We start from the raw sequence: 57671 nt of genomic DNA on the forward strand, positions 1-57671 counted from the left end.
CTGGTCGGTGTCGACCGGGACGCGGCTCAGCCGGCCAAAGGCGACGCGATCGTGGTTTTTGCGTCGCCGGAGGCCGTGAGAGGATGCGGTGGCACGGCGTCCAGGTCCGTGCACGACCGCAACCGGTCCCACTCCATCCGGGCCACGGTCGCATCCGCACCCTCGACCGGCCGCGGCACCCCGCCGACGATCCGCGCCGGCGTCCAGTCGGCGGCAGTCACCGCACGCCCGGCAACCGTCAGGGTGAGGACACCGGAGGCCGTGTCCGGTCCGGTCCCGGACGCGTAGAAGACGAAGTTACCCAGGCCGTAGTCGACGTAGGCCCCGTCCGACTGCCAGCCGCCGCCGAGCAGCACATGCGAGTGCGATCCGACCACCACGTCGGCACCGGCGGCCACGAGCTGCGGCGCCAACGACCGCTGCGACGCGGTCGGGCAGTCGTCGAGTTCCCTACCCCAGTGCAGATAGACGACCAGGGTGTCGGTGTTCTCGCGAGCCGCCCGGACAGCCTCCAGTAGCCGTGGGACGTTCTTCGCGCTCGCCAGCCCCGGTTTGCCGGGCCCCGCGCTCCAGGCTGACACCAGATCGTCATCGATCACCTGGGTGGCGCCGATGACGGCGATCCGCTGGCCCCTGACGGTCAGGCGTACCGGGGCGTACGCCTGCGCGTCGTCCGTACCGATCCCGACGACCGGGAATCCGGCGGCCCGAGCGCCGGCGAGGGTGTCCCACAGACCGTCGGGCCCGTAGTCCATACCGTGGTTGTTCGCCAGGGTGGCGACGTCCACCCCGGCCGTGCGCAGGGCGGTGAACGCGGACGGCGGCGCGCGGAACACATAGCCCTTGCGCGCCGGGGTACCGCGGGTGGTCACCGCCGTCTCCAGGTTGACCATCGCGATGTCGGCACGGCTCAGCATGGCCGTGATCGGTCCGAGGGTGGTGAGCGGGTCCGTGGCGAGCCGCTCACCCACGACCCCTTCGAAGTGCACGTCCCCGCCGAAGGCGATCGTGACCGGCGTTCCCGCCTGCGGGGCGGTGACCGCGGTGCCGTCGCCCGGACGCGGGTCCGTGACCAGTGTGTCGACCGGGGATGGCTGCCTGGACGGGCTGCATCCGACCAACGCCGTTCCCGTCAGGCCGAGCGCCACGGCACCGAGCCACCGCAGGGCCGCTCCGCGGCCGCGCCGGCACTTTCGGAACCTCGCGCGGACCGCCCTGCGCACCGTCGGCATCCGGAACCGCCCCCCAACGTGTTCACTGTCCGTGACATGCAAGACGGGAACACGCTAGCCTCCGGACACGATCGGCGCCTCGTATCCGCCCCCGGGCCGGGCCGCGGCCAGTGCCCGGGGGGAAAGCCACGACACGAATGCCCTACGGCGTAGGCGTACCCGCTACAGTGATCGCAACCACCGTGAGGCGTCGATACCCGAGAAATCGGCGGGATTGCACGTGTACACAGGAAGATCATTGGATAGCGCCGTGGCTGCGATCATGGCGTCGTACAGGCGGGCCGAAGGCTTGCGACCAGCTCGACGCAACGATGCCGCCACACGTCCGAACACCCGGGCCGCCGGCGCGTCGAAGGGTACACCCCCGACTCCACGTTACCGATTGCTTACGACCACTGAGCGTATCGCCCTAAAAATCGAGCAGGGCCGGGGCGAGCTCGCGCCACTGCCTGCGGGGCAGACCCTGGCGGTCCGGATCGAGCACCTGTACGCACACGTGGTCGGCGCCGGCGTCCAAGTGCTCGGTGATCCGTTCGAGCAGTACGTCCGGGTCACCCCATGGCACGATCGTGTCAACGAGCCGGTCGGATCCGGCGTCCATGAAGTCACTGTCGGTGAAACCAAGGCGGCGCAGGTTGTTCGTGTAGTTCGGCAGCCGCAGGTACGAACCGGTGTGTCGGCGGGCCAGTTCCCGCGCGGTCTCCGGGTTCGTGTCCAGGACGAACGCCTGCTCCGGTACGAGCAGTTTGCCCGGTCCCAGAATCGCCCGGGCGCTCGCGGTGTGCTCCGGCGGTACGAAGAAGGTGTGCGCGCCGTCCGCGCGGTCCCGCGCCAGTTCCAGCATCTTCGGGCCGAGCGCGGCCAGCACCCGGGTTGCCGACCCCGGCCGCACCGCCCGGTACTGCTCCCGCGCGGACCGGTCCATCTCGTCGAGGTAGGCCCGCATCTGCGACAGCGGACTGGTGTAGGGCACCCCGCGAATCTCCATCAGGGACGCATGTGACACACCGATGCCAAGCACGAACCGATCCGGGAAAGCTTCGGTGAGGGTCAGCTGCCCGGCCATCATCGTCTGCGGGTGGCGCGCGAGGATCTGCGCGATCCCGGTCGCGACCGTGAGCCGCGAGGTGGCCGCGAGCATCAGCCCGGCGGTCACCAGCACCTCCCGGCCTTTGACCTCGCCGGTCCACACCGCGGGATAGCCCAGTTCGTCCAGCTCGGCGAGAGCCTCACGCACCACGGATGCCGGTGAGAAGTCGAACTGGCCGCTCCAGACCCCGATCCGGCCGAGCCTGGCATGAACGGCCGGATTCGGGACGGTGGTCGCGAACGTCTGCGCGGCTGTCACACCACCACGCTATCCAGGCGGGACCACCGTGACGGGCACCGCCCCGCCGTGGTCCTGGCGTGCCCGTGCCCTGGGTTGCTGACCGCCCGTGGACGACTATCGTCAGCTGCGCGGCTACGGTACCGCCGACCTGCGGCAACCAGCCGTCTCGATCCGGCCATGACCGACGATCTCGGATCCGGCCGAGGACGACAGGAGGACGCCATGTCCGTTCCTGAAACAGACCGGTCGGTTTCCGGAACGGACCGCCCGGACGCCCTGGTCACCCCGGTTCCACGTGATCCACGTGATCCGGAGGATGCCGATACCGGGCCGGTACGGCTGCTGGCACCGGACGGCCGGCGGCTGGCTGATGACACCTACGACCCGTACATCGCGGACCTCGCCGACACCGAACTGTACGGGCTCCTGCGCGACATGGTGATCGTGCGTCGGCTCGACGAGGAGGCGACCGCCCTGCAACGTCAGGGCGAGCTCGGGCTCTGGGCCAGCCTGCGCGGCCAGGAGGCTGCCCAGGTGGGGTCCGCCCGGGCGTTGCGCGACGACGACATGGTCTTCCCGTCCTACCGCGAGCACGGGGTGGCCTGGTGCCGCGGAGTCGACCCGTTGGACGTCCTCAGCCTGTTCCGTGGGGTCAACCATGGCGGGTGGGACGCGGACGAGCACGGATTCCAGGACTATTCGATCGTCGTGGGTTCGCAGACGCTGCACGCCACCGGATACGCCATGGGCGTTACCCGCGAGCTTGCGGCGGACGGGGACGGCGGCCTACCGGTGACGGTGGTCTACTTCGGGGACGGGGCATCCAGCCAGGGAGACGTCAACGAGGCGTTGAACTGGGCGGGTGTGTTCGAAGCGCCGGTGGTGTTCTTCTGCCAGAACAACCAGTGGGCGATATCCGAGCCGACTCGGCGGCAGACCCGTGCGCCGATCTTCCGCAGAGCGCGCGGATTCGGCCTTCCGGGAGTCCAGGTGGACGGGAACGACGTTCTCGCGACGTTGGCGGTGACGCGGTACGCCCTCCAGGCTGCCCGCCGGCGATGCCCGGTGCTGGTCGAGGCGGTGACCTACCGGATGGGCGCGCACACCACCGCCGACGACCCGTCCCGGTACCGCCACGCGGATGAACTGGCCGGCTGGAGTCGTCGCGACCCGGTGCAACGGATGGCCGCCTACCTGCGTGGCCGTGGCCTGTTGGACGACAGCCGCGCCGCCGACCTGGACGCCGAGGCCGATGCGCTCGCGACGACGCTGCGAGAAGGTTGCCTACGGCTTCCTGATCCGTCCCCGCACAGCATGTTCGACCATGTGTACGTGCACGACACCGAGACGCCGGCTGCGGCGCGGGACGCATGTGAGCAGGCCGAACCCTCCGGACAACCCGAACCTTCCGGGCCGGGCGAACCGTCCGGGCAAGCCGGACCGTCCGCTGATCCGGCCGTGGTGTCACCGCTGCTGACGGTCGCCGCGGCGCCGCTGCACCACACCCGAAAGGCGATCTGACGGTGCCCTTGACACTCACCCTGGCGAAGGCCCTCAACGCCGGGCTGCGTGCGTCCATGGAGGCGGACCCGAAGGTCGTCGTCATGGGCGAGGACGTCGGCAAGCTCGGCGGTGTCTTCCGGATCACCGACGGGCTGCAGGCCGACTTCGGCGAGGACCGGGTCATCGACACCCCGCTCGCCGAATCCGCGATCATCGGAACGGCGATCGGGTTGGCCATGCGGGGGTTCCGGCCGGTCTGTGAGATCCAGTTCGACGGGTTCGTCTACCCGGCCTTCGACCAGATCGTCACCCAGTTGGCGAAGATGCACTACCGGACGCAGGGACGCGTCCGCCTGCCGGTCACGGTCCGGATCCCGTTCGGGGGCGGCATCGGCGCGGTCGAACACCACAGCGAGTCACCGGAAGCCTACTTCTGCCATACCGCCGGGCTCAAGGTGGTGGCGTGTTCCAACCCGACCGACGCCCACATGATGATCCGGCAAGCCGTTGCCGCGGACGACCCTGTGATCTTTTTCGAGCCGAAGCGCCGGTACTGGGACAAGGCCGACGTCGAGACCGGCGCGCCGCTGTCCGCGGCAACTCCGTTGCACGTCAGTCGGGTCGTGCGGACCGGGGACGACGCGACGCTGGTCGCCTACGGCCCGATGGTCCGGACCTGCCTGAACGCGGCCGAGGCGATGGCCGTCGAGGGCCGCGAGCTCGAGGTGATCGACCTGCGGACGTTGTCTCCGCTCGACCTCTCCCCGGTGCTCGCGTCGGTGCGCCGGACCGGCCGGCTGGTGGTCGTCCACGAGGCGCCGTCGAACGTGTCGCTGTCCGCGGAGATCGCCGCCCGGGTCACCGAGGCCGCGTTCTACTCGCTGGAGGCTCCAGTACTACGCGTCACGGGCTATGACACCCCATACCCGCCTTCCCGCCTCGAAGAACACTACCTACCGGACGTCGACCGGGTTCTCGACGCTGTCGACCGCTCCTTCCAGTATTGATCGGCATCGGTTTCCGGCCGATGCCGGCTCGTCCCGATCGCCGTGTACCGACCAGTACCGACCAGTACCGACCAGTCTGTTGGAGGTCACCGTGGCATTCGAGCAGTTCCGCCTCCCCGACCTCGGCGAGGGCCTGCCTGACGCGGAGATCGTCCGGTGGCTGGTGGAGGTGGGCGATCCCATCACGGTCAACCAGCCGATCGCCGAGGTGGAAACCGCCAAAGCACTGGTCGAGGTGCCCTCTCCGCTCGCCGGGGTCCTCGCCACCCGGCACGCGGAGGCGGGCGAGACCGTCGAGGTCGGACGACCGCTGGTGACCGTCGACACCGGCGGAGAGACGTCCGGCGGCCCTCTGGCATCAGTGCCGGGTACCGTCCCCGAGGCGGACCGAGGCCCGGCCGACCTGCCCGACGGGCGGACACCGGTACTGGTCGGCTACGGCCCGCGCGACCGTTCCGGACCGTCGCGGGCCCGTACCCACCGCCGAGGCGGGCAGGTGGGTACGCCGGGGGCCATCCACGGCACGACGACACCGACAAACACGTCGGTAACCGTGACCACCACGCCCGTGACCACCACGCCCGCGACCACCAGGGTGTCCCAGCAACCCGACCAGCCTGAGCGGCGGTCACGGCGGGTGGCGGTACTTGCCAAACCACCGGTCCGCAAACTCGCCCGCGATCTCGGCGTGGACCTTCAGGCGATCATCGGTACCGGACCGCACGGAACGATCAGTCGCGCGGACGTCGAGTCGGCCCGGAGATCCGCATCCGGTCACCGGGCAACCCGTACCCACCTCGTTCCAGTGACCGGGGTCCGGCGGGCAATCGCCGAGGCCATGGTGACCAGCGCGTTCAACGCGCCGCAGGTCACCGAGTTCGTGAGCGTCGATGTCACGCGGACGCTGGCTGCCCGCGACAGGATCGCCGCCCTGCCCGAGTTCTCAGGCGTGAAGGTGACACCGCTGTTGTTCATCGCGAAGGCGCTGCTGACCGCCGTCCGCCGTCACCCGATGGTCAATTCAAGTTGGGAGGACCCGGTCGGCGACGAACCCGCGCAGATCGCCGTCCATGAGTACGTCAACCTCGGGATCGCGGTAGCCGCGCCACGCGGACTAGTGGTGCCGAACATCCCGGACGCGGGCGAGCTTGGTCTTGTCGCCCTCGCGCACGCGTTGCACGATCTCACCGTGACCGCTCGTGCCGGGAAGCTCACCCCACAGGCACTACGCGGCGGGACGATCACGATCACCAACATCGGGGTGTTCGGGGTGGACATCGGTACGCCCATCCTCAATCCGCCGGAGGCCGCGATCCTCGCCCTCGGCGCGATCCGCCCGATGCCGTGGGTGCACGAAGGCGAGCTGGCGGTCCGGACGGTGGCGCAGCTCGCCCTGACCTTCGACCACCGGATCGTCGACGGTGAACTCGGCGCGAAGGTGCTGACGGATGTCGCCCGGATGCTCACCGACCCGACGGTGATTCTTGCCCTGAGCTGATACAAACCCCCAGAAAGTCACTTTAAGTAACCATCATCGGAGTGCGATCGAACCTCCGAGGATAAGTACAAGGCCGGACACAACGCACCAACCCGGAAGCTCAACCGGGGCAAAGGGCACAGGCGGGGCCGGACAACGGAGGAAGGAACTCGCCTGGTACGGTTGCGCCTTGCTTACGGCTTCCGGCACAGCTTCCGGTACAAAGGGGTGGAACGCATGACGCGCGTGGAGGCACTACAGGCGGCCGACGAGTTTGTCGCCAAGGTCCTGACCTCCGCAGGCTCCAGCGGCCGATTCACCGGTGCTCTCAACCTCGCCGAACGGGTTGATCTGACGCTGCGGGTCGCGAGGTTCCTTCTCGAGGGACAGGGAGTCTCCGAAGCGGACGAGCTCCTCAAGCGGGACATGCGCAATGAGCTGGACCAGGCTTTCCCGCCGCTGCGCACATCCTGACACCGTACGCATCCCGCCCCATCGCGTGATCTGCTGTGGGCTTACCTGCGGTGGTGGTCATCCCGTCCGCGCAAGACCGGCACGTCCAGGCCGAAGTGGACACTCCGATCTTTTGCTGTACAGCAGGAGCCGGAAGCCCGCGGGCTTCCGGCTCCTTTCCGGTTCGCATCTTTTGCCGGATATTGCCGGACAACCGGATGCTCTCAGAAGGCGTCTTCGGAGAGGTCCATCAGATCGAGGTCGGTGGCCGAAACGATGGCGAGACGGGCCGACAGCTCAGGCAGCACATTGGCGGCGAACCAGCGGGCCGCGGACACCTTGCCCTCGTAGAAGGCCCTGTCCTTTGCCGACGGGGATGCCGCGAGCGCGTTCAGAGCGACCTCGGCCTGGCGTAGCAGCAGCCAGCCGATAGCGAGATCGCCGACGCTCATCAACAACCGGGTGGTGTTCAGGCCGACCTTGTACACCTGCCGGGGATCGCGCGCGGCGGCGCCGAGAAAGCCGACCAGCACACCGACCATGGACTGGACGTTGTCCACCGCGGTCCCGAGGATCTCCCGCTCACGCCGCAGCGCGCCGTCGCCGACGTCCCCCTTGGTGAACGTCTGGATCTCGGTGAGCAGCGCGCCGAGGGCCTTGCTCCGGTCCCGCACGATCTTGCGGAAGAAGAAGTCCTGCCCCTGGATCGACGTGGTTCCCTCGTACAGGGTATCGATCTTGGAGTCCCGGATGTACTGCTCGATGGGGTAGTCCTGCAGGTAACCGGATCCTCCGAAAACCTGTAGCGACGTCGCGAGCAGCTCGTAGGACCGTTCGGAACCGACACCCTTGACGATCGGCAGCAGCAGGTCGTTGAGCCGTTCGGCAATGTCGTCCGTCGTGCCCGCGCTGCTCGCCACCGCCACCCTGTCCTGGATGGTGGCGGTGTACAGGACCAGCGCCCGCATGCCTTCCGCGTACGCCTTCTGCAGCATGAGCATCCGCCGGACGTCCGGGTGGTGGATGACCGTGACCCGGGGGGCGGCCTTGTCCAGGAGCTGCGTCAGGTCGGCGCCCTGGACCCGGGTCCTCGCGAACTCGAGCGCGTTGAGGTAGCCGGTCGACAGCGTCGCGATCGCCTTGGTGCCCACCATCATCCGGGCGTATTCGATGATCTCGAACATCTGGGCAATGCCGTCGTGGACATCACCGACGAGCCAGCCGACCGCCGGGTGCCTCTCGCCGAACCGCACCTCACAGGTGGTCGAGACCTTCAGGCCCATCTTCTTCTCGACGTTCGTGACATACACGCCGTTGCGTTCGCGCGGCTCACCGGTCTCAGGGTCCACCAGGAACTTCGGCACCAGGAACATGGACAGTCCCTTGGTACCGGGACCATAACCCTCGGGGCGGGCAAGGGTGAGGTGAAAGATGTTCTCCGGAACGTCCCAGTCACCACCGGTGATGAAACGCTTCACGCCCTCGATGTGCCAGCTGCCGTCGGCCTGTGCCACGGCCCGGGTGCGGCCGGCCCCGACGTCCGAACCGGCGTCGGGCTCGGTGAGCACCATGGTCGCGCCCCACTGCCGCTCGATCGCCTGGCGGGCGAACCTCTTCTGCGCGGTGTTGCCGAGCCGGTCGAGGATCCCGGCGAAGGTCGGTCCACTCATGTACATGAACACCGCGGGGTTGGAGCCGAGGATCAGCTCCGAGGCAGCCCAGATCACCGACGGAGGTGCGCCCATGCCACCGAGATGCGACGGCACGAACAACCGCCACCACTCGCCGTCGATGAGGTCGGCGAAGGACTTCTTGAACGCCTCCGGCAACGTGACGTTTCCCGTTGCCGGGTCGAAGACCGGTGGGTTGCGGTCGGAGTCCGCGAACGACTCGGCGATCGGGCCGGTCGCGAGCCTGTCCACCTCGACCAGGACGTCATGGGTGGTCTCGCGATCCATCTCCGCGAACGGTCCGTGCCCGAGCGTCTGGTCAACGCCCAGTACCTCGAACAGGTTGAACTCGATGTCGCGGAGGTTGCTCCTGTAGTGCCCCATGGTGCCTCCCCGAGGAAGAGCCGGCTTCGGTGATCGCCGAGAGGTCCGACGTACTCCTACTGGCCAGTAACTCCTACCCATGCTACCCGCCGGTAACCATGCCGGGTACAGACAGGCCAATGCCCGACCAACCGTTCAGATGGGCACCAAATCCGCCACTCCGGATGACAACAACTACCCTGAGTAGGTAAATGGATGAGCAAAAGGCCCCGATATCTCACATCCACCGGCATCCGACTACGAAACGTCGCTCCACCGGAAGGCACCGTCGGGATCACGCAGACAGCTGATGGGGCGTCCGTTCGCACCCTGCACAACCTGGCCGGTGTCCGTAGTGTCGCACTCGGTACCCGGAGCAGGAGCCGACGGCGTCGACGGCTGGCTGGGCAGGCTCCACCGGGCCTCGTCCGAGGTTGTCCCCGCGCAGTACAGGACCAGCCCGTTGATGGCCTGCCGGGGAGCGGAATCAAGTTCCGGCGCGCACGGTTCCCCGACGAACACCGACGTCGGGGATTGCGAACCGGTTGCCCGCGGATCAGCGGAGCCGGAACCCGCGCCGGCGGAGTTGTCCCCACCCGCCCCGCCCCCCGCCGCGTCCGAAGACGCTCGCGGGTCAGCGCTGGGCCCTGTCCTCGGCGGATTCGCCGGACCCGCCGAACCACCCGTTCCCCCGCTTGGGGTCTGTGCCGGCTCGGGCTCGCCGCTTCGGGGACCAGCCGTGGCGCTCGGCATCGAGGACTGCGGCTGCGGTTGCGGTTGCCGCTGCGGTTGCGACGCCCGCGCGTTCGACGTGGTCGAGGCACACCCGGCCAGCAGGACCGCAGCCATCCCGAAGGCCGCAACCATGCCGGTCACGACACGATCATGATCCGTACGGTTAGCAGCACCGCGTCTTCCATGTCCAGCCGCCACACTGACCAGCTTAGGTAGGACGGCCGAAAGAGGAAGCAGTCACGTCCGCGACCGGCCGCCTTAACCGAATCAGGAAGCCAGTGCCGCATCAGGGCGGAACCTGACGGTACAGACCGATCACGACCAGTTCGATCGAGTGCGGGTGTCGGATCCGCAACTACTCGGCCACCTTTGCGCCCGCGATCGGGAGGAGTTGCTCCGGCTGCTGCGATCCGTCCTCGACGCCATCGGGCGGGCCGAACCGACCGGATCGTCAGAACCCGGTGTAGGACGGGTTCTCACGAACGTCCCGACCCGCCCTGTGGGACAGATCACGATCATCGGAAACGACTGACATCGATATCGGGTCCCGTCCGGCACCCGTCCGGCCTACGATCCGGCACATGGTCGCCTGCCCGACATGTGGAAAGGCCAACCCGGAAGAGGCGCGTTTCTGCTTCTCCTGCGGTACTCCCCTGCCCACATTCGCCATCGGCGCCCGCAAGACCGTCACGATCATGTTCTGTGATGTCACCGGCTACACGGCCATCGGGGAGCAACTCGACTCCGAACCGCTGCAGCAGGTCATGTGGCGGTTCTTCTCCGCCGTCCGGGAAGTGATCTCGGCGCATGGCGGCAGCGTCGAGAAGTTCATCGGGGACGCCGTGTTCGCCGTCTTCGGCATCCCCGTCCTGCATGAGGACGACGCGCTTCGGGCCGCCCGCGCCGCGTGCGACATCCGCGCCAGCATGGATGCCATCAACGCCGACCTGCAACGGGACTGGGGGTTCCGACTCCGCATCCGGATCGGGATCAACACCGGCGAGGTCACGGTCGGCGGGCCGGGGACGGGCGGCGGGGTGACCGGGGACGCCGTCAACGTCGCGTCGCGGCTGGAGGAGTCCGCCGACCCCGACGAGATCCTCATCGCCGATGCCACCCTGCGGATGATCCGGCCGCACGTGCATACCGAAGCTGTCGGGCCACTCGTCGTCCAGGGCAAGAAAGCTCCCCTGCGGGCCCACCGCCTGATCGGTCTGACCCACCCCGACGTCGGCCCGGGCTCACGCCTTGCCCCGGACGGCTTTGCCGCACCGGTGATCGGCCGCGACCGCGAACGCCGCCGCCTGCACGACGCCCTCGATCAGGTGATCGAGGAACGCACCTGTCACCTGTTCACCCTGCTGGGCCCCGCCGGCATCGGAAAGTCCCGGATGGTCGGGGAGTTCTGCGAGGCCATGGCCCCGCGTGCGACGGTGCTCACCGGACGCTGCCTGTCCTATGGCGAAGGCATCACCTACTGGCCGCTGATGGAGATGGTCCGCCAGGCGACCGGCATGTCCGCCGACGAGAGCGCGCCAGAGGGCCGACTCCGCCTGCGCAAGCTGCTGGACGAGGTCGGCAACGTCATCGGCGACGCCGCCGCCGTGGTGGACGGGCTCGCGCCGCTGATCGGGCTCGGTGGCGCGGAGGTCGGGGCGCAGGAGAGCTTCTGGGCGGTCCGGACGTTTCTGGCCGCGCTCGCCGAGAAACGCCCGCTGATCGTCTGCTTCGACGACGTGCACTGGGCCGAACCGACCCTGCTGGACCTGATCGAGCATGTCGCCGACTGGTCCAGGGAAGCACCGATCCTGCTGCTCTGCCTGGCCAGGCCGGAACTACTGGAGGAACGTCGGACGTGGGGCGGCGGCAAGCTCAACGCCACGTCCATGCTGCTGCGGCCGCTGACCGACGACCGTTGCCAGCGCCTGATCCGGACGCTGATGGGATCGAACGACCTCGATCCCGCGCTGGTTTCGAGAATCACCGAATCGGCCTCGGGGAACCCCCTGTTCGTCGAGCAGACCCTCGCGGCCCTTGTCGACGACGGGCTGCTGCGCCGCGAGGGCGATCGCTGGATCGCGACCGGCAACCTGGGCTCGGTCCAGGTCCCACCGACGATCTCCGCGCTGCTGGCCGCCCGCCTCGACCGGCTCAACCTGCATGAGCGGCGGGTCCTCGAACGCGCCGCCGTGGTCGGTCAGCGCTTCTACCTGGATGCGGTCGTGGAGCTGTCCGCCCCGGCGGACCGGGACGCTGTCGCCGCGCACTGCCTGTCGCTGGTCCGCAAGGAACTGGTCCATCCCGACCGCTCGGACCTCCCGGGCGTGGACGCGTTCCGCTTCCTGCACGTCCTGCTGCGCGACTGTGCCTACCAGGCAACGTCGAAACGGCAGCGAGCCGACCTGCACCGAGGGTTCGCCGGATGGTTACAGGCACGAATGGTCGGGCGTCCCGGCGAACACGACGAACTCGTCGGCTACCACCTGGAACAGGCATACCGGTACCGGGTGGAGCTCGGGCTACGCAACACCGAAACCGCGGAGCTCGGACGGCAGGCCGCGACCTGCCTGATCGAGGCTGCCGACCGGGTCCGGCAGGGAGATGAGACGGGAGCGGCCGCGCTGCTCAAGCGGGCGATCAAACTCCTACCGGTAACCGATCCGCTGCGCATCCGCGCCGAGATCGACCTCGGCTGGGCGTTGCACTCCTTCGGCCAGCGCGGTGACGCCGAACGCATGTTGCGTCAGGCCACCGACCGGGCCACCAGGATCGGCGACGCCGGGCTGCGGGCGCATGCCCGCCTCGCCCACCTGCGCCTCATGTTCGCGACCAGCCCCGAGGGACTGGTCGCCGAAACCCTCAGCGAGGCGACCCGCGCGCTACCGATCTTCATTGAGAACGGGGACGAGGTCGGTGCCGCGCTCGCCTGCCGAAGCCAGGCCACCGCCTACCTGGCGGCCGGCCGCTACGCCCTGGCCGAACGGGCGATGCAGGCGGCCGTCCGGCACTCCGAGGAGTCCGGAGTGCTGCGCGACGCCCAGACCATGCGACGCGACCTCGTCCATCTGCTGAGCTTCGCCCCACGCCCGGTCGGCGAGTCGCTCGACCGAGCCGAGCGGGCGTTGGCCGGAGTCGGGGACGACCGCGGCCTGCGCCGCTCGCTGCTCGCGCAACTGGCGGTTCTTTACACGATGGCGGGGAACATCGACGCCGCCATGGACCACCTTGCCCGGGCTGAAGAGATCGTCTGGGACGTCCGGAGCCCCCGCGGAGACCCTCTCTACGGGGGCTTCGTCGTTGCCCGTGTCGCCCTGCTCACCGACGATCTGGACACGGCCGAGCATGAGCTGCGGCGCAGCTGCCGGCGGCTGGCCCGGATGGGCGAGCGCGCGCACCTGGCGACACGGGCCGCGGCCCTTGCCGACGTCCTGGTCAAACTCGGACGTCTGGAGGAGGCGGCCACCTACGCATCGCGTGCCAGGGATGCCGCGGCCGGCGACCAGGCTCCCGCCCAGGCCGGCTGGTGCGCGGTGCACGCCAAGCTGCTCGCGAGACGGGGCCCGGAGCGGGAGGTCCATGCCATCCGGTTCGCCGAGGCCGCGTGCGATCTCGCGGGGCAGACCGACGACTGGGACGGGCAGGCACAGGCATGGCTGGCCTATGCCGAGGTTCTGGCGCAGATCGGGCGACTCGACGAGGTCCGGCCGAAGGTCGATGCCGCGGTCTCGTGCTATGAGAAGAAAGGCAACATCACCGGAGCCTCACAGGCCCGCCGCCTGTTCTAGGACGTGCTCAAGAAGCCCGTGCTCACGGTGGCGGGCCGAGGAGTCCCCTGACGCGAGCTTCTTCCTGGAGGTAGTGAAGCTCCTCGGCCCAGAGGCGGAAACGTTCGATGGCGTCGAGCTGGGCCGACAACGCGCGAGCGACGCGCGGGATCGCAAGGCGCTCCAGCGGGCCCCGCAGCCACGGCCGGTCCGCCGTTTCCTCCTCGCCGACCCGCTCAGATGCCGCCCGGTACAGGACTATTTCGCCCTGCGTCACCTCGAGCTGCTCGAGGAGCATCCGCATCCGGGCCTTCAGTTCCGACTCGGTCGGCTGGGCGCGTCTGCCCGGCCAGTACCCGTTGTAGGGCCCGCGCAGCGGGGGGCCGCCCGGACGGCCCCCGCCCGGGCCAACCGGCTCCGTCACAGCGGACCTCGGCATGGCAGACATGGTGACAGGAGGGTACGTTCCGATGAAACGGGGCAGGTGTTCGCCCTGCCACGTGTCGGCAGCTCCGTCCTTCCACCACCCCATGGTCGCCGGTATGTTCATGTCCGTCTCGGGTGGCTTCATCCCCGTTGATCCGCATCCGCGTTGATTCGCATCCGCGTTGATCCGCAATCCGTCGTATTCACACGCGGGCCGCCCGACCTCTTCACGATTTCGTCCCGAGGAAGTGAATTCCCAACAACCCTGGGTAACACGATAACGGGTAACGGAAAGTGCTTGCCTCAAATCTTTCCGTGTTGTCGAGCGAGGGCCAGGGAGCGCGATGGCCGGATCCATAGCGGTTGTGCTGGTATTTCCACTCCTCCTCATGATCGGCATGTTGGCCATGCACCGAGTGGAGAAGCTGATCGAAAAGGTACGCCGGCCGCCGCTGTGGTTGGTACCGGATCTGGACGACAACCCCGACCGGCAGGTCGAGGAGATCGGGCCACCACCGACCCGACTGCTGCGGCTGATCGTGTCCCGTCAACCGAACCGGCCCTGAGCGGCGGCTCACCGGCCCGGTGAGCCGCCGCTGACGCGTCAGCGAACAACGACGGCGGACACGTCAGCGCACAGAGCCGGTCGTCGCGGCGGACACCGCCTCGCCCGACCGCCGCGACGCGCCGTCAACCTGCAGACGACCGGTCAGACCGGTGGAACGCAGCAACGCCATGAACGCCGGGGACGCCCCACGGATCCGCAATGTCGAGTGGACGCCTCGCAGCAGCAGATCGGCTCGCAGCAGCGCCGCCATCCCGGCGATGTCGATGGCACACAGACCACCGACGTCCACCGTCACGTCGACGCCGCCCCGGCCGAGCAGTTCATGGATCTGCTGGCGGAACCGCAGCCGACCGCGGGTGTCGAGTTCACCGTCGAGCACGATCACCACATCGCACCCGGACTGCGTCACCGACATCCGCAGACACCCGACCTCCACCTGCATGTTTCCGCCCCCCGGTGCTCCCGTCGGCTCCCTGCCTGCCGGCTCCCCCGCCCCGCAACCGCGCCCCGCGGCCGGTACGAGATCCCTCGGCCGGTTCACCTCGCCGAACGACCCTTCCCCAGCGTCGCGCCACGGCGGGTCCCCTTGACTGGAATCGCCGACAGCGTGGTCCCTCCCCGAGTCACGGGATACCTACACCCGATACAGCGATACTACCGAGGGTAGCGAAGGTTCCGACTTCTGTATACGGAGAGCTACGGAGATTTCAAGGGGTGACCGTAAATCGGAAATATCCGATCAATCTGATTGATCCAGGCCTACCGGATGATTACCCTGACAGGTGTCCAGCCTCGCGGAAGCGACGAATCAGGGTATTGGTGGAACTGTCGTGAGCCAGCTTGCCGGACCCGCCGTCGACGGTGTCCGCCGACAGTTCCGGGATGATCCGCTGAGCCAGCACCTTGCCGAGCTCCACACCCCACTGGTCGAAGCTGTTGACATTCCAGATCGCACCCTGGGTGAAAACCTTGTGCTCGTACAGTGCGACCAGCTGGCCAAGTACGAACGGGGTCAGACGGTCCGCCATGATCGTGTTCGTCGGGTGGTTTCCCGCGAACGTCCGATGTGGGACCAGCTCCGGCGCCACCCCTTCGGCGACGACCTGTTCGGCGGTCCTGCCGAACGCCAGCGCCTCGGTCTGGGCGAAGAAGTTCGCCATCAGCAGCACATGATGGTCCGTGCCGCCGTCGCGCACCTCGTGGTCCGCGGCGACGAATCCGATGAAATCACACGGGATCAGCGTCGTGCCCTGGTGGATGAGCTGGAAGTAGGCGTGCTGGCCGTTGGTCCCGGGAGTTCCCCACACGACCGGTCCGGTGGGAACGGACACCGGTCGGCCGGCACGGTCCACCGACTTGCCGTTACTCTCCATGTCAAGCTGTTGCAGATACGCCGGGAACCGGCCCAGATAGTGGCTGTAAGGCAGCACGGCATGGGTCTGTGCGCCGAAGAAGTCCCGGTACCACAGGCCGAGGAGAGCGAGGAGCACCGGCAGGTTCCGGTCGAACGGTGCCGTACGGAAGTGGACGTCCATCGCGTGGAAACCAGCCAGCATTTCCCGGAAGTTCTCGGGTCCGACCGCCAGCATCAGCGAAAGGCCGATCGCCGAGTCCAGCGAGTAGCGCCCGCCCACCCAGTCCCAGAACTCGAACATGTTGGCGCTGTCCATACCGAACTCGATCACTTTCTCCGTATTCGTGGACACCGCCACGAAGTGGAACGGGACCGCGTCCGGGCCGAGCGCGTCGATCAACCAGGCTCGGGCGGTGCGGGCGTTCGCCAGCGTCTCCAGGGTGGTGAATGTCTTGGACGACACGACGAACAACGTCTCGGCCGGATCGAGATCGTGTGTCGCCTCCCAGATGTCGGTACCGTCGACGTTCGACACGAAACGCATCTGTATCGAACGGTCGGAGTAGTCCAACAACGCCTCGTACGCCATGGCCGGGCCGAGGTCCGAACCTCCGATACCAATGTTGACCACGGTTCGGATGTGTTTTCCGGTGCTTCCTGTCCATACTCCGGAACGCACCTTGTCCGCGAACACCGACATCCGCGCGAGCACCTCGTGCACGGCGGGTACCACGTTCACCCCGTCCACTTCGATGACGGTGTCCGCCGGGGCCCGCAGCGCGGCATGGAGCACTGCCCTGCCCTCGGTTGTGTTGATCTTTTCGCCGGTGAACATGGCCTCGACCTGTTCCCGCAGCCGCACCCGTTCGGCAAGGGCGACCAGCAGCTCGACCGTCCGAGCGGTGACCCTGTTCTTGGAGTAGTCCAGATAAAGGCCGTCGGTCTCGACCGTGAGTGTCTCGCCCCGGCTCGGGTCCTGCGCGAACAGGCTCCGCAGATGGACGTCGGCGAGCTCGGCATGGTGCTTGTCAAGCGCTGCCCATTCCGGCGTTCCCGTTATGGGGGAAGCGTGCAGGACAGCATCGAGGGACGACTCGATGGACGACATGATCTTGTGGGACCTCCCGATCGGATGGCCGCGGGCGCGTCGGCAACACGCTCACGATGCTGCATGGCCCACGCCAGGTCCACGGCACAGCATCACCGGGCAGGTCACCGCGCGCGTCACCAAGGGAGGCATCACGGGCGCATGGGAACGCGGCGCGAACGACCGTCGCCGCCGCCGTCCACTGTTATGACGCAGCGGTTATGGAGAAACCCGGAACGTGACTAACCGGGGAACCCTATGACCTGTGTCACCCATCTGTCAGCACCAGCCGCCACCTGCGGCGAGAGAAGGATGTGGCGAGGGTCGTACACTCACGACTGCTTTGCGATAAGGGACATGCGGATGCGGCTAATGGCGCATGCTGTCCACACGGTGGCGGACGGAAACTGACCTTTGTTGATCGATCGCTCACTGGTGGAGACCGCTCTCCCGGGATACCAGGTCGACGGTGAGCTCGGCCGCGGCGGCTATGGGCTCGTCCTCGGCGGCCAGCACCGGTTGATCGGCCGTAATGTCGCGATCAAAGTGCTGCTTGACACCACCAACGACGTGGGCCTGCGGGCCCGTTTCCTCGCCGAGGCGCGGGTCCTCGCCGAACTCGACCATCCACATGTCGTGCGTATCCACGACTACGTCGAACATCAGGGCACCTGCCTGCTGGTCATGGAACTACTTCCCGGGGGGACGCTGCGCCAACGACTGGCCGCAGGCCCGATGTCGCCGGAAGCCACCTGCGCGCTCGGCCTCGCAGCCGCCGCCGCGCTGAAGGCCGCTCATGCCCACAACGTCCTGCACCGCGACATCAAGCCCGACAACATGATGTTTGCGTCGGACGGGCTGCTCAAGGTCACCGACTTCGGCGTCGCCAAGATTTTCGAAGGTACCGAGACAACCGCGAGCGGCGTCCTTGGAACACCTCGCTACATGGCTCCGGAACAGATCACCGGTGGTCGCCTCTACGCCTCCACCGATCTCTACGCGCTCGGCGGGGTCCTCTACGAGCTGCTCGCCCGACGTCCGCTCTTCGGCAGGTCCATGTCCATCGGCGCGCTCGTCAACCACCACCTCAACGTGACACCGGTGCCGTTGGAAGGCATACCCGACGCCATCAGCGTCACGATCATGCGGACGCTGGCCAAGGAACCCACCGCCCGTTTCCCGGACGCCACCCAGTTCGCTCTTGAGTTGGCCCGGGCCGCGGCGAGTACGTTCGGCCCGGACTGGCTGGTCCGGTCCGGAATGAAGGTGCAGCTGGACGACGAGGTGCGCCGCGCCGCGCAGGCCCGGACGTCCAGCCCGGACCAGCGCATCCCGGGTCCACCGGCGCCGGGATGGTCAGGGCCGCAGGTACCCCAGCCCCAACCGTTCCAGCCCCAACCGTTCCAGCCCCAACCGTTCCAGCCCCAACCGTTCCAGCCCCGGCCCCAGTCCGGCGGACCGGCCGGCCCACGGCCGAAGACCGACCCGTGGGTGCCACCGAGGGCGCACACACCGCCGCAGTTTCCGCCGCCCGCGTCTCCGCCGCACAACCAGACTCCACCGCACAACCAGACTCCACCGCACAACCAGACTCCACCGCCCGCGTCTCCACCCGGGCAGGCTCAGCCCGGTGCGGGCTGGTGGCAGGCGAATCCGTTCATCCCCGGAGCGGGCCAGGGTCCCGGGCCTGGCGGGTTCTCTGGACCTGCCAGGCCCGGACCTACGCGGGTGCAGGTGCCGGCGTGGCCCGACGGCCCTGCACGACCCTCACGCCGGCCGTCGGGCCAGCCGTGGCTCATCGCCGGGGTCGTGCTCATCGCGGTACTCGCGCTGATTCTGAGCATCTCGTTGGTGGCCGCCAAGGGTCGCAACTCCGGCAAGGACCCGAAGTCGGCGATGTTCGAACCCGGTGTCGCCTACGCCGGGGCGGCGCTGACCCTGCCCGGTCTGGACGCGTACGACATCAGTATCGACAAGGCCGGCGCACTCCTGGTCACCGACTGGACCAGTCACCAGGTACGAAAGATCAATCCGGATGGCACCGTGGTGACCGTGGCCGGCACCGGGACGAGCGGCTTCACCCCGGACGGCGGGCCGGCGAACCAGGCACAGCTCGACAGCCCCGCCACGACGATCACCGACTCGGACGGAAACATCTACATCAGCGACTCGGGCAACCAGCGCATCCGGAAGATCGGCCTGGACGGGACCATCACCACGATCGCCGGTACCGGCACCGGCGGCTTCTCCGGGGACGGCGGTCTCGCGACCTCGGCCGAGCTCAACGAACCGAACGGGCTGGCCATCGCCGCGGACGGCTCGCTCTACATCGCCGACTACGCCAACCAGCGCGTCAGGAAGATCACCCCAGATGGGGTGATCACGACGGTGGCCGGCACCGGGAACAAGGGGTTCAGCGGGGACGACGGCCCGGCCACCGCTGCCGAGTTCAACAATCCGAACGGGCTGGCCATCGCCGCGGACGGCACCCTCTACGTGTCCGATCTCGGCAACAAACGCATCCGGAAGATCACTACGGACGGGACCATCACGACCGTCGCCGGGAACGGGACGTACGGCTTCAGCGGGGACGGCGGGCCGGCCACCGACGCCGGACTCCGCATCCCGAACGTCGCAGTCGGCCCCGACGGCTCGCTCTACATCGCCGACTACGGCAACCAGCGCATCCGGCGGGTCGGCGCCGACGGAGTGATCACAACCGTGGTCGGCAACGGGACCGAGGGCTCCACCGGGGACGGCGGGGCCGCGACCCGAGCGCAGCTGTCGAGCCCGACCTGTACCGCCGTCGACGGTGCCGGCAACCTCTACATAGCCGACGACAAGAACGACCGCGTTCGGCGGGTCACCCCCGGCGGCGTCATCACGACCATCGCCAAGGCCCGGTAGGTCACAGCTCGGTAGGTCACAGCTCAACAGGTCACAGCTCAGTTACTGGCCGAAGGCGGCGCGGACAGCTCTCCCTGCGCCGACGGAGGCCCCGAGGAATCAAGTAGGGACCAGCGGATCACGACATGGCAGTCGACCAGGCACGAATAGCGACCGCCTTACCGGACTACGACGTCGGTGCCGAGCTTGGCCGCGGGGGCTTCGGTGCGGTGCTGGCCGGTCGCCACAAACTGATCCACCGCGATGTTGCGATCAAGGTCCTTCTCGAGGACGCGAGCGGCGTCGAGGACATCCGCGAGCGGTTCCTGGCGGAGGCGCGGGTCCTCGCGGGACTCGACCATCCCCACGTCGTCCGCATCTACGACTACGTGGAACGTGACGGCCTGTGCCTGCTGGTGATGGAGAAGCTGACCGGGGGAAGTCTGCGCCGACGCTTCGCCCAGGGGCTGAGCCAACCGGCAGCCTGCGCGATCGGGCTGTCCGCCGCCACCGCACTCGCCGCGGCACACGCACAGGGCGTCCTGCACCGCGACGTCAAACCGGACAACCTGCTGTTCACCGACGCCGGCCTGCCCAAGATGACCGACTTCGGCATCGCCAAGATTCTCGAGACCACGGCGACCACCACTACCGGGCTGATCGGGACGCCTCGCTACATGGCTCCCGAGCAGATCGCCGGGGACCGCCTCAGCCCGGCTACAGACCTTTACGCGCTCGGTCTCGTCATCTACGAACTGCTGGCCGGACGCCCGCCGTTCGAGAAGAACCTGACGGTTCCGGCGATGCTGTACCACCATCTCAACGTTGCGCCCGCACCGCTGGTGGAGGCGCCGGACCCGGTTGCCGAGGTTATCGGGCGGGTGTTGGAGAAGAACCCGCCGTCTCGGCACCCATCCGCCGAGGCGTTCGCCGTCGATCTCGCCGTGGCCGCGGCCGGCGCCTTCGGCCCGAGCTGGCTCACCGCCAGCGAGGTGCCGACGACCCTGCCGGACGCGATCATCGCGGCGGCCCGAGGCGGCGCGTCGGCCCCGACCCGGTCTCTGACGAAACCGCGCGAGTTCCCGCAGACGTCGGGCTCACCCTGGTGGCCGACGCCGGGTACCACGGGCTCTGGCACCACGGGCTCCGGCACCACAGGCTCCGGCACCACCGTGGCCGGCGCGGTCGCGGCCGGCGCGGTCGCGGCCGGCGCGGTCGCGGCCGGTGGCAGGACGGACACGACCGCGCGCGTCCCGGTCTCGCTGGCCGCGCCGCCGCCGGCCGGGCCGGAGTATTCGATACCCCACGGCACCGGTGGACACCCGACGCATCCCGCGCCTGAACGGAGGCGACCGCGGTCCAGCGTGCGCGGGCTGCTCGGGTCCGGCGTGCGCAGGCTGCTCGGTGGTCGGCGTAACCGGATCATGGCTGCCGTCCTGGCCGTCGTGCTGGTAGCCGCCGGCATCGGGCTTGCATTCACGCTTTCCGGCTCCGGCCCGAAACCCGGTAGGGCCGCATATTCCGGCCGAACCCTGGACGCGGGCCTGTCCCAGGTGAGCGGCCTGGCCATCGGCGCCGACGGGACCATCGTCGTCTCGGACTCGACCCTCGGCCGGGTGACGACCATCGACTCGGCCGGACATGTCAACTGGCTGGCCGGTACCAGGAAACCGTCGTCATCGACGGCGGCGAGCACGATACCGGTGCCGACAGCCACTACCGCGGCCCAGAAAGCAGCGTTGAACCAGCCTGGCGCCGTCGCGGTCGACAGAAACGGCACGGTCTACGTCGCGGCCGGCTACGACGGGCAGATTTTCAAGATCACACAAGATGGCGCCATCGCTCTGGTCGCCGGTGCCGGGCCGAAGCAGGAAGGATTCACGGGAAACAGGGGGACCGCGACCTTCGCGGAACTGCCATCCCTTACCGGCGTCGCGATCGACAAGAACGGCGACGTCCTCATCGCCGACGGCACCCGGCTGCTGCGGGTCACACCCACCGACGGCATGATCGACACGATCGCGGGCACGAGCGGCACCGGGGGTGCGGGAACCTCGGGCGACGGCGGCCCGGCCACCGCCGCCCGGCTGGCCAAACCCACGGGCATCGCGGTCGCGAGGAACGGCGCGATCTACATCCTTGACAGAACCGCGAGAACAGTAAGAAAGATCGCCCCGAACGGGACCATCTCGCGGGTAGCGGGAAAAGCCCCGGCAACCGGCACCACCTCATCCACCCCATCCCCGATGCTGCCGACCGCCTCAGCCTCACCACCGGCGATCGGCAGCGTCGGGGATGGTTCACCGGCAACCGATGTCGCGCTCGACGATCCGACCGGGATCGCGCTGGCACCGAACGGTGACCTCTATATCGCCGACTACGGCAGCAGCGTGATCCGCGTGGTGAAAGCATCCAACGGGCGGATCACCACGTTCGCCGGAGCCCGGTCCGCCACGGACCCCGGTGACGGGGGCGATGCCCGCGAGGCCCGCGTCTACGCGCCGACCGGGGTCGCCGTTGACGGCACCGGTGCGGTCTACGTCACCCAGTACGGCGGCGTCGTCCGCCGCATCGGATCCGACGGGATCATCATGACCGTTCTGAAGTCCGGCTGACCGGGGCCTGACAGGTAGTTGCGGGGACACACCCCGGCTCGCGTGCCGCCGTGCCGCCGGGACACTGGCTCGCGTGCCGCCGTGCCGCCGGGACACCGGGACAGAAGGCCCCTGATGTAGCCTTCCGGTTACGCAAACGAGTTGTCGACGTGTCGGACCACCGCTGGTACCGGCAGGCTCCGGTCATCGTGGACGGCGCCTGTCCACCCCGTCTTCCCCGCGAGGTCCGGCATGAAAAAGCTTGCACCCGTGTGCGCACTCGCATTTGTGATCTTCTATGTGGCGAACACGCCCGCCGACGCGGCCAGCCTCGTCCACGCGACAGTGGGTCTGCTCGGCAACGTCGCCCACGGCTTCTCATACTTTGTCAACGACGTCACATGAGTCGTGACATGCCGACAGTCCTTCCCCGGCCGCCCGGCTGCCCGACGTGACGGGCGGCCGGTTCACATCGGTGCGTTCAGGTCCCGGCCAGCGGGCGTGTCACCGCGACGATCGTCGTCCAGTCCGAAAGATCGGACTCGACCACACCCCACCGGGCGCCCTTCGCCGCGATCACCCGGCCGTTCCCGACGTACATCCCGACATGGCCCGGTGCCGCGGGTGTGCCGTCCGCACCGGGGATGAACAGCAGGTCACCGGGCTGCGGATCCACCCCGGACACCAGCGGACCGGCCCGCATCTGATCAACGGTGACCCGGGGAATCGACACCCCGATCTGCCCGTAGGCGGCCTGCACCAGCGAGGAGCAGTCCCAGGCGTCCGGCCCGGTCGCACCCCACACGTACGACTTGCCGATCTGGGACCTCATGAAGGCCAGCACCGGGGCGATGTCGGATGCCGAAACCGCGGCGCCGGCATCAAGGGCGTCGCCGTATACCTGCGCCTGCGCGAGGATGGTCCGAACGTAGTTGCGGGTCTCCGTGAACGGCGGGACGCCTGCATAGGCCAGCACCGCGCCCGGCCCGGCGTTGTAGGCCGCGAGCATCTTCTCCTGCGGGTCACCGGGAACGGATGTCACGGACGCGGCCACAGCGCAGTCGTAACGGGCCGCTGCCGGGATGGCGTCGGCCGGGTTCCAGACATCACCCTGGCCATGGACGGCCCAGGTCCCGGGCATGAACTGGGCGATCCCCATCGCGCCGACACCCGAGCGGGCATTCGGGTTGAAACCGGACTCCTGATGGAGCTGTGCGGCCAGCATCGCCGGGGTGACCTCGGCACAGCCGGCGTTGTTCGCCGCATCCTTGATCAGCGCCAGATATTCGGGCGGGATTCCGTCCGCATTGTTGATCGTCCGGTTCCGGCCCGAGTCGTTCCTGCCGATGAAGGGGCCCGCGATGAGCACGACGACGGCCACGACCACGAAGACGAAAAGTGCGATCGTGCCGACCGCGCCCAGGCCCGCCCAGATCATCCATTGCTGACGACTTCGCCCGCGAGCCATGCCCGAGACCACTGCCTACCGCCCCGGGGCGTCGCCGTAGGAGTTCGCGAGGTCCGCGCCGGCCACCAGCCAGGTCCCGTCATTCTGGCGGAGCAGCGTGAGCGTCGGGTTCGACACCGTCTCCACCCGGTCGCCGGCCCGGTCGCTCACGGTCCGGCGACGGACGTTCAGCAGCAGGACCACCCGACCGGTCGCCGTCGTGTCGGTGCCACCCAACGGGGATGTCGCCAGCACCTCGACGGTGGACCGACTTCCCGCCGCGCGCAGTTCGAGCCACGCCCGTGTCGGTTCCTCAGTGGCGGTCGCGCCCGCCTGGCCCCCGCCGAGCTGGGAGAAGAAATCCGGGGTCATACAGCCACGGGCCCGCTGGACACCCGCGTCCGGCCTGCTGTCGGTCCGTGCGTCGTAGGACTGCCACCGAGTGAAACAGTCCGCCGCGACGCTACGAGGATCATGAGTGTCGAGTGGGGCGGAGGCCGGTGGTGCGGCAGTGGCAAGCGGCGGGCCGGGTGGTTGGCTCGCGGCCGGCGGCGGTCCGGTCGTGACCGCGGCGGTTGTCGCCCGTGACGCGGCATCACGGACCGCGGAGCAGGCCGACGTGGTGTACCCCATCAACGCCAGCGCAACCGTCAGGATCACAAGCTTCCCGGGCGTCCGTCGTGGAGGCGTCGAGTGCGTTGTGGTCCGTGATGGGATGGTTCCGGATGGGATGGCCCCGGAAACGGTGGCCTCGACAGAGGTCACTCCCTGCCGTCCAGCCAGTCCCTGACCCGACCCCGACGGACGCGCCACTGATGACCGACCTTGCGAGCCGGGATCTCCCGTTCGGACAGCAGCTTGAGCACCGTGCTCTCCGAGAGTCTCAACCATGCGACAAGCTCGTCGACCGTCAGCACGTCGTCGTCCGCGGGATCCCTGCCAGCCGCGAACGCCGCCGTCGAGACGCCGTCCTGTGTCACGCGACGGCCCCCTTTCCGAGCACATCATCGCCGGCGCCGGAAATTACACCCACGCAAGCTACCGTGACGAGCCCCGATGGAGCCTTGTCATACTGGAACTGCTCGTGTTACATCGATCCGTCCAAAGCTTAAGCTAAATAACCATAAACAACCGTAACAGGCACTAATCAGCCGGAGAGTACCACGGAGGTCGACCGCGCGTGCCCGATGTGTCGCAGGAGCCGTATGGCGAGGACGGTGACGCACGTCCGGTCTCGCTGATCGGTGCCCGCATCCCCGCGTCGACGCCACACCCGGGCTCGACGACCCGCGGCACCGACTCCACCGGACCGTTGGCGACACCCAGAACCGCCTCCACCACCGGTGCAGGTGAGGACGTGCCGACGGGCCGCGCCGCCGGTTGGCGTCGCCGCCGCGCCCGCGGAGGTTCGAGCGAGGAAAACCTCGCGCACAGCAACGACCCACGTGAGGCCGAGGCGTTCATGCTGCAGGATGCCGCCGACCTCACCGGGGCCGAGGACGGCGAGGCCGACCTCACCAGGGCCGACCTCACCAGGGCCGAGGACGGCGGGGCCGAGGCCGGCCAGCTCGCCGTCCCCCAGCAGTCCGGCATCCCCGAACAGCCCGCCAGCAGGACTCCGGCATCGACCGAGTCCCCGGCGACGCCATCCGGCGAGGATGCCGCCGACACCGGGCCGCTGCCACCACCGACCAGCGTCCCGCGGGCAGCGCCGGACGACGTCCGGGTAGCTGGCATTCGACCGGATGACGCAGCTGGTTGCGGCGCGGGCTCGTCCCGGCCGGCCGGCGACCATGCACGATCCGTGCGACCATTTGTTGCCGGATCGGCCGACCGTCCCACATCGGGGGGGACCCGGTCAGGTCGACCGTCCGCGCACGCTCCCCGTCCGGCAGCCACCCGGCGCGCCACGGCGGGCACCTCACCGGCCGAGCAACCGGCCGGACCACCCGACCCGGCGGCGGACGGATCCGCGAAGCCGCCGGCCGTGTCAGCTCCCGACCAGACCGGGACGCGGCCACCCGGCAAACCGTCAGCGTTGCTTCCCGCGGTGCGCGAGCCCCGGACCGGTCGCGAGCTGTGGCCATGGCAGGAGCCGTGGCAGGACATCGCCGATCTGGAGCCGTGGGAGGAGATCCCCATTCGGGAGTCCCTCACGGACCGGGCCGCGGCACCGTTGGAAGGGTCCTGGCGGGTCGCGGTCACCTCACTGATCGGCGGTTCGGGCCGCACGACCGTCACGGCCATGATCGGACTGACCCTTGCCGGCGTCCGTGACGAACCAGTGGTCGCCCTTGACATGGCCGGCGATCTGGAACGCGAACAGGCCGCCGACGACACCGGCCCGGAAACCGAGTTCGGCGCGCTACTTGCGGACCGGGTCGGCGCGAACCCGTCCACCACGGTCAGTGAACTCGTTGCGGACGCGGTCTCCTACCGTGCCCGCCGCGGCGGAAAATCACGGTCGGTCAGCGAAATCCGGCGACTGATCAACAGTGGTTCCGGCAACGATTCGACGGGCGGTGGGGCCGCCGCAGGCCTGGACGTCCTACCGGCCCACCGCCTGCCCCGCCTGCCCGGGGCGGCTCCCACCGCAGTCGGGCCCACCCGCTCCGGGATCGACACGCTCGCTCTGGTACCTGCCGCAATGGCCGGCCCTTTGACCCCACAGGTACTCGCTGCCGCTTTCGGCGTCGTGGAGCAGGCCTATCCGCTGGTGCTCGTCGACGCCCCGCTCGACTGGGAAGCGCCCATGGCTTCCGTCGCAGTCAAGGACGCGGATGTCATCGTCCTGGTCGTCCCCGCGCTTCCCGGTGATCTCGCGGAGGCATCGGCCACGATGCGCGGTTCAGGCGGTTTCCCCGGCCGGCGCGCGGACCTGTCACCGATGGTGATCGTCGCTGTCATGTCTGTCCGACGCGGACGATGGTCACCCCAGACGCGCTCGGCCGCGGCCAAACTGGCCCGACGGGTGGATGCCATGGTGCGCATCCCATACGACGCACGACTCGATGACACGCTCATGGACCGGGCCCGTCCCGATCAGGGCCCCGTCACCGGGCGAACACACGGCGCCGGACGAATACACGGCGCCGGGCGAACACACGGCGCCGGGCGGGGCGGCAACGTCGACCGCGAGCACGATGACCACACGCGGATCCCGTTCTCCCGGCTGAAGTGGCGCACCCGCCGGGCGTTTCTCCGGCTGGCCGCAATCATTGTCGACGGGTGCGTCGATCTCGGAGGGACCGATCCTGGTAACGGTGAGAGCAACGGCACATCCGTAGCCAAAGCCCCCACCAGTCATGATCGCGTCTCAACTCCGGGCGTATTATCCGACGATCTCCGCGCCGATCTGGCCCCTGGAGCCCCGGGAAGGGAACAGCGATGATCCTCCAAGCCGCGGCCGCTCAGGCGGCCGTCGTTCTGACCGCGGTGGAGGTGAAGCCCGACGACTCCAAGGCCCCCGGGATCAACGCGCTGAAGGACCTCGTCAACGGGCTCGCCGCCTACGCCGTGATCGCGGCTGTCGCCGCGGTGCTACTCGGCGGTATCGCCTGGGCCCTCGGTGAACGGATGGGCCTCGATCGCGCGTCCTCCATCGGCAAGAGCGGTGTGCTCGCCGGCTTCGGGCTGGCCTTCCTCGTCGGCGCCGCAGCCGCCGTCGTCAACTTCTTTCTCGCGACCGGAGCGACCGCGTCGTCCGGTACCCCGGACCAGCCGAAGGCGTTCGACAGGCCGGCGGTGGTCCAGACCCTCGATCCCGCCGACCCGACCCAGCTGCCCTCGTCATGGCCCATCTGACGGGTTCTTGAGATACCAAGGGTCCGATATTGGGATGATGGTTGCGCTGTCGTCTCTGGAGCGGGTACGTCCGAAGTTGTCGCAACGAGGGAGGGGATGTTGGTCAACCAGACGGTCTGGCCCACGCGCCGTTTCGTCGGCATCCTCGTGGCAACCGGAGCGGTGATCATGACCGCTGGCGTCCTCTTCGGACGCTATGTGGTCCCAGCCTCTGGATCGACGGGTACGCGGGAGCGGCCGGTGCCACGTGCGGGCGCCCAGCCATCCGTCGGCGCCCACCCGACCACCGGGGCGTCCGACGCCGCCACACCCGTCGTGGTGCCCCGACCAGGTGAGAGCAAGGCCACCACGCCACCGGCCCAGGCCGCGGGCCTGTTGCCGGGTACGCCCACCCGCGTCAACGAGTTCGGGATCCCCGTCGGATACCCCCACAGCGAAGCCGGCGCCATCAGTGCCTGCGGCAACTACATTTCCGCCATACAAAACCCCGGAAACCGAAGCAAATCAAAAATAATATCCGTATTTCAATCAATTGCACTTCCTGATACCGTCGATCCGCTGTCCAAAAAAATACTAGATGCCGACAGTTCAACAGCCAAACAATTTGGTATCCCATCGATTAACGATCCAAAATTTGGCTTTAATCTCCGTGTGGTTGGATACAGAACTCTAGCCAATAAAGACGATGATGCAACTATCTCAGTCTGGTCCACATCTTCAATCGGAGTATACGGAAACGACACCTCAAGACCTTCTCCACAAGAAAAGTGGGGTACGGACATTTGCAAAGTTTCATGGCAAGGAAACGACTGGAAACTTGCCGACGCAAACGACGGACCTGACGCTCCCGCCATTACAAGCAGAGAATCAGAAGCAATCCAGCGGTTTGCGTACGTAGGAGGGCCGACGACGTGAGTGCCATAACCGCGGAAGGCGGACAGCTCCTCGCAATCGGATTTAACCCTCTCAATGGGGTCAAGGATGCTGTTTCCGACTCAAGTAAATCTTTTCTTGACTCCGTGGGATCGGCCTTCGCGAACATGGCGGCGGACCTGTCCGCGTCGGTGTTCAACTTCGCAGCACAGAAGACCGCGATCGACCTGAACCAGGACTACATTGTCAACAACTACAACACTGTCTTCGGTGTGGCCGTCCTGGTAGCGATCGGCCTGTTTATGTGTGCCTGCATCATCGGCGCCGTCCGCGGGGACCCGCACATCCTTAATCGCGCGGTCGCGTCCACCGGCACGGCGATCTTTGGTTCGTTCGTCGCGCTGGCCCTGCTGCAGATGGTGCTGACCGCCGCCGATGGTATCGCTGATGCTTTCGGAGACGGCGCGCCGCTCGGCGCAAGCCTGGTCGCCCAGCTGCGGGCGCTTCCCGCGCAGGGCAATTTCGCCCTTGACATGGTGCTGTCCCTGCTGGTGGCACTGTTCTCGTTCGCGCTCTTCCTGGTCCTCTACATTCGCAAGATCGCTATTATCGCGGTGGCGGTTTTCGTTCCACTTTACCTGGCCGGACAGCCTGCCATGTCATCACGCAACTGGATGAAACGAGCTGTCGAGATTCTCGCCGCGCTCATCTTCACCAAGCCGGTCATTTATGCGATCTTCACTCTGGGCACGAACATGGCCAGCGACTCGACCGGGTCGGCGGTGGACCAGACGCTGACCATTCTCGGTGGCGTCGTCGTCATGGCCGCTGCCGTGTTCACTCCGCTGGCCCTGCTTTACGTGATCGGCATGGCCGACGTCCAGCTCATGCAGGCGATCGGCTCGGCGGGTAAACGTGGCGCGGCGAGTTTCGGCCAGGGCGCCGGGGCGCTGCTCGGTTCGTCATCACGGGAGACCTTCCGGGGGATCGGCGGTCGGTTGCAGAGCAGGCAGCGCGGCGGGTCCGGGGTGGACGCGGGCCGGCCGGTCACCGGTGATCTGGCACCGGTCCGCGCCAGTGCCCCGGCCGGTACGAGCAACCGCCGTGGATCCGGGGTCGGCCCGGCAACGCGGGTCGGTAGCCCGGTTGCCCAGGTTCGGCGGGCGGGCAGCCCGGCCAAGGCCTCGCCCCGCGCGGGCGGTGTCTCCGCAGGTGCCGGTGCGGGCTCACCCGCGCCCCGGACCCGCTCCACCGCGAGCGGCGGTAACCGGGTTGCGGCGCCGAGCACCGGGGGCGGATCCGCCCGTGTCCCACGCTCCGCGGTTCCCCGGGCCGTGCCGCCGTCGGCTGCGCCGTCCACCACGCCGGCGCGGGTAGCCACCCCGACGCCGCCGGTCCATCCCACGCGCACCGGGGGAGGCTGAGCAGGGCGTGGTTGCCGAGCGCAACTACCGGTTCGGCCCGTTGGAACGCGGCGGGATCCTGCTCGGCATGCGCTGGCCACAGCTTGGGCTGCTGGTCGGTGTGATGCTGTGCATCCTCGGGGCGCTGCGGTCACCGGTCATACTCGCTCCCGGATGGATCGTGCTGGCGGGTGCGTTGGGGTTCATCGCGTTCGTCCGCATCGAGGACCGTAACCTCGATCAGTGGGTGCCGATCCTTTTCGGTTTCACGATGCAGAAGGTGATGGGCGAGACGGTGTTCCGTGGGGCGTTGTTCCGGACCGGCGATAGCTCCGATCACCTGTCGAAGACTGCGCTGCCCGGCCCACTGTCATCCCTGGTGATGCTGTCGGTTCCGGTGGGTAACGGCCGGTACGTGGCAGTCGTGAAGGACGCCAGGCGAGGGACGTTCACCGCTGTCCTGCAGGTGCAGGGCAGCCAGTTCGCGTTGCTGGAGTCCGGGGACCAGCAGGCCAGGGTCGACGCGTGGGGCGAGCTGCTCGCCGGGCTGACGATCGGCGGCGGGCGCCTGTCCCGCATCCAGTGGCTGGAACGCACGCTGCCCGACTCCGGTGACCAGCTACAGAGGCACTGGCGGGTGCGCGGGCACCACGACGGCTCGTGGGCGGCCCAGGCCTACCAGGAGGTCATCGACGCCGCCGGCCCGGTCGCGCAGCGCCACGAGACGTTCCTGTCGTTCCAACTGCGGACGCGTGACGTCCGCCGCGCGGTCCAGCGTGCCGGTGGTGGTGACCACGCGGCCTGCACGGTGCTACTCGGTGAGTTGCGCACCATGGAGGCGGCACTGGCCCGGGCGTCCATCAACACGGTGGGCTGGTTGCCACCGCGGGCCCTGGCCGCGGTGATCCGGACCACCTACGATCCGTACTCGATCGAGATGATCGACGCGCGCGGCGGCGCCGCTTCCGACCGGGCCGGAGGCCTCACCGGGCTTCCGTCCGGCATCGATCCCGCGGTTGCAGGTCCGGTGCGTACCGTCACCGCTTGGGACCACTATCGCACCGACTCCGGCTTCCACACCACCTACTGGATCAACGGCTGGCCGCGTGTGCCGTCCCCGGCCGCCTTCCTCGCGCCGCTGCTGATGGAGACGACCTGCCGGCGAACGGTGTCCCTCGTCGTCGAACCGATGCCCGGACGCAAGGCCGAGAAGGCGGTCAACCGCCGCCGCATGGCGCATCTCGGCGAACAGCAGATGCGGGACAAGGTCGGCAAGGTCACCACCCAGCGTGACGTTGCTGAAGCCTCCGAGGTGGAGCGCCGCGAGCAGGAGCTCATCGCCGGGTTCGGCGCGTTCCGTTTCCACGGGTTCGTGACGGTCTCCGCGGACGACCTCGACGGCCTGGCCGAAGCATGCGGTGAGGCAGAGACCCTGGCGTCCCGCAGCCGCCTGGAGATGGTCCGGCTCGTCGGCGAGCAGGACCAGGGCTTCAGCGTCGCCGCGCTGCCACTCGCTGTGGGGGTGTCATGACGGTCGACCGATGGGACGGTGCCAGGACCGACCGGGAGACCCGCCGCGAACTCAAGGACCTGCACCGGGCGGAACGCGAGGCGGAACGCGCCGAACGGGCCGCGGCCGGAGCCGAACGGGCGGCGATGCGGCGGGCCCGGGCCGCACTGCGCCGCGGTGAGCAACCACCCCGTCTCACCGGGTCGCATGCCGGCCGGATCTTCCACAAGCTGCGGCTGCCATCGCATATGGAGACGACCGCGCAGATCGCCGGCATCTACCCCTTTGTCGTGGACGCCGGCCTCGGCGCGCCCGGCATGTACATCGGACGCCATGTCTGGTCGGGCGACTCCTTTGTCTTCGACGTGTTCGAGCTCTACCGCCAGCAGATCATCGAGAACCCGAACTTCGCGGTTTTCGGTTCGGTCGGCTCACGCAAGTCCTCCCTGCTCAAGACGTTGATCTCCCGGGGCGCGGCGTTCGGGTACCAGGCCGCCGTGCCCTGCGACCCCAAGGGGGAGTACACCCGGCTGGCGCGCCGACTGGGCTGCGAACCGACGTACATCGGCCCGGGTCTGTCCACCCGGCTCAACCCGCTGGACGCCCCACCCCGACCACCCGGAATGGCCGACGCGGACTGGGCCCGGGAGGTCAAACGGGCCCGTTCGGCGTTGCTGTCCTCGCTGATCGAGACCGCGAAGGGGATGGCGCTCACCCCGTCCGAACACACCGCCGTCGACCTCGCCCTAGACGTCGTCACCCGGCAGATCACCGGGGCGTCCACCGACCGACAGGCGATTCCGCTGCTGCCGCACGTCCTGGACGCGATGACGAACCCGACGGATGCCGACTGCGCGGCACTCCCGGTGACCGCCACGGAGCTGCGGGACTCCTCCCGGGACGCGACCCTGACCTTGCGCCGGCTCACCCACGGCGCTCTCGGCGGGCTCTTCGACGGCCCGACCACGTCCCCGCTGGACTTCGACCGGCCGATCGCCGTGCTGAACCTGGAGCGGGTCCAGGGTTCCGACGAGATGATCGCTCTGATCATGACCTGCGCGCAGGCGTGGATGGAAGCCGCGCTCATGCGTCAGGACGGCGTCCAGCGCTATGTCGTCTACGACGAGTGCTGGCGGCTGATGCGCTTCGCGGGCCTTGTCCGGCGTTTGTCCGCCCAGCAGAAACTGGCCCGCCAGTGGGGATGCGCGAACGCGATCGTCGCGCACCGGATCTCCGACCTGCTCTCGGCATCCCCCGACTCGGTCGAGGTGGCCAAAGGCCTGCTCGCCGAAACGGCCATCCGCATCCTGTACAAGCAGGCATCCGACCAGATCCCGGACACGCAGCGGGCGTTGGACCTCACCGATGTCGCCGCCGACATGCTGCCGAGGCTCGATCCGGGGTTCGCGCTGTGGCTTATCGGAAACCGCGCGTTCTACGTCGAGCACATCGTCGGCGATCTGGAGATCCCGGTCGTTCTCAACGGCTCGAAGATGCACGGCGAGATCGACAACGTCAACCTCGTTCCGGAGGATCTCGACCCCGACCTGCTGGACGAGTTCGACGCTGACGCTCTCGGCGGTTACAAGGACCACGACGGGGAACATGACCCTGATACCGATCCGGATGCGGACGAGTACGCGGGGCACAACGTCGAATATGACGGGGGCCACAGCGCGGGCGGTTTCGGTGCTCCCTCCCGCTACGGACCGGACGGGTTCACCGTCGACACCGGCGGCTTCGGCCAGAGTGAGACCGGCCAAGGCGGGGTGATGGACACGTTCCCCTACGGTCCGCTTTCCCGGGAAACCTGACAACCGTCCTCTTGCTACCCGTTCCGCGGGTCCCACGGCTGCAACGGATCAACCGGCTCGACCTCATGGCCGCCGGCATCGTGCGCGTAGCCGGCATCGTGTGTGCTCCCGCCTGACGGAACAGGCCGCGGTTCGAGCATCAGCGGCGCCTCGAGCTCCTGTTTTTCTGACGCAACGGCCCGGTGCGCGGTGGACGCAACCCGAGGAAGCAGGATGATTCCGGGGTTGCAGTCGCCAAGTGCGGCACGGCGGTCACCCAGGGCCGAATCGACCAGAACAAAGGCTGTCGGTGGGAGCCGCTGGATCTGCATGGGCTCGACACTGAACTCGTAGACACGCTGCAAGGTCGCGCCATCCAGGCGAGAATCGGTGACCGACAGACTCTCGGTGTCCTGCCAGAAATCCGACTGGGATACCGAAACCGAATGGTTCCAGCCGCTCGATTTTCCGCTCTTCCCTCGCGAACCGCTTCGGCCCTCGGTTTCGGAAACAGTCGTGCTCCCCCCCGCGCTGGTGGACGTCCCCGCGGTGAGACTGTTACCGACCTGTCGAGTGATCTGAGAGAAAACGAACTTGTGCCCGCGACCGACGAACTCGGCCGCGGCCTCGGCTTCCTTCGCGTTCCCGAGCTGCATGATGAGGGTGGCGCTGTCACCGGTACCGATCAGGCGTTCGGTGCCCTCCGCCAGATGTTCGAAAAGGTTGACGAGGCGAATGCCGGCGTTGTCCGCATGTCTGGCCATGCTTTCCAACGCGGGCAGTCCCATCCGATCCCCGCCGGCGACTACCAGGATGTCCCGGGATGCCTCGCCACGGCAGCGCCGGAGCTGGTGCAGGACGATCTGGAACAACACCCGGTCGGTGAGTTCCTTACGGGAGGTGGAGGTGTCACGGCTCGACGTGGCCATGACCCGGAGCCCGTGTACCGGCCACCACTGCTGTGGCGTGGCAACCGTAGCCTTCTCCTCCCGACCGGCAAGCCGTTCCAGGGACGCCCGCAGGTAATGGATTTCGTCCTGAATCCGCTCGCTTCCGCCCAGCGCGTCCATCCGGTTCACAATGGCGCTTCTTTCGCCGGGCGAAAGGACATCAAGGCCGTCCTCGGGGTCACGACCCTGTAGTACTCGCAGGCCCGCAGCGAGTCGGGTGAAAGTAAGCGGCGGGTCCAGCCGGGTGGCGACGGTCTCTAGTATCTCGGCGTCGAGCGCCCGAAGCGTCGAATCGTCCCCACCTCGCCGGAGCGTGTCAACGGCGTCCGCGAGGAGCTCGGCAACGTCTTCGGGGTCGATATCGTGCAGAAGCCCGAGCCGGCCGATATCGGTGGGAAGCTCGTTCCCTGTTACCGGAAACCCGGATGCGGCGGCGAGCTGGGCGATGCCGCCGCCGATCCCACGCTCGCTGAAATCGAGTAGGAGAATGCCACCGCCGGACGCGAGAGCCGAAGAACCGACGGTCGCCAGCAGGCTTGCCCAGCCGTCACGAGTGCCACCGAAGACATCGATCCGACTCGCGGTCGGCCGAGGTGCGAGCGGGTGGAACAGCAGCGCGGCCTCACGCCGGGCCCGGTCGAGCGCCTCATGGCTTTCCACCGCCGTCCGCCAACCAACGGTAGCGGACTGGTACCTTTCCCACTCGGTGTCACGACGGGCCTGCCACTCAGCTTTTTCCTTGCCGATCTTTCCCTTGATTCGGACGATCTGGGCAACCCGGAATCCGGCCCACGCTACGGCAACCGCGACGAAAGAAATACCTCCGTCAAAGAAATAAGATAGACCAAACAGAAACATAAGCGTAGAGATGATCAGAACTCTGGGCAGCCTGCGCATGCGATTCGCGAGGTCGTCCTGGAAAGCTTTGATATCCGGCGGAGACGGCTCATTCCATACCGGTGGCCTGTCACGGTCAGGATGCGGGCTCGCGGCGGGGTCTACATACTCCCAGCCCCACCGTTCCGCTGGGACGAACAGCCGTCGGGCGAGTTCAGAACCGGACATCTTGCTTCATGGACTACAGTCCCGCCCTCCGACTGTTGCGATCACAATGTTCTTACGATCGCAATTTTCCTGCGGACCTCGTATGGTTACGGCCTCGTATGGTTACGGACCTTGTATTCTCAAGGCCACGATAGTAGTCAATCTATCATCGAACACCACCGGTTACCGGGGGGCGTCGGGTGAAGGACGGATGCGACCGCGCCGGTACAGCACAGGCCACCCGGCGTGACGTAAGGTGACATCAAGTCACCGGTAGGCCGTCATCAAGCCGGGGTATTCACCGGAGCCGCCGCGATCCCGACGACTGCTGCGCGGCCGAACCGGGCGCAGGTGAAGAAGAAAGGACGGGAGCGGCGGCGCGGGCGAGGGATGACGGTGGCCGTGTACCACCGCTACCTGCGCCGCCGCTCCCGCATCAGCCCCGACACCGGAAGCCCTCCTCAATGGGGAACGGGCCGCGTCAGTATCGGTTCACCCAGCGGCCGGGACACCGTCAGCCGGCGGCCGGGGAGCTGAGAAGATGGCTTATGGTGTTCGGGAGACCTGCGGTGTTCACGTACCTGCGGTGAGCCAGGCCCGTGTCACAGATCGGCGTGACAGGTGCCGTAGCGAGACCTCCGGCGATGGCGGCACCTCGGGCTCAGCTCTCTCATCACAGGACACCGAGGTGTTCTGGACCCTTCCCCAAATAATACTTCTGCATTCTTCTGCGCCCACCACAAGAGAAGTCCGAGTGTGGGGATCGAACACCTCGACATGCCCGTCGAAGCCGGGTGCAAGAATCCTGTAGTGGCTCCAGAGGTGAGCCGTGTAAGTATCGGCAAACTTGCCGAGAAGCTCTCCGTCGGCGTCCAGAACGAGTATTCTCTTACCCATTTCAACACCCTCCGACTGCGCTTTCACAAATGCGGGGTGACTGGCCTGCAGGAAGCTTACGACGGTCACGCGTAGGCGTCTATTCCCAGTTTTTCGTGATTCCTGGAAAGGTATTTCGGCGACACCGGGAAGCGATCCTTGTGACCTTGGTCCCGAAGCATTTCAGGTTTAGTTCGACGTACCGCTCACCAGCCCGTGACGGATTGGTCCGGGCGGACACCCGCTCTGTCCCTGATCCGAACGCCGGTATCCCGCCCCGGGCACAACACGCCCGCCGGTATCCCGCCGCGAGCAGACATGACCGTCATCGGGCGATGGTCGCCGACGATACCAGGGCATCACCGTGCCTTCGGGACGGCGCGCGGCACCCGAAAAATCACTGGACGTTTCGGTGACCAAGGTCGACGTAGCGCGGGACGGTCGGCCCGAATCAGCGGCCCGGACAAAGGAGGCGCGACCATGATCTCCTCGCGCCTCCGGAGGCCCGAATCAGCGGCCCGGCCAAAGGAGGCGCGACCATGATCTCCTCGCGCCTCCGGAGGCCCGAATCAGCGGCCCAGTATTCCCCGGAGCCGGGACATGGCCGGCCAGGTCGGCGCCGGATCGTCCACCGGATAGGAGGGGAACACCCGTTCGGCGACGTCGACCAGCATGGCCACGTCAAGCGGCTTGAGGACAACGCCAGCCGTGAGGATGTAGTCGGCGACCCCACCCGCGGGCAGCAGCACCACGCCGTCCAGCAGGGCGAGCCCGTGCGGCAGTTCGGCCCGGGAGAAGGCCACGACTGGCTGGACCTGCAGCTGCCAGCCGTCCGGGAGCTCTGCAAGAAGCTGGTTGGTGACCTCCTCACCCATCCAGGTGACCAGGCCGAGCATGGCCCGTAACGGCACCTTGCCCGCCCAGAGCCCGGCACGGTTCTGCCGCAGCGGACCACGGTGCGCGTCGGTCTCGACAACCCACGCCCCGGACGGTCCGATCACCAGATGGTCGACATTGCCGGCGGAATCCGCCAGGGCACGGTCGTGCAGAACGGTGTAGCCGGCGCGGGCCAGCCGGTCGAGGGCGCGGGCCGTCCGGCGTTCGGCCTCGGCGTCCTCCCGCCATGACTCGATCTCCGGTGGGGAGCGGAAGAAGCGCACGGCTGCGACGACGAGCACCACCAGGACGAAGCCGAGGACCAGCTGCGTGACGGCCACCGCGGACAGGCCCAGCGCAATCCCGAACATGCTGACGGCGACCGCGACGACAGCGACGACCGAACCGGCGGACACCGCAGCCCTGGCCACTCGGTCCTTACGTTCGGCAACGTAGAGCTGCCGGCGGCGCAGGTACTCCGCCATGGCCGACCGTCCAGGCCACTGACCCTGCGACACCCCGGTCGTCACCACCTTCCGGCCGACCTGTCCTGTGTGGCGCGTGATCCGTCGCCTCCGCTGTCGATGAACCAGCCGACGCGGGACAACGTCCATGCGCGTCGCACACCGACCATCACCGAGTGTGCCGCGATGCCGTCACCGGGCGCCACGGCAAATCAGCTACACGACGACCACCATTCCACGGAAATCACAATGCATCTCCATCATGAGGTATACCTCCACCCTTTTCCCACACTGGCCGCACGTCACCCCGCAAGAGTGGGGAGAACTGAACCAGCCGTGTAACGAGGGCCTGCTGACGGGCACAACTCCACGACAGCCCGTCCTCGGTGGTCGGTTCTCAGCAGCCGGTTTGCCGACCACGCAGTCACCGTAGGTCAGAGCAAGGATGTAGGGGCGACGACACCGCACCGACCCGCACCGACCCGCGGCCAGCAGCACTGGCCGGTCCGGACCTGGAGGGTTCATGACACGAGCGCAGTCAGGCAAGTCGGCACCCGACCCCTGTTGTACCGACTGTACCGACGAGATCCGTTCAGAAGCCGATGTGTACCGCTATGCCCAGCGCACCTGCCTGACCAACCAGCCGACCGGCTCTGTCGGGATCGAGACCGAGTGGCTGGTCGTCGACGTCGCGTCCCTGTCCCGCCCGGTGCCGCCGGCCCGCACGTTGGCGGTGCTCGCCGACGGCACGCCCGAAGAGCTGACCCTGCCCGGCGGAACCCGGGTCACCTTCGAACCCGGCGGCCAACTGGAGCTTTCCGCGCCGCCGCTGCCACTGCCGGATGCACTGGCACGGACCGCCGCCGATCTCGCGGGTGTCCGCTCCCGGCTCGCCGACGCCGGACTTGCCCTCGTCGGGATGGGAACCGACCCGCTGCGGCCTGCGCGCCGGGCACTGAGGGCATCCCGCTATGCGGCCATGGAGCGGTACTTCCGGGCCGGCGGCTGGACCGCGGGTCTGACGATGATGTGCTCTACCGCGTCCGTTCAGGTCAATCTGGACGCCGGTACCCCGGCGCAGTGGACGCGGCGCTTCGAGCTGGCGCATGCCCTGGGCCCGGTCCTGCTGGCGATGTTCGCCGCGTCGCCGGTGCTGGCGGGGGCGGCCACCGGCTGGGCCTCCACCCGGCAGGCTGTGTGGGCCGAGATCGACCCGACCCGGACCGGGCCGGTCGCATCCTCGCACCAGCCGGATCCGCCAACAGCGTGGGCGGACTATCTGCTGGCGGCCCGGGTCATGCTGGTGCGCGGCCCCGATGGTGACTCCCGGCTCGCCCGCAGGGCGTCGACCTTTGCCCAGTGGGTGGCTGGTGACGGCCCTGTCGTGCGACCGCCGAGCGTCACCGATCTCAAGTACCACGCGACCACCGTGTTCCCCCCGGTGCGCCCGCGTGGCTGGCTGGAGCTGCGCTACCTCGACGCCCAGCCGGCCGGGAACTGGCCGGTGGCCGTCGCGCTGACAACCGTGCTGCTGGACGATCCGCACGCCGCGGACACGGCCGCGGACGCGTGCGCGCCCGTTGCCCGACGGTGGGGGGCTGCGGCCAGGTCGGGGCTGGGTGACACCGCGTTGCACCAGGCTGCCTGGGCATGCGCGGCGGCAGCGCGCGACGGCCTCGAACGGATGGGAGCGGACGCGTCCCTGCTCACCGCTGTTGACGCCTTCATCGACAGGTACGTCGAGCCGGGACGCTGTCCAGCCGACGATCTCGCCGACCGGTTGGCCGACGAGGGTCCCCAGGGCCTGCTACAGGCCGAACTCGACGGAAGCCGCGAACATCCCAGCGCGGCGGTGTCATGGCTCGCGAGCGTCGAGTCCGCACCGGACACCCAGGAGGTCAGGGACGTGGTGGCGCTGTGAGGACGCAGAATCGCACCGTACGAGGGCAGGACGGGGCTGCGAGAAGGCGGGACGACACGGTGCGGGCTGCGGACATCCGGGCTGCGGACATCCGGGCTGCGGACATCCGGGCTGCGGACATCGCCCGGGCCCTCGCGGCCAGCCGTGCGCGCAGCCTCGCCTACACCGACATCGACGACGCCGATCTCCGGCGGCAGCACTCGCCGCTGATGTCACCGTTGGTGTGGGACCTCGCCCATATCGGCAACTACGAGGAGCTGTGGCTGCTGCGGGCGGTTACCGGAAGTCGGCCGCAGCGCGATGGCATCGACGAGCTGTACGACGCCTTCCGTCATCCCCGGGCGACCCGGCCCGCCCTGCCGTTGCTCGGCCCGGCGCAGGCCCGGTCCTATATCGGAGAAGTCCGGGGCCACGTCCTCGACGCCCTGGACCGGCTCGACCCGGACGCGTTTCGCCCGCCGGTCGAGCCCTTCGGCGATGGCATGCGGTCAGCGGCACTGCTCGCGGACGGGTTCGTCTACGGCCTGGTCATCCAGCACGAGCACCAGCACGCCGAAACGATGCTGGCCACCCACCAGCTCCGCGAAGGCCCACCGGTCATCGGTGACGCCTTCGATCCCGGCAGAATCCGCGCGCTGCCCGCCGGCCGACCCGTGCATCCGGCGGAGGTGCTGGTGCCGGCCGGCGAGTTCACCATGGGTACGGACGGTAACACGCCTGGTACGCAGTGGGCGTACGACAACGAACGACCCGCACGTCGGGTGCACGTCCCGGCGTTCTTCATCGACACGCTGCCGGTGTCGAACGCGGCACACGCGGCGTTCGTCGAGGCCGGCGGTTACCACGATGAACGCCTGTGGTCGGCGTCCGGCTGGGCATGGCGGTGCGAGGCCGGGCTTAGCGCGCCACAGTTCTGGCGTCATGAGGACGGGACCTGGGTCCGACGTCGTTTCGGCCGCGACGAACCTGTCCCCATGGACGAACCCGTGCAGCACGTCTGCTGGTACGAGGCGCAGGCCCACGCCCGCTGGGCGGGTCGGCGACTGCCGACGGAAGCCGAGTGGGAGAAGGCCTGCGCGCACGATCCCGTTACCGGGTATTCGCGGCGTTTTCCCTGGGGGGACGACGATCCGACGCCCGAACGGGCCAACCTGGACCATGTCGCGTGCCGGCCGGCGCCGCTCGGGGCGTACCCGGCCGGAGCCAGCGCGTACGGCGTCGAGCAGATGATCGGTGACGTGTGGGAGTGGACTGCCAGCGAATTCACGGGATACCCCGGTTTCCGATCCTTCCCCTACCGTGAGTACAGCGAGGTGTTCTTCCCATCTGAGCCCGACCAAACGTCACCAACCGGGTACAAGGTGCTGCGTGGAGGCTCCTGGGCGACGCATCACAGCGCCATCCGTTCGGCCTTCCGCAACTGGGACCACCCGATCCGCCGTCAGATCTTCGCCGGTTTCCGGCTCGCACGCGACGCCGAGAAGGGAGACTGATCTCCCGTGTGCCGCCATGTGGCCTGGCTCGGAACACCACGGACGCTGACAGCGCTGCTGCGTGATCCTCCGCACGGTCTGCTGCGCCAGGCATGGACGCCCCGGCGGATGCTGCACGGCAGCATCAACGCTGACGGCTTCGGCGTCGGCTGGTACATCCCCGAGATGCGCATGGAGCCGGCCCGGTACCGGCGCGCGGTGCCCATCTGGACCGACGCCTCGTTCGCCTCGTTCGCGGGTGTGACCCGGTCGGAGTGTGTGCTGGCCGCGGTTCGTAACGCCACTGTGGGCATGCCGGTCGAGGAGACCTCGACCGCGCCCTTCACCGACGGCCAGCATCTGCTCAGCCACAACGGGCGGGTGGACGTCGACGTGCCGATGCACATGCTTGCGGCGGCCCGCGACGCGCCCGTCCCCGACTCACGATGCGACTCGGCGCTGCTGGCCGCCCTGGTCTGGCAACGGTTGGGCACCGGCGCATGCCTCGCCGACGCGGTCGCGGACGTGGTCATCGCCGCGGGCGGCAAGGACGGCGCCGCCCGACTCAACCTGCTCGTAACCGATGGCATACAGATCGTGGCGACAACCTGGGGTGAAACCCTGTCGTACCGGGTATCTCCCGACGGTGAGGACGCCGGGATGCACGTGGCCAGCGAGCCCAGTGACGATGGTGACGGATGGGTCGATCTGGACGATCATCGGCTACTTGTGGCCGACACACGCAATGTAACCATTAGTAGTTTGATCTAGGATTCAGTTACTCTCGGTTGCATAAGCGCTCCCGGAGGTTGCAGCCATGACAGCGTCCAGTGCCGGTCTCGCCGATATCGGTTCCGCCAACGACGATCCTGAACCCGCAATCGTGCTCGATCGGCATCTCACCGTCTCCGACCGGTCCACCGCGCTCGCCACGGACGTCCGCACAGGCCTGACGTCGACGCCCAAGGAACTACCACCCAAATGGTTCTACGACGCCACCGGCAGCATGCTCTTCGACGCCATCACTCGGTTGCCCGAGTACTACCCGACACGCACCGAACGGGCGGTGCTGGCCGAATACGCCCACGAGATCGCCGCGATGTCCCGGGCCGACACCCTGGTGGAGCTCGGCTCCGGGACCTCGACAAAGACCCGCCTGCTGCTCGACGCACTGCGCGATGACGGGCACCTACGCGGATTCGTCCCGTTCGACGTGGACGAGACCATGCTCTCCCGTGCCGCCACCGCGATCCGGGACGACTACCCGAGGGTGACCGTCCGTGCCGTCGTCGGTGACTTCGAACGTCATCTCGACCTGCTACCCACCGCCGACCGGCGACTGATCGCCTTTCTCGGTGGGACGATCGGCAACCTCGGGCCCCGGCCACGCCACGAGTTCCTGACCGGCCTGCGCACCCAGCTGAACGACGGTGACACGCTGCTGATCGGCACCGACCTCGTGAAGGACCCGGTCCGGCTTGTTGCCGCCTACAACGACAGTGCCGGCGTCACAGCCGCGTTCAACCGCAACGTCCTGTCGGTCATCAACCACGAGCTCGACGCCGACTTCAACCCACGTGGGTTCGCGCATGTGGCCCACTGGGACGCCGACAACTCCTGGATCGAGATGCGGCTGCGATCCGTACACGAACAGCGCGTACGGATCGGCGCGCTCGACCTGTCGGTGTCCTTCGCCAAGGACGAACAGATGCGCACGGAGATCAGCACCAAGTTCACCAGGGACGGACTGGCCGACGAGTTCGCGGCCGCGGGCCTCACCATGGTCCGGTGGTGGACGGACCCGGCAGGCGACTTCGCGCTCTCACTGTCCGTCCCCGCCTGACCCTGTGTCCTCCGGCCCGGGGCGGAAACCGTGGACTGCCGCTCAGCCCCGCTCGGCTCAGCCCCGCTCGGCTCAGCCCCGCTCGACCAGGGAAACGTCGCGGGCAGCGCCGGTGGATGCCGAGGTTGCCATCGCCGCGTACGCGCGCAGCGCGGGCGACACCGGCCGCTGCCGGTCCTTCGGCCGGTACCCACCGGACGCCTCCAGCTCGGCCCGCCGGACGGCGAGTTCCGCGGCGTCCACCAGCAGGTCCAGCCTCCGGGACGGAATGTCGATCTCGATGATGTCGCCGTCGGTGACCAGCGCGATCACACCACCGTGCGCCGCCTCGGGCGAGACATGGCCGATGGACAGACCCGCCGACCCGCCGGAGAACCGGCCGTCGGTGACCAGCGCGCACTGCGGGCCGAGACCGCGGGCCTTCAGGAAGGTGGTTGGGTACAGCATCTCCTGCATACCGGGGCCGCCCCGCGGGCCTTCGTAGCGGATGACCAGCACGTCACCGGGTGAGACCCGCTTCGACAGGATCGCGTCCACCGCCTCTTCCTGGCTTTCCAGAACGAGTGCCGGGCCGCGAAACGTCAGCCGTCCGGCCTCCACTCCGGCGGTCTTGAGGACGGCGCCGTCCGACGCGAGCGTCCCGCGCAGCACCGCGAGACCCCCGTCCGCGGAGTAGGCGTGCGCGGCGTCGCGGATGCAGCCCGATGTCGCGTCGGTGTCCAGTGACTCCCACCGGTTGATGGACGAGAACGGCTCGATCGTGCGGACCCCACCGGGCGCGGCATGGAAGAGTTCCACCGCCTCCGGCGCCGGGTCGGGCCGGCGGACGTCCCAGTGGGTGAGGAACTCCGCGAGGCTCGCGCAGTGCACCATGTGGACGTCGTGGCGCAGCAGTCCAGCCCGGTCGAGCTCACCGAGGATGGCCGGGATCCCGCCGGCCCGGTGGACGTCCTCCATGTGGTACTCGGAGCTCGGCGCCACCTTGCACAGGCACGGCACCGCCCGGGAGATCTCATCGATGTCGTCGAGGGTGACGTCCACCTCGGCCTCCACGGCCGCGGCCAGCAGGTGCAGCACGGTGTTCGTTGAACCGCCCATGGCCACGTCCACGGCGAACGCGTTGAGAAAGGCCGACCGGTTCGCGACCGACCGTGGCAGCACCGCGTCGTCGTCCTTGTCGTACCAGCGCTTGGCGATGTCCATGACGGTCCGGCCGGCCCGGACGAACAGGTCGCGCCGGGCCGCGGAGGTCGCGAGTGTCGAGCCGTTGCCGGGCAGCGCCAGTCCGAGCGCCTCGGTCAGGCAGTTCATCGAGTTCGCGGTGAACATGCCGGAACACGACCCGCAGGTCGGGCAGGCGGAGCGTTCCACCGCGTCCAGTTCCGCGTCACCGACGGTGGTGTCGACGGACGCGGCAATGGCGGAGATGAGGTCCAGACCGGAACGGACGACATCGCCGGAGACGACAGCCCGACCGGACTCCATCGCGCCACCGGACACGAACACGGTGGGGATGTTCAGCCGCAGAGCGGCCAGCAGCATCCCTGGAGTGATCTTGTCGCAGTTCGAAATGCAGACGAGTGCGTCCGCGCAGTGCGCATTCACCATGTACTCGACGCTGTCCGCAATGATCTCCCGGGACGGGAGCGAATACAGCATGCCGCCGTGGCCCATGGCAATGCCGTCGTCGACCGCGATCGTGTGGAACTCCCGTGCCACACCACCGGCTTCCCCGACCGCGTCCGCCACGATGCGGCCCAGGTCCCGCAGGTGCACATGCCCGGGGACGAACTCGGTGAAGCTGTTCGCGATCGCCACGATCGGCTTGCCGAAGTCGCTGTCGGTCATGCCGGTGGCACGCCACAGAGCGCGGGCACCGGCCATGTTGCGGCCATGGGTGGTGGTTCGGGAACGCAGAACAGGCATGTGGGCAAACCTCGTAGCGATCGATCGGCGCGTACGTGGACCGCGCCGGGCCAGGTCGGGCATGCTCGCAAGGACCTACCCGTCTGCGCCAAGCGTATCCCGCCCACCAGAACCGTCCGGGGATCAGTCCTCGTCGAAGCCGCGCGGGCCGCCACGCCGGCGCAGCCACTCCCGCCGGACCAGCCACACGATCGCGAAGGACACGGCGGTGCCCAGCAGCGGGGCCACCTGATGGTCACGGCTGCCCGTCACGAAGTGGACGCCGTCCGGCCCTTCGACCCTGCTGCTCGTCCGCGTCCCGACCGTGAACAGGAACAGGCCCGCGATGGCGAGGATGGCGTAGCCGGCCCTGAGGAAGCCATACGGGCTGATCCGTCGACGAGCGGCGGTACCGCGGAACAGCTCGGTACCGCGGAACAGCATGGCCAGGATCAGCCAGGCCAGGAAGCCAAAGAAGATCGACCACAGGGGCGCGTAGAGGAGGTACAGGAAGAAGGTCCTCATGGCAGCCGGGTCACGTGCTCCACAGCTGTCGCGTGCTCCACTGTGGGCGGCTGGGCGAAGAACGAGCCGAGAGCCGCGCGCCAACGGGTGAACCGGTCGGATTCCCGGAAGTTCACCAGATGCGCGTCAAGATTCTCCCACTCGACCAGCAGGATGAACCGGGACGGCGTCTCCACGCCGCGGGTCATCCGCACCGACAGACAGCCCGGACAGGTCACAAGCTCCCCGACAACGCCATGGTAGGCATCGGCGAACTTCTCCTCCTCGCCGGGCGTGATGTCGAAACGCGCGACTTCCAGGACCGCGACTTCCAGGGCCGGGGAGGTATGCCTGTGGTCATCGGCGGCGGTCATGACCACAAGTCTGGCACGCGCGTGCCAGGTCCAGGCACGCCGGATCGTCCGGGGCCGCGGCGCAGGACCCCGGACGATCCGGACCTTTGTTCAGGACCTGCTACCGGAACCAGCCCGACCAGCGCCAGCCCGACGCACGCCGTCGGGTTTTCCACCGTCCCCGCCACCTCGGATGATCTCCCAGTCAGGACCCGTGCGCAGCCGCAGGCCCGCGACAACGGTCATGCTCGCGGCGACGCCCTGCGTGATGTCGCCCGAACCGGCCAGCGCGACGGCGATGGACGCCAGGCCCGCGAAACCAACGGTCGCGGCCGTGAGGAGACCCGCAACCAACAGCCTGCCGCTGAGGAGCGCGATCACGAAGAGCACGATCACGAAGAGCGCGATCACGAAGAGCGCGATCACGAAGAGCGCGATCACGAAGAGCGCGATCACGAAGAGCGCGATCACGAAGAGCACGATGCCCAGCACTACAGGAGGTACAGGTTCTCGACCGTCCCAGCCGGTCGACGCACGTGCGGCGGGAGTCCCGGACCAGGCAGCCACCCGCTCGGTTCCGGGAGTTCGCGGGAAGACGGCCGCTTCTCGACGCAGCGTTTCAGGACGACAAGATTTTAGTAACGATACGCTATATTCTTGATCCCGTGGACATCGCAGAGCCTGCATGCCTCGCTGCTGGGTTGCTGAGCCTTGCCCGCCAGCAGGTTGGTCTCACCCAAACCGAACTTGCGCACCGCGCAGGCGTCCAACAGAGCGTTGTGAGCGCCTACGAGGCTGGGCGACGCCAGCCCACAGTACCAATGTTGCTGCGGCTGATCAGGGCCACTGGTAACGATGTGCAGTTCCGGCTCGCTGGCGCCGACGAGACCATCCGCGTAGCCCCGGCTACCGTACCCGCGGACCGGGCAGCGACATCGATCTGCTGATCGACCTTGCTGACGACCGAGGCCTGTTCGATCTGATCGGACTACGACAGAACCTCGAAGATTTGCTCGGCGTCAAGGTCGACGTCGTGCCTGCCGCCGATCTTCATCCAAGCCTCCACGAGCAGGCTGACCGCGAGGCTCTACCACTATAAGTAGTGGATGTGACGAGCAGCGCCTCAAGGACATCCTCCAGGGCATAGCGACGATCAACACCCATATTACCCGTGGCGCTCTCGGACTCCACCCGAGCACAGGCCAGCAGGGCATAGGCAGGTCAGCTGGCCATGTCGACGAAGCGGGAGTAATGACCCTGGAAGGCGACGGTCACCGTGCCGGTCGGACCGTTACGATGCTTGGCGACAATCAGGTCGGCCTCGCCGGCCCGGGCCGACTCCTTTTCCACCGTGTCCTCCCGGTACAGCAGAATCACTGCGTCAGCATCCTGTTCGAGTGATCCACTTTCACGGAGGTCGGAGATCTGCGGGCGCTTGTCCGCGCGTTGCTCGGAGGCACGGTTGAGCTGGGAGATGGCCACCACCGGAACGTCCAGTTCCTTGGCGAGCAGTTTCAGCGAACGGGATATCTCGCTGACCTCCTGCTGACGGCTTTCCGTCCGCTTCGGCGACGACATGAGCTGCAGGTAGTCAAGAATAATCATTCGGAGGTTGTTGCGCTGTTTGAGCCGCCGGGCCTTGGCCCGGATCTCCATCATGGTCAGATGGGGGCTGTCGTCGATGAACAAGGGCGCGTCCGCGACCTCGCCCATCCGTCGGGCAAGGCGGGCCCAGTCGTCGTCGGTGAGCCGGCCGGTACGGATGCTCTGCAGGGAGACCCTCGCCTCCGCCGACAGTAGCCGCATAGTGATCTCCATTCGGCTCATCTCCAGCGAGAAGATCACCGATGTCATACCGCTACGGATGGACGCAGCCCGAGCAAGATCCAATCCGAGTGTACTTTTTCCGACGGCGGGCCTGGCCGCGATGATCCACAACTGGCCGCCGTGCAACCCGTTGGTCAGCTCGTCCAGGTCGTTGAAGCCGGTGGGAACGCCGGTCAACGACCCGTCATGCCCCTGGATCGCCTCGATCTCCTCCAACGCGGGGTTGAGTAGATCACCAAGGGGGGCGTAGTCCTCACTCGAGCGGCGTTCGGTGACCTCGTAGACGGCGGCCTGGGCTCGGTCGACGACCTCGTCCACGTCCTGCGCGGGACCGAACGCAAGCTGGACGATGCGTGTACCGGCCTCGACGAGACGACGCAGGACGGCCTTCTCAGCGACGATGCGGGCGTAGTAGCCGGCGTTCGCCGCCGTCGGCACGCTGGAGATGAGGGTGTGCAGGTATGCCGGCCCGCCAACCCGTTCGAGCAGCTCGCGACGGCCCAGCTCAGCGGCGACACTGATCACGTCCGCGGGCTCGCCACGGCCGTACAGGTCACCGATGACCCCGTAGACCGTGCCATGGGCGGGCCGGTAGAAGTCGCCCGCGGCAAGCACCTCGACGACGTCGGCGATCGCGTCCTTGGACAACAGCATGCCGCCCAGCACGCTCTGTTCGGCCGCAAGATCATGTGGTGGAGTGCGGTCGAACTCGACCGACCCACCTGAGCCACCCCGGGCGCGGTCAACATCGGTCAGTGTCATCGCCACCCCCTTGGCATGACCGGCCTTCCCGCACGTCGGCTAACATCGAACATATGTTCGACTATCTTCGTGGCTTTGTCAACTGTAGGCGGCGCCGACTGTACGGGCATCCACCCCGAACACCCAAGCAGTTATCCACAACATCTGTGGATAACTGCTGTGGACAAGCCGCATGTCCTGGGGAAATCGTTGGGACAAGCCAGCCGGAGCTGTGGACAACCAGCGCACACAAAGATCATCCAAGTAGATGTCGGGGCTGGGCCACAGTCATCCCCGTCCACTGCCTGTGGACAAAAGAAACCTGGCATCGAGTTGGGCTCGACCCCGAGATGAAGACCTTGACCTGCCCCGAAGAGCACAAGGGGTGACCGCGATGTCGCATCGGCCGATCCGTCGGCCATCAGGCAACACCGCGGTCACCCCAACCGCCGTGCTCAACAAACTGTGGTGTGGCTGTGCCTCGGAGGAGGCCGATCAGGCGGAGACCACGTCCAGGTTGACGGTCGCCACCACGTCCGAGTGCAGATGCACCGAGACCGTGTGAGCGCCCAGCGACTTGATCGGCTTCGGCAGCTCCACGCGTCGGCGGTCCAGGTCGGGACCGCCGGCGGCGGCGACCGCCTCGACGACATCGGTTGCCGTCACCGAGCCGAAGAGCCGGCCTTCCTTGCCCGCCCGGCTCACCAGTTGGACGGACAGGGTCGCAAGCTGGCCGGCAATCTCCTTTGCGTGCCCGAGGTCGCGGACCTGCCGAGCCGACCGGGCACGACGGATCTGGGCAATCTGCTTCTCGGCACCCCGCGTCGCGACGATCGCGTACCGGCGGGGGATGAGGTAGTTGCGCCCGTAACCGGCGGCGACGTCGACCGTGTCGCCGGGGCTACCGAGGCCAGGTACCTCCTGGGTGAGGATGAGCTTCATTGCCACTCCCCTCAGCGCGCTGTCGAGGTGTAGGGCAACAGCGCCATCTCGCGGCTGTTCTTCACCGCGATTGCCACGTCACGCTGGTGCTGGCTGCAGTTCCCGGTGACCCGCCGAGCACGGATCTTGCCGCGGTCGGAGATGAACTTCCGCAGCAACGAGGTGTCTTTGTAGTCGATGTAGTCGCTCTTGTCCTTGCAGAACGCGCAAACCTTCTTCTTCGGCTTGCGCACGGCCGCCTTGGCCATCGTGCACTCCTATATTTGTCTGTGGCCCGAGAGGCAGGGATCTAGTGCCGGGAGCACTAGAACGGGGGCTCTTCCGAATAGGCGCCGGCGGGTGCCGACCACGGGTCCTCGACGGGTGCGCTGCCATACCCGGAGCCGCCGCCGGCGGGGGCGCCATAGCCGCCACCCGCGGGAGGACCTCCGGGGGCGGGCGGCGCACCATAGCCACCGGACGGCCCGCCCGCCGGCCCGCCGTAGCCGCCACCGCCACCGCCACCGCGGCCGGCCTTGACGACCTTGGCAGTGGCGTACTTCAACGAGGGACCGATCTCGTCCACATCCAACTCGACGACGGTCCGCTTCTCACCCTCACGCGTCTCGAACGACCGCTGCTTGAGCCGACCCTGGACGATGACCCGGGCGCCCTTCTGCAAAGACTCCGCGACATGCTCGGCAGCCTGTCGCCAGATGGAACAGCGCAGGAAGAGCGCGTCCCCGTCCTTCCACTCATTGGTGGCACGGTCAAGGGTTCGCGGCGTCGAGGCGATGGTGAAGCTGGCAACGGCCGCGCCATTGGGTGTGAACCGAAGTTCAGGGTCGTTGGTCAGGTTCCCGACCACCGTGATGACTGTCTCGCCGGCCATGAAGCCGCTCCCTTCAGGCCGCGACCTTACGCCGGGGCTTCTTCTCGGGAAGCCGGATCACCTTGGTCCGGATCACCGATTCGTTGAGGACGAGCTGGCGGTCGAGCTCGGCGACGACGTCCGGCTCGGCAAACAGGTCGATGACGGCGTAGATGCCCTCGAAACTCTTGCGGATCTCATAGGCAAGCCGGCGGCGGCCCCAGACGTCGACCTTCTCCACAACGCCGCCACCGGAGCGGACGACGGTCAGATACTGGTCAAGGGATGGCGCGACCGTGCGCTCCTCGAGATCCGGCTCAAGGATGACCATCAGTTCGTAATGCCGTGACAAGGGTGAACCCACCTCCTGTGGACTCGGGCGGCCACGGAGAGTTCCGTGGCAGGAGGGACAAGCCGCAGTTCGGGTCGGACGTGGAGCGAATCCGCGCAGACCAACGAGCGGCGGCCTGGCAAACACTACTCGATGCGGCTCGGCCCAACGTCGCCCGACCACCCCGTACCACCAGCAGGCACCACCACCTGGCTACCTGCCGTCCACCCGCGGTCGGTGGTGTCGTCCGGTCGTTCGACCGGCGGCGATCACCTGTAGTCCACCACCGAGCACTCCCAGTATGACCGTGACCGAGAGCACCACCAGCAGGCCACGCAGATGCCGGTCAGGTGACGGCGAGATCGCCGCGACGACGAGTACGACCACAGCCGCGGCAAGCCCGACGGAGGTGATGACCGCCATGGCCCTGCGGCCGGCCATGGCACTGTTGTCCGACCCGACACCTGTCACACGTCCGCATCCTGCCAGCTGTACCGGCACACCGGACCCGGCCACGCCCGGCAGGAAACAGCCGAAACCCGTTCCCGATCACCAATGATGATCGGGAACCCACCGACAAACACCAACCCACGACGCAGAGCTCCCCGAATTTTCGCGGAGCGGAAATTCGGGGAAAGCGCTAATCCACCCACTGGCCCTGGGTGAAGGCGACGACGAAGACCGCCATCACCGGCGCGCACAGCCAGATGTAGGCGGGCCGCACCCACGGTCGGCGCGCCGCGACACGCGCGAGCAGCAGGTACATCGGAAACGCCACCAGCATCGTCCGGATCCCCGAGGCGTAGTAGGTCGAAGAGCTCATCAGCAGCGTCGCGCCGCCGACGAAGGCAGCCTCACCCCAGCGTGCCGACCGGGCAAGCAGCACGGTCAGCACGACGCCGAGGACGACGGCGGCCACCTCGCCGCGCCAGAACCACGCGAACGCCGACGACTGCGACGTCTCGAAGGCCGAGTGCCAGGTCGTCCGCCACCCCACCCACGGCCAGTCGATCCCCCGGTGCCACCCTGCCCGCATCGCCTCCGCGTAGGCGTCCCACCGGCCTGTCCGGACCCGCAGGTAGGTGACGAAGCCAAGGATGGGCAGCGGCGGTAGCGCGAGCGCCGGCCCTGGTCTCGCGAACACCGGCAGCCCCGCACGCCGCCGACCGACCACGTACTGGACCGCGAGCGCCAGACAGAACGGGATCCCGGTGACTCTGGTGGACGCGGCACCCGCGCCGAGCAGACCGGCAAGCCACCAGCGCTGCCGGCTGGCGGCGAGCCAGGACGTGGTGGCGAACCCGAGGAAGATGGCCTCGGAGTACCCCGCGCACAGGAACACCGCGTAGGGAAACAGCAGGAGCGCCAGGACGGCGAAACCCGCGTTGCGACGGTCCTGACCGGCCGTGGACGCGTCTGCGGCCGACGTGTCGTCGATGTACAGCTGCCAGATGGCCGCCACCGCCGCGGCCCCGGCGATGAACGAGACCGCCATCCCCGCGATGGTCCAGTCACCGACGATCAGGTGCGTGACCCGTATCGCGATCGGGAAGCCGGGAAAATCCACGTCGGTCTGGTCGGTGTACTTCGGCGAGTGGTAGCCGAAACGGGCAACCTTGGTGAACAGTCCGACGTCCCAGCGGTCCCACAGTGTCCGCAGGCCGGGCTGGTCCGCGATCGGACGCCCCGACAGCGCGCGGGACGCGGCGAGCGACAGCAGGATGACGGCGACCCGGCTGGCGATCCAGATCGGCAGGGTCGCTCTGACCGCCTCCGGCACCCGGGCCAGCCATGACCGGACTGACCGGAACGGCCGGTCGGTGTCGGTGTCGGTGTCGGTGTCGGTGTCGGTGTCGGTGTCGGTGCCATGGTTACCGGAGCGACCGGCGTGGGGCTCTGAAAGCCCCCGGTCGGCCCGGTCTGGATCGGTCCCGAGAGGTGCTCCGGCCCCGCCGTCATGACCATGTCCCGGGTTCTCGGACGTCACCGTCATGGTTTCACGGTGTCATGGGTCTCGTGGGGTCACGATCCGGCCCCGACCATGGCCGCCCATCCGCCCGGGTTGGCATGCGCCACGCCCGGGTCCGAGGCCACCTCGACGCCCGCCGCCCTGGAGCGCCGGCGGTCCGGCGCCCCGTCGAGTACCCCTCCGGCCGGGTCGTCGGCACCGTGGACACGGACCACGTCCAGCTCCGGATGCAGGATCTCCCGGATGACCAACGCGGCGAACACGCACAACATGAGGTCGCGGATGGCGATCGCGCCGACGAACCAGCCCCGGTCGATGCCGCTCGCACCGTCCGTGTCGTTGTAGACGAAGTGCAGGAACCGGGTGAGCAGCACGTACGCCTCACTCGCCTGCCAGGCCAGGAAAGCCGGCCAGCGTGGTCGGGCCAGCGCCGCGAGTGGCACCAGCCACAGCGTGTACTGCGGCGAGAAGACCTTGTTGGTCACCAGGAACGCGACGACGGTGAGGAACACCAGTTGCCCCAAGCGCGGACGCCGGGGAGCGAACCAGCCCAGCGCCGCAATGCCGAGCAGCAGTGTACTCAGCATGACCGTTAGAATGATGTTGGTCTTACCGGTGGGAAGCCCGTGCTCCCGCACGTCGGTCAGCGCCGCAGGGACCGCGACCACGACCAGCAACCAGCCGGTTATCGCCACCAGCACTATCGGTGCCCGCCACACCGGCCAACGCCTGGCCGCCGCATGACCGGCGCAGGCCAGGCCGATCCCGGCGACCCCCAGAGTGATCAGATGAACGGGACCGAACATGGCGGTCGAGAACGAGTTCGACAGCCATGTGGTGGCGAATGCCAGAGAGTCCCAGTCGGGACCTCGCTGCGAGTTGAGGTCGACAAAACGCAGCATCCCGTTGGTCGCACCGCTCCGGTGGCCGCCCAGCATCCCGTACCAGTCACCGCCGGCCCGAAACGTCGTCCAGATGCTGTCACCGGTCCGCTGATCGCCGGTGAAGTAGCCGGCTACCAGCCACAGTGGCAGCCACACCGCGGCGGCGGTCACCACGGTCGCCGCCAGGGTCCGGCCGAAGGCCCGGCCCCGTCCCGCGCGCAGCGTCAGCAGGCCGATCGGCAGCAGGAACAGCAGCGGGTAGAACTTCGTGGCCGCGCCGAGCCCGAGCAGGACGCCGGCGAGGGTGGGGGCACGGCGTGACCAGGCCAGCAGCCCACCTGCGGCGAATGCCACCGCCAGGATGTCCCAGTTCGTCAGGAGATGGAGGACGAGGACGGGTGCGAGCGCAACCAGTGCGGCATCCCATATCCGCGCGCTGCCCGCGGTCAGTGCCGTACAGAGGACGGTGACGCAGGCGGCGACCAGGAACAGCAGGGCGGTGATATCGTAGAAGACCGCCGTTCGATGATCAAGAGTGTAGCCAACCAGCACCTGCCTGCCGTCGTCATCGTGATACACCGGTCCGGAGCGTGCGGCGAACCCCGCGACGGATGACGCGAACTGCATGGCTGCGCCGATCAGCGGCGGGTACTCGGTCGGGTAGTCGAGGAAGGGCCGTTTGCCGGTGGCCAGTCCCTCCTGACCGAACAGGGCGACCACATCGGAGTAGCACATCCGCGTGTACTGGTACTCGTGCGACCAGTTGCGGGTGTCCCGGCATGGAGCCTTCTGCGCATAGCCGAGCACGCACGCCAGCACGGTGAACGCCATGAGAACCCGTAGCGGCGTCCACCAGCTCCGGCCTGCGCCAATGCGGGCGTGACGTCCGGGCGGACCACCGACGAGCACGCTGGCTCCGGCAACCACCGGATCCTCGTCCGACGGGCAGACGCGCTGCGCGGCCGCGGTCGACCGAGGTGGCTCGGAGCCGCTCCCCGGCCCGTCAGGGCCTCCGGCGACACCGGAAAGGCTGTGATCGTGCAGCCTGGGGTCGCTGGTCCCTGCGTCGAAGCGTGCTTCAGGGCCTGTCCTAGCCATGCGTCATTGTCACCCGGCCGACTTGCGTTTCCGTGCAACGCATGCCTTGTGACGACACACTCGTCAAACCCACCGGACTCATGGCAGGGTCACGGGGAACCCGGAGCCTGTGGACTGCTTCGCCTTCGGCGAGGTCGTCGTCCCACCCTGATCGGCCGGGGTGAGGGTCGCCCTCGGGGTCGGCGAACCCTCCGGAGTCGGCAGCACCGGCAGGCCGTTGGAATCCGTCGCCTGGGGCAGCGGATCCGTCTGAGGCTGGGTGGTCGGTCCAGGGGTCGGTGAGGGTGAGGCGTTCGTGACCGTCCCGACGTATTTCGGCGCGGGGAAGTTCTGGGGCGCCATTCCGGTCAGGGCACCTTCCATGAAGGCCTTCCAGACCTTTGCGGGATAGCCGCCGCCGTAGACGCCACCGGTAGCGCCCGGGATACCGGTGAGAGCGGTTGCCTTACTCACGCCGCCATCCCCACGGAACATGTTCACGCAGGCGGCAATCTGCGGAACGTAACCGCAGAACCAGGCGGTGCGGAAGTTGTCCGTGGTGCCGGTCTTGCCTGCCGCGGGGCGTCCGTCGGCAAGCGCGGCGGCCTTTCCGGTGCCTTCCTTGATGACATCCTGCAGGGCGTAGGTCACGTCCGCGGCCACACCCGCCGACAGAACGGTCTTCGAGTCCGTCGGACCCTCGTAGATGACTTTGCCCTTGCCGTCGACGACCTTGTCGACGATATGCGGCGTGGCGGCCTTCCCGCCGCTGGCAAAGGTGCTGTAGACGGCGACCATGTTCTTGGCGGTGATGCCGTCGCGCCCGAGGGTGACACCGGCGTCGTCGGTGAGCTGGACGTCCTTGGACACACCGAGGGCGTGCGCGGTGGCGATCACGTTGTCGATGCCGGCGGTGATGCCCAGCGGCACGAACACGGTGTTGATGGACTCCGCGGTCGACTTGATCAGATTGGGATAACCGAAGTTGCCGTGTTCCTCGTCGTTGTGCACGACATATGTTCCGCTGCCGTCGGAGGCGTTTCCGGGAATCTTCAGCACGTCCGGGGCCTCATAGGTCGAGTTCAGGCTGGCACCGTGTGTCAACGCGGCTGCCAGCGTGATCGGTTTGAAGGTCGACCCGGGAGGCACCTTCGCGTCCGAGACGTTGTCGACGTACGAGGTCTGGCCGTTCTGGCCCGTTCCGTAGACCGAGCCGCCGTACCAGGCAAGTACCCGGCCGGTGCCCGGTTCGACCGCGACCAGCCCGGTTTTCAGATCGGGAACGGCGGCATACGCCTTCTGGAGAACGTTCGTCACGGCCAGATAGGCAGAGGTCTGGCGGCCCTGGTCCAGGCTGGTCTGGATGCGCAGACCGTTCAGGTTGATCTGCTGTTCGCTGATACCCGCGGCAATCAGTTCCTCCTTGACCTGATCTCGGATGTAGGCGGCCTGCGGCGAGGACACCGCCAATCCGTTGGACTTGTCCCGTTCCCTGGTCACCGGCGGTTTCTTGTCCGGAGTCGCACGGGATGCGTCCAGCCAGCCCTTGGACACCATCGTGTCCACTACGTCATGCCAGCGGCGCTCGGCGGCAATCGGGGTCACCCGCGGGTCCAGCGCGTTCGGGGAGCGGATCAGCCCGGCGATCACCGCGCCTTCCTCCGCGGTCAGGTCCGAGGCCGGTTTGCCGAAGTAGGTCTTGGACGCGGCCTCGATTCCGTACGCCCCACGACCGAAGTAGATCGTGTTGAGGTAGAAGTCCAGAATATCGTCCTTGGAGTACTTCTGACCGAGTTTGACCGCCATGACGATCTCCGTCAGCTTGCGGGAGAACGTGCGCTCCTGGGTCAGGTAGGCGTTCTTGGCGTACTGCTGGGTGATGGTCGACCCACCCTGGGCGATCTCTCCACCACGAATATCCACCCAAAGCGCTCGGGCGATTCCCTTGGGTGAGATACCGGGTTCACTGTAGAAATTCTTGTTCTCGGCGGCGAGTACGGCATGCTGGGCGTCCACCGACACCTGGGACAGCGGGACGTCCGTCCGGTTGACCGTTCCGATTTTTGCGATCTCGGTTTTACCGTCACCGTAGGTGATGATCGACGTCTGTGCGGTGTTCACGCTCGCCGGCAGCGGCACCTTTGTCGCGGCGAACAGGACGGCGACCAGAGCCACGAACACCAGCGTGCTCATCAGCATCCCGACCAGGAGGAGTCGGCGAAACCACCGTGGACGGTTCCGCCACCACCTCGGACCCCGCGTGCCCTGACCGGGCCGTGCCACCTGAGCCGACCGGCGACCCGCGCGGCCGGGCGGCCCGTCCCCCGCCTGTTTCGGAGCGCCGCCGGTCGACCCCGCGGGGGAGTCGTCCGGATGCGGCCGGCGCACGTAGGTGGTGGAGTTGGCGGTCCGCTCACGGACACCGATGCGGTCCATCGTCGCCCGGTCGGTCGTGTCGTACAGGTTGTTGACAGCCCGACCCTGCTCGTCATGAGGTACCGACGTCCGGTCTGCGGCCTGACCGTCGTATGCGGCGCGCCTTGGGTGCCCGTCCACGGGGCGGGCATCGGTGTAGTCCCGGCCAGCCGGGGCACGGCGAACGTGGGTGCGACCGTTTTCGTCGTCGGGCGGGTACCCGTCCCGATCGTAGGTTGACCTCACTGACAGTCCCGTCCGTGGCGGCGGGGGTCCGGACCCCGCGTGGTCGGTGGCTGCCGGCAGACGCTACGCCGCTCCCGGGAAGCCCATACACACCGCCTCCGTCAACGGCCGCGCATGTATCGCAGGTGATGGCACCACATGCGATATCCGGCTATTCCTCGGCCGCCCTCCTGCGGGTGTTCCGCCGGCCCCTCGACTGCCCGGTCCCGATCACGAACGAAGTGGTCAGATGGTTCCAACCGCAGGAGGTGCAGACCTCGACAACATAGACGCGTAGCTCGCCGAACCGTTGCGCGAGGGAAGGCAACTCCCTGGTGGCGCGTACCCGGCCGGAGCTCACACCGAGCTCGTCACCGTAGATGTATGTGACGCCGGTCAGCGGATCATGACATCGGCAGACCGGACAGCGCCGCGTGGTCGGCTCACCGTGATACCTGGCCGCGCGCAGCAGATATGGGTGCGCGTCACACACGTCCGCCGTCGACACCCTGCCCGCATGCAGGTCGGCGAGTGTCGCCCGCCGGGCGAGTGCGTAGTCGATAACCGACCGTGGACGCATGCCATAAGACGGTACGCCGGATGCGACATCCCGGCAGACGGTCCGGGCAGACGGTCCGGGCGGATGCTCTGGGCAGACGGTCCGGGCGGATGCTCCGACACCGTCGAAGGTTCCCGAAGGCCGCATCCCCGAGTGCCCGGACCCGATCCGGCCATCTCGGCTTTCCATACCGGACATCCGTGGTTGCCTTGGTTGCCCCGAAGTGGCATGCTCGATGTATCGGAGCGATATGTCTGACCGCTAGATCGGCCCGCCTGCGGGTATGTCGGGTCAGATGGGCGGGTCGGGCATCCAGGCCATCCGGGCTGGATCTGGCGGAAGGGAGCGGGGATGCTGGAGTTGG

Annotated in this window: 46 protein-coding genes and 1 pseudogene (1 of these 47 running past the window's edge); 22 read left to right on the plus strand and 25 right to left on the minus strand. The window is 67.8% G+C overall.

The features are described 5' to 3' along the window. Window positions 1-26: 26 nt before the first annotated feature. A complete protein-coding gene (locus tag NBW77_RS08610) occupies window positions 27-1223 on the minus strand; it encodes a CapA family protein (RefSeq protein ID WP_250279530.1) in 1197 nt (398 codons plus the stop codon). 418 nt (window positions 1224-1641) lie between these two features. Continuing rightward, window positions 1642-2580, minus strand: coding sequence for an LLM class F420-dependent oxidoreductase (locus NBW77_RS08615; protein ID WP_131749377.1), 939 nt, complete (start codon window positions 2578-2580; stop codon window positions 1642-1644). 204 nt (window positions 2581-2784) lie between these two features. On the opposite strand from NBW77_RS08615, the gene NBW77_RS08620 reads away from it, so the two are divergent. From NBW77_RS08620 to NBW77_RS08635, 4 genes are all read left to right on the plus strand, one after another. Beyond that, complete coding sequence (locus NBW77_RS08620; RefSeq protein ID WP_131749379.1) at window positions 2785-4083, plus strand: thiamine pyrophosphate-dependent dehydrogenase E1 component subunit alpha; 1299 nt, start codon at window positions 2785-2787, stop codon at window positions 4081-4083. A gap of 2 nt (window positions 4084-4085) precedes the next feature. Continuing rightward, window positions 4086-5072 (plus strand): alpha-ketoacid dehydrogenase subunit beta, encoded by a 987-nt coding sequence (locus NBW77_RS08625; protein ID WP_131749381.1) that lies wholly within the window; start codon window positions 4086-4088, stop codon window positions 5070-5072. A 91-nt stretch (window positions 5073-5163) separates the two neighbouring features. After that, window positions 5164-6570, plus strand: a complete 1407-nt coding sequence (locus NBW77_RS08630; RefSeq protein ID WP_131749383.1) for a dihydrolipoamide acetyltransferase family protein — start codon at window positions 5164-5166, stop codon at window positions 6568-6570. Window positions 6571-6786: 216 nt separating this feature from the next. Continuing rightward, window positions 6787-7023 (plus strand): hypothetical protein, encoded by a 237-nt coding sequence (locus NBW77_RS08635; protein ID WP_131749385.1) that lies wholly within the window; start codon window positions 6787-6789, stop codon window positions 7021-7023. Window positions 7024-7226: 203 nt separating this feature from the next. On the opposite strand, the gene NBW77_RS08640 is transcribed toward NBW77_RS08635, so the two are convergent. Continuing rightward, complete coding sequence (locus NBW77_RS08640; protein WP_131749387.1) at window positions 7227-9056, minus strand: acyl-CoA dehydrogenase; 1830 nt, start codon at window positions 9054-9056, stop codon at window positions 7227-7229. Between the two features lie 1295 nt (window positions 9057-10351). Here NBW77_RS08640 and NBW77_RS08645 point away from each other — a divergent pair. After that, window positions 10352-13555: an AAA family ATPase gene (locus NBW77_RS08645; RefSeq protein ID WP_131749393.1), complete on the plus strand. Its 3204-nt coding sequence runs from the start codon at window positions 10352-10354 to the stop codon at window positions 13553-13555. Between the two features lie 22 nt (window positions 13556-13577). Here NBW77_RS08645 and NBW77_RS08650 read toward each other — a convergent pair whose 3' ends face one another. Beyond that, entirely contained in the window at window positions 13578-13958 is a 381-nt protein-coding gene (locus NBW77_RS08650; protein WP_250279532.1) for a hypothetical protein, read from the minus strand. 346 nt (window positions 13959-14304) lie between these two features. On the opposite strand from NBW77_RS08650, the gene NBW77_RS08655 reads away from it, so the two are divergent. Beyond that, window positions 14305-14526 carry a hypothetical protein gene (locus tag NBW77_RS08655; protein ID WP_250279533.1) on the plus strand — a complete coding sequence of 74 codons (222 nt, stop codon included), beginning with the start codon at window positions 14305-14307 and terminating at the stop codon, window positions 14524-14526. Window positions 14527-14589: 63 nt separating this feature from the next. On the opposite strand, the gene NBW77_RS08660 is transcribed toward NBW77_RS08655, so the two are convergent. Both NBW77_RS08660 and pgi read right to left on the minus strand, forming a co-directional pair. Beyond that, window positions 14590-14970 carry an STAS domain-containing protein gene (locus NBW77_RS08660; RefSeq protein ID WP_131749395.1) on the minus strand — a complete coding sequence of 127 codons (381 nt, stop codon included), beginning with the start codon at window positions 14968-14970 and terminating at the stop codon, window positions 14590-14592. A gap of 328 nt (window positions 14971-15298) precedes the next feature. Continuing rightward, window positions 15299-16990, minus strand: a complete 1692-nt coding sequence (gene pgi / locus NBW77_RS08665; protein ID WP_131749396.1) for a glucose-6-phosphate isomerase — start codon at window positions 16988-16990, stop codon at window positions 15299-15301. Window positions 16991-17383: 393 nt separating this feature from the next. Here pgi and NBW77_RS08670 point away from each other — a divergent pair, with 393 nt between their 5' ends. The 3 genes from NBW77_RS08670 to NBW77_RS08680 all read left to right on the plus strand — a co-directional run bounded on the left by NBW77_RS08670 (window position 17384) and on the right by NBW77_RS08680 (window position 22854). Next, complete coding sequence (locus tag NBW77_RS08670) at window positions 17384-19876, plus strand: protein kinase domain-containing protein (protein WP_131749398.1); 2493 nt, start codon at window positions 17384-17386, stop codon at window positions 19874-19876. Between the two features lie 125 nt (window positions 19877-20001). After that, a complete protein-coding gene (locus NBW77_RS08675; protein WP_131749400.1) occupies window positions 20002-22470 on the plus strand; it encodes a serine/threonine-protein kinase in 2469 nt (822 codons plus the stop codon). Window positions 22471-22701: 231 nt separating this feature from the next. Continuing rightward, window positions 22702-22854, plus strand: coding sequence for a hypothetical protein (locus NBW77_RS08680; protein WP_165486355.1), 153 nt, complete (start codon window positions 22702-22704; stop codon window positions 22852-22854). A 76-nt stretch (window positions 22855-22930) separates the two neighbouring features. On the opposite strand, the gene NBW77_RS08685 is transcribed toward NBW77_RS08680, so the two are convergent. From NBW77_RS08685 to NBW77_RS08695, 3 genes are all read right to left on the minus strand, one after another. Further along, complete coding sequence (locus NBW77_RS08685; RefSeq protein ID WP_502799458.1) at window positions 22931-23887, minus strand: C40 family peptidase; 957 nt, start codon at window positions 23885-23887, stop codon at window positions 22931-22933. Between the two features lie 45 nt (window positions 23888-23932). After that, window positions 23933-24556 carry a hypothetical protein gene (locus NBW77_RS08690; protein WP_349816982.1) on the minus strand — a complete coding sequence of 208 codons (624 nt, stop codon included), beginning with the start codon at window positions 24554-24556 and terminating at the stop codon, window positions 23933-23935. Between the two features lie 101 nt (window positions 24557-24657). Next, window positions 24658-24876: a helix-turn-helix domain-containing protein gene (locus tag NBW77_RS08695; RefSeq protein WP_131749404.1), complete on the minus strand. Its 219-nt coding sequence runs from the start codon at window positions 24874-24876 to the stop codon at window positions 24658-24660. A 200-nt stretch (window positions 24877-25076) separates the two neighbouring features. Between NBW77_RS08695 and NBW77_RS08700 the strand changes: the two genes are divergently transcribed. From NBW77_RS08700 to NBW77_RS08725, 6 genes are all read left to right on the plus strand, one after another. Continuing rightward, window positions 25077-27287, plus strand: coding sequence for a hypothetical protein (locus NBW77_RS08700; protein ID WP_250279534.1), 2211 nt, complete (start codon window positions 25077-25079; stop codon window positions 27285-27287). Further along, window positions 27284-27700, plus strand: coding sequence for a DUF6112 family protein (locus NBW77_RS08705; protein ID WP_131749410.1), 417 nt, complete (start codon window positions 27284-27286; stop codon window positions 27698-27700). Before NBW77_RS08700 ends, NBW77_RS08705 begins: the two co-directional genes overlap by 4 nt. 96 nt (window positions 27701-27796) lie before the next feature. Continuing rightward, window positions 27797-28615, plus strand: coding sequence for a hypothetical protein (locus NBW77_RS08710; RefSeq protein WP_131749412.1), 819 nt, complete (start codon window positions 27797-27799; stop codon window positions 28613-28615). Next, entirely contained in the window at window positions 28612-29997 is a 1386-nt protein-coding gene (locus NBW77_RS08715; protein WP_131749414.1) for a hypothetical protein, read from the plus strand. Before NBW77_RS08710 ends, NBW77_RS08715 begins: the two co-directional genes overlap by 4 nt. 7 nt (window positions 29998-30004) lie before the next feature. Further along, on the plus strand, window positions 30005-31507 hold the full coding sequence (locus NBW77_RS08720) for an SCO6880 family protein (RefSeq protein WP_250279535.1): 1503 nt from the start codon (window positions 30005-30007) through the stop codon (window positions 31505-31507). Beyond that, complete coding sequence (locus tag NBW77_RS08725) at window positions 31504-33300, plus strand: putative type IV secretion/conjugal transfer ATPase (RefSeq protein ID WP_131749416.1); 1797 nt, start codon at window positions 31504-31506, stop codon at window positions 33298-33300. Before NBW77_RS08720 ends, NBW77_RS08725 begins: the two co-directional genes overlap by 4 nt. A 14-nt stretch (window positions 33301-33314) precedes the next feature. Here the strand turns inward: NBW77_RS08725 and NBW77_RS08730 are convergent, their stop codons facing one another. Beyond that, window positions 33315-35087 (minus strand): hypothetical protein, encoded by a 1773-nt coding sequence (locus NBW77_RS08730; protein ID WP_250279537.1) that lies wholly within the window; start codon window positions 35085-35087, stop codon window positions 33315-33317. A 1631-nt stretch (window positions 35088-36718) separates the two neighbouring features. Continuing rightward, on the minus strand, window positions 36719-37510 hold the full coding sequence (locus tag NBW77_RS08735) for a nuclease-related domain-containing protein (protein ID WP_250279546.1): 792 nt from the start codon (window positions 37508-37510) through the stop codon (window positions 36719-36721). 502 nt (window positions 37511-38012) lie between these two features. On the opposite strand from NBW77_RS08735, the gene egtA reads away from it, so the two are divergent. The 4 genes from egtA to egtD all read left to right on the plus strand — a co-directional run bounded on the left by egtA (window position 38013) and on the right by egtD (window position 42725). Then, window positions 38013-39410, plus strand: coding sequence for an ergothioneine biosynthesis glutamate--cysteine ligase EgtA (egtA, locus tag NBW77_RS08740; protein ID WP_131749420.1), 1398 nt, complete (start codon window positions 38013-38015; stop codon window positions 39408-39410). An 89-nt stretch (window positions 39411-39499) separates the two neighbouring features. Next, entirely contained in the window at window positions 39500-40903 is a 1404-nt protein-coding gene (gene egtB, locus NBW77_RS08745) for an ergothioneine biosynthesis protein EgtB (RefSeq protein ID WP_250279547.1), read from the plus strand. Between the two features lie 6 nt (window positions 40904-40909). Next, a complete protein-coding gene (egtC, locus tag NBW77_RS08750; protein ID WP_131749422.1) occupies window positions 40910-41653 on the plus strand; it encodes an ergothioneine biosynthesis protein EgtC in 744 nt (247 codons plus the stop codon). A gap of 46 nt (window positions 41654-41699) precedes the next feature. Continuing rightward, window positions 41700-42725, plus strand: coding sequence for an L-histidine N(alpha)-methyltransferase (gene egtD / locus NBW77_RS08755; RefSeq protein ID WP_131749424.1), 1026 nt, complete (start codon window positions 41700-41702; stop codon window positions 42723-42725). Between the two features lie 72 nt (window positions 42726-42797). Here the strand turns inward: egtD and ilvD are convergent, their stop codons facing one another. The 4 genes from ilvD to NBW77_RS08775 all read right to left on the minus strand — a co-directional run bounded on the left by ilvD (window position 42798) and on the right by NBW77_RS08775 (window position 46054). Then, window positions 42798-44651 carry a dihydroxy-acid dehydratase gene (gene ilvD / locus NBW77_RS08760; RefSeq protein ID WP_250279538.1) on the minus strand — a complete coding sequence of 618 codons (1854 nt, stop codon included), beginning with the start codon at window positions 44649-44651 and terminating at the stop codon, window positions 42798-42800. Window positions 44652-44774: 123 nt separating this feature from the next. After that, window positions 44775-45155 carry a hypothetical protein gene (locus NBW77_RS08765; RefSeq protein ID WP_131749426.1) on the minus strand — a complete coding sequence of 127 codons (381 nt, stop codon included), beginning with the start codon at window positions 45153-45155 and terminating at the stop codon, window positions 44775-44777. Beyond that, on the minus strand, window positions 45152-45508 hold the full coding sequence (locus NBW77_RS08770; RefSeq protein ID WP_131749428.1) for an antibiotic biosynthesis monooxygenase family protein: 357 nt from the start codon (window positions 45506-45508) through the stop codon (window positions 45152-45154). The genes NBW77_RS08765 and NBW77_RS08770 overlap by 4 nt, the downstream gene beginning before the upstream one ends. A 90-nt stretch (window positions 45509-45598) precedes the next feature. Continuing rightward, window positions 45599-46054: a hypothetical protein gene (locus NBW77_RS08775; RefSeq protein WP_250279540.1), complete on the minus strand. Its 456-nt coding sequence runs from the start codon at window positions 46052-46054 to the stop codon at window positions 45599-45601. 98 nt (window positions 46055-46152) lie between these two features. On the opposite strand from NBW77_RS08775, the gene NBW77_RS22345 reads away from it, so the two are divergent. After that, a complete protein-coding gene (locus tag NBW77_RS22345) occupies window positions 46153-46434 on the plus strand; it encodes a helix-turn-helix domain-containing protein (protein ID WP_349816983.1) in 282 nt (93 codons plus the stop codon). After that, window positions 46419-46586 (plus strand): annotated as a pseudogene (locus NBW77_RS22350) (nucleotidyltransferase family protein); the annotation flags it as partial. The gene NBW77_RS22345 and the pseudogene NBW77_RS22350, both read left to right, overlap by 16 nt. Window positions 46587-46708: 122 nt before the next feature. Here the strand turns inward: NBW77_RS22350 and dnaB are convergent. The 10 genes from dnaB to NBW77_RS08825 form a co-directional block, all read right to left on the minus strand. After that, window positions 46709-48076 (minus strand): replicative DNA helicase, encoded by a 1368-nt coding sequence (gene dnaB, locus NBW77_RS08780; RefSeq protein WP_250279541.1) that lies wholly within the window; start codon window positions 48074-48076, stop codon window positions 46709-46711. A 474-nt stretch (window positions 48077-48550) separates the two neighbouring features. Next, complete coding sequence (rplI, locus tag NBW77_RS08785) at window positions 48551-48997, minus strand: 50S ribosomal protein L9 (protein WP_131749432.1); 447 nt, start codon at window positions 48995-48997, stop codon at window positions 48551-48553. Window positions 48998-49008: 11 nt separating this feature from the next. Next, window positions 49009-49245, minus strand: coding sequence for a 30S ribosomal protein S18 (gene rpsR / locus NBW77_RS08790; RefSeq protein WP_131749434.1), 237 nt, complete (start codon window positions 49243-49245; stop codon window positions 49009-49011). Between the two features lie 56 nt (window positions 49246-49301). Next, window positions 49302-49868 (minus strand): single-stranded DNA-binding protein, encoded by a 567-nt coding sequence (locus NBW77_RS08795; protein WP_131749436.1) that lies wholly within the window; start codon window positions 49866-49868, stop codon window positions 49302-49304. A 13-nt stretch (window positions 49869-49881) separates the two neighbouring features. Then, complete coding sequence (gene rpsF / locus NBW77_RS08800; protein WP_284346903.1) at window positions 49882-50199, minus strand: 30S ribosomal protein S6; 318 nt, start codon at window positions 50197-50199, stop codon at window positions 49882-49884. 192 nt (window positions 50200-50391) lie between these two features. Continuing rightward, on the minus strand, window positions 50392-50649 hold the full coding sequence (locus NBW77_RS08805; protein ID WP_250279542.1) for a hypothetical protein: 258 nt from the start codon (window positions 50647-50649) through the stop codon (window positions 50392-50394). A 169-nt stretch (window positions 50650-50818) separates the two neighbouring features. Then, window positions 50819-52171, minus strand: coding sequence for a hypothetical protein (locus NBW77_RS08810; protein ID WP_242606159.1), 1353 nt, complete (start codon window positions 52169-52171; stop codon window positions 50819-50821). Between the two features lie 29 nt (window positions 52172-52200). Further along, window positions 52201-54129 (minus strand): glycosyltransferase family 87 protein, encoded by a 1929-nt coding sequence (locus tag NBW77_RS08815; protein ID WP_131749439.1) that lies wholly within the window; start codon window positions 54127-54129, stop codon window positions 52201-52203. 78 nt (window positions 54130-54207) lie between these two features. Continuing rightward, on the minus strand, window positions 54208-56769 hold the full coding sequence (locus tag NBW77_RS08820) for a transglycosylase domain-containing protein (protein ID WP_242606160.1): 2562 nt from the start codon (window positions 56767-56769) through the stop codon (window positions 54208-54210). 151 nt (window positions 56770-56920) lie between these two features. Then, entirely contained in the window at window positions 56921-57328 is a 408-nt protein-coding gene (locus NBW77_RS08825) for a DUF5318 family protein (RefSeq protein WP_131749582.1), read from the minus strand. 330 nt (window positions 57329-57658) lie between these two features. On the opposite strand from NBW77_RS08825, the gene NBW77_RS08830 reads away from it, so the two are divergent. Then, window positions 57659-57671 carry the 5' end (the start) of a PadR family transcriptional regulator gene (locus tag NBW77_RS08830; protein ID WP_131749441.1) on the plus strand. 611 nt of this gene lie beyond the right edge of the window, so 13 of the gene's 624 nt are visible here — the first part of the coding sequence; the start codon lies at window positions 57659-57661; its stop codon lies off the right edge, out of view.

Source organism: Frankia sp. Cppng1_Ct_nod, from assembly GCF_920656135.1.
GTDB lineage: Bacteria > Actinomycetota > Actinomycetes > Frankiales > Frankiaceae > Protofrankia > Protofrankia meridionalis.

Excerpts from the sequence above, each read along its gene's own strand:
- NBW77_RS08620 (WP_131749379.1), top strand. The coding sequence starts at position 2,785 with ATGTCCGTTCCTGAAACAGACCGGTCGGTTTCCGGAACGGACCGCCCG.
- NBW77_RS08635 (WP_131749385.1), top strand. The coding sequence starts at position 6,787 with ATGACGCGCGTGGAGGCACTACAGGCGGCCGACGAGTTTGTCGCCAAG.
- NBW77_RS08640 (WP_131749387.1), bottom strand. The coding sequence starts at position 9,056 with ATGGGGCACTACAGGAGCAACCTCCGCGACATCGAGTTCAACCTGTTC.
- NBW77_RS08645 (WP_131749393.1), top strand. The coding sequence starts at position 10,352 with ATGGTCGCCTGCCCGACATGTGGAAAGGCCAACCCGGAAGAGGCGCGT.
- NBW77_RS08655 (WP_250279533.1), top strand. The coding sequence starts at position 14,305 with ATGGCCGGATCCATAGCGGTTGTGCTGGTATTTCCACTCCTCCTCATG.
- NBW77_RS08660 (WP_131749395.1), bottom strand. The coding sequence starts at position 14,970 with ATGCAGGTGGAGGTCGGGTGTCTGCGGATGTCGGTGACGCAGTCCGGG.
- pgi (WP_131749396.1), bottom strand. The coding sequence starts at position 16,990 with ATGTCGTCCATCGAGTCGTCCCTCGATGCTGTCCTGCACGCTTCCCCC.
- NBW77_RS08675 (WP_131749400.1), top strand. The coding sequence starts at position 20,002 with ATGGCAGTCGACCAGGCACGAATAGCGACCGCCTTACCGGACTACGAC.
- NBW77_RS08680 (WP_165486355.1), top strand. The coding sequence starts at position 22,702 with ATGAAAAAGCTTGCACCCGTGTGCGCACTCGCATTTGTGATCTTCTAT.
- NBW77_RS08685 (WP_502799458.1), bottom strand. The coding sequence starts at position 23,887 with ATGATCTGGGCGGGCCTGGGCGCGGTCGGCACGATCGCACTTTTCGTC.
- NBW77_RS08705 (WP_131749410.1), top strand. The coding sequence starts at position 27,284 with ATGATCCTCCAAGCCGCGGCCGCTCAGGCGGCCGTCGTTCTGACCGCG.
- NBW77_RS08710 (WP_131749412.1), top strand. The coding sequence starts at position 27,797 with ATGTTGGTCAACCAGACGGTCTGGCCCACGCGCCGTTTCGTCGGCATC.
- NBW77_RS08725 (WP_131749416.1), top strand. The coding sequence starts at position 31,504 with ATGACGGTCGACCGATGGGACGGTGCCAGGACCGACCGGGAGACCCGC.
- NBW77_RS08730 (WP_250279537.1), bottom strand. The coding sequence starts at position 35,087 with ATGTTTCTGTTTGGTCTATCTTATTTCTTTGACGGAGGTATTTCTTTC.
- NBW77_RS08735 (WP_250279546.1), bottom strand. The coding sequence starts at position 37,510 with ATGGCGGAGTACCTGCGCCGCCGGCAGCTCTACGTTGCCGAACGTAAG.
- egtA (WP_131749420.1), top strand. The coding sequence starts at position 38,013 with ATGACACGAGCGCAGTCAGGCAAGTCGGCACCCGACCCCTGTTGTACC.
- egtD (WP_131749424.1), top strand. The coding sequence starts at position 41,700 with ATGACAGCGTCCAGTGCCGGTCTCGCCGATATCGGTTCCGCCAACGAC.
- ilvD (WP_250279538.1), bottom strand. The coding sequence starts at position 44,651 with ATGCCTGTTCTGCGTTCCCGAACCACCACCCATGGCCGCAACATGGCC.
- NBW77_RS08765 (WP_131749426.1), bottom strand. The coding sequence starts at position 45,155 with ATGAGGACCTTCTTCCTGTACCTCCTCTACGCGCCCCTGTGGTCGATC.
- NBW77_RS08770 (WP_131749428.1), bottom strand. The coding sequence starts at position 45,508 with ATGACCGCCGCCGATGACCACAGGCATACCTCCCCGGCCCTGGAAGTC.
- dnaB (WP_250279541.1), bottom strand. The coding sequence starts at position 48,076 with ATGACACTGACCGATGTTGACCGCGCCCGGGGTGGCTCAGGTGGGTCG.
- rplI (WP_131749432.1), bottom strand. The coding sequence starts at position 48,997 with ATGAAGCTCATCCTCACCCAGGAGGTACCTGGCCTCGGTAGCCCCGGC.
- rpsR (WP_131749434.1), bottom strand. The coding sequence starts at position 49,245 with ATGGCCAAGGCGGCCGTGCGCAAGCCGAAGAAGAAGGTTTGCGCGTTC.
- NBW77_RS08795 (WP_131749436.1), bottom strand. The coding sequence starts at position 49,868 with ATGGCCGGCGAGACAGTCATCACGGTGGTCGGGAACCTGACCAACGAC.
- NBW77_RS08810 (WP_242606159.1), bottom strand. The coding sequence starts at position 52,171 with ATGACGGTGACGTCCGAGAACCCGGGACATGGTCATGACGGCGGGGCC.
- NBW77_RS08815 (WP_131749439.1), bottom strand. The coding sequence starts at position 54,129 with ATGGCTAGGACAGGCCCTGAAGCACGCTTCGACGCAGGGACCAGCGAC.
- NBW77_RS08825 (WP_131749582.1), bottom strand. The coding sequence starts at position 57,328 with ATGCGTCCACGGTCGGTTATCGACTACGCACTCGCCCGGCGGGCGACA.